The organism is Allobosea sp. Root670, assembly GCF_001429415.1.
Classification (GTDB): Bacteria; Pseudomonadota; Alphaproteobacteria; order Rhizobiales; family Beijerinckiaceae; genus Allobosea; species Allobosea robiniae.
The window spans coordinates 331692-385663 of sequence record NZ_LMJU01000012.1; the positions used below are offsets into that span (position 1 = coordinate 331692).

The following is a 53972-nucleotide window of genomic DNA, read 5'->3' on the forward strand; positions in this document are numbered from 1 at the left end:
AGCATGCCGGAGACGACGATCGCCATGCCGACCAATTCGGTAGGCGAGGGCGTCTCGGCCAGCAGCAGGGCGCTGGCGGCGGCCGTCGCCACCGGCACCAGCGGCAGGAACAATGTTGCCTTGGCCGCGCCCAGCGTCGCGACGGAGCGGGCATAGAGATAGAGCGCGACGACGCCGACCAGAACCCCCTGGTAGAGCGCCTGCAGCACGAGCTCGGAGAAGGGCACGCGTGCCATATGGATCGGCAGCGCCAGCGCCACGATCACCAGCAGCGGCACCGAGAGGATGCATGAGGCGGCGGTGATCTCCAGCGAGCTAGCGCCCCAGCGGCGGGCGAGCAGGCCGAAGATCGACCATAGGAAGGCGATCAGCACGAAAAGCAGGTCGCCAATCCAGGCGTCGGGCCGGGATGGCGCCATCGCGAGCGCATCGCGCGAGAAGATGCCGATGCCCAGCACGATGATGCCGAGGCCGATGAGCCGCATCCGCCCGGCCCGCTCGCCAGTGACGAGGAAGATCAGCAGCGCGGTAAAGACCGGGATCAGCCCGGGCGAGATGATCGACGAGTGCAGCGCCGGGGCGAAGGAGGCCCCGCCGACGAGGATCAGGCTGTAGAGCGGACCGATCAGCAGCGCCATCACCCAGGCCCGCGGCCAGCCGAGCGAGCCGACCGGGAACGGCCGCATATGCCGGAGCGACCAGGGCAGCAGCACGGCGGCGGCAGAGACGAAGCGCAGGATCGTGACATCGGCCGGGGTCAGGTCGATCAGCATGGCATGTCGCGAGACGACGGACTGGACGCCCCAGATCAGTGCGGTCAGCAGGCCGCAGAGGATGCCGAGCCATTGTGCGCGGGAGGTCATGAATGGAAGGGCCTTGCGGAAACATGCGATGCGGCGGGTGCGTTGCTGCGGCTATGCCTGTCGGCGCAGGTTGCAGCAATGCGCCGGGCGCAGCCCGCCCCGGCGTTGCGTCTATGCAGCAGCACTGGTTGCCGCAGGCCGCGCCATCCCGACCAGCGGCAGCAAGCGGGAATCCGCGATGGCGGCCAGGCGGTGTCCATAGCCGGCGAGATAGCCCTCATGGCTGGCGAAGGCGATGAAGTTCTCCACGGAGGACTGCCTTATCAGCATCGCGCGGTCCCAGCGCTCCGCTTCCGGGCCGATGAAGAACGGCCCGCCTTCGCCGATGAAGAGCAGCGAACCGCCGCTTGCTTCGAGATAGGGCAGGGTATGGCTGATGTAGCGGTGGAAGGCTTCTGCTCCGCTGATCGCTTCCGCCGGTGCCAGCTCGGGCGTGGCCGCATAGTCGGCGATGTCGCGAAAGCGCAGGAGATTGAGCATCACGACCTCGCCGACGATGTTGCGGCGGAAGAGATCGCGGCCGGTTTCCCAGCTCGGAGCGAGGTAGGCGGTCACAGCTTCGGTTCCGGAAGGGCAAAGCCAGCAAGCAACTCCCGTGCATAGGCCCGGATATCGGCGGGCCAGCTTCGGCTGTGCTCGGCGAAGCGCTCGCCATCTCCGGCGAAGAGGGCGCGCGAGGCTTCCTCGAAACCTTCGCGGTCGCCCGCCATTGTCGCGATGAAAGTGTAGGCGCGTTCTTGTGCCGCTCGCGCCTGGCTGCGTCCGCCATCGCTCTTGCGGGCATCGTCGACGAGCCGCCGGAGGGCCTGCGAGGCACCGCCCGGTTGCAAAGCGAGCCAGTCCCAATGACGCGGCAGCAAGGTCACCTCGCGAGCGACGACACCAAGCTTCGGACGTCCTCTGCCGCGGGGTGTTTCATCGACTGCTGGTGTCGTGTCATCGCTGGGAGGGGCATAGCGCGCCGCGATCTCGGCATCGCTGCCGCGCAGGTCGAGATCGACCACCTTTCCGGTCGCATCGTCGAAGACGAGGATTGCGGCGGCCGGATCGGCGGTGAAGGCGGCTTTTACCGCGAGCGCGACGGCGGCAAGCGGGCCACCGGCGATGCGGGTGGCGTCATGAAAGGCAGTGTGGGGCATGGATTCCGACCCTGAGGCTCCTTGATTGCGAGCTTATTATCCGGGTGAATTGCTCCTGGCAATATGATCCGGGTAAAATATCGTGTGATCCACTGCGCCGCCTCGGCATGACGTCATGTCGAATTGGACCGGCTTTGAAACCTGGGTCGATCCCACTAGTTTGACTGACAGACGAAACGCCGACGGGAGACGCGCCAGGCATGGCCGCCACCAGCTTCGAGGCCGCGGGCGCGCGGATCACGATCTTCCGCGCCCTGCTTCAGACCATCGCCCGCCATGGCAAGGGCCGCATCGCGCTGGAGGACCCGGAGCGCCAGCCGATCACCTATGGCCGGCTCGTGCTCGGCGCGCTGGTGCTGGGGCGCAAGCTTGCGGCGCTGACGGCGCCGAAGGAGCATGTTGGCGTGCTCTTGCCGAACATGCAGGGCATGGCAGTGACGCTGTTCTCGCTCTTCGCCTATGGCCGGGTGCCGGCGCTGCTGAATTTCACGGCCGGCGTCCGCAACCTGCGCGCGGCTGCCGAACTGGCTGAGCTCAAGACGATCGTCACCTCGCGCCGCTTCGTCGACCAGGGTAAGCTCGACGACGAGATCGCGGCTTTGGGCGAGGGGCGCCGGGTCGTCTATCTCGAAGATATCCGCAAGGAGATCACCAGTTTCGACAAGGCGCTCGGTGCCTTGCAGAGCCTGGCGCCGGGGCTCGTCCATCGCGCCCATGAAGCGCAGCCCGATGATATCGCTGTTGTCCTGTTCACCTCCGGCACCGAGGGCAAGCCGAAGGGCGTGGCATTGAGCCATGCCAATATCGTCTCGAACGCAAGGCAGGTCTTTGCCCACGCCGCAGGCGCGATCTCCGAGCGGGACGTGTTCATGAACCCGCTGCCGGCCTTCCACTCCTTCGGTTTGACGGCCGGGCTGATGGTGCCGCTGCTGCACGGCATGAAGGTCGTGCTCTATCCGAGCCCGCTGCACTACAAGCAGATCCCGAAGCTGATCGGCGACATGAAGGCGACCTTCCTGCTCGCCACCGACACCTTCCTGCAAGGATATGCGCGCGCTGCGGAAAAGGGCGATCTCGGCAGCGTGCGCTATGTCGTGGCCGGAGCGGAGCGTGTGAAGGCCGAGACCAAGCGGATGTGGGAGCCCTACGGCACCACCATCCTCGAGGGCTATGGCTGCACCGAATGCTCGCCGGTGCTGGCCGTCAATACGCCGGCAGCGATGCGGGAGGGCACCGTCGGCAAGCTCCTGCCGGGCATCGAAGCCAAGCTGGAGCCGGTGGAGGGTATCCATGAGGGCGGACGTCTGACCGTGCGCGGGCCGAACGTCATGGCCGGCTATCTCGATCCCGAGCAGCCCGGCCGCATCATCCCGCCGGAGGGCGGCTGGCACGATACCGGCGACATCGTCGTGATCGAGGACGGTTTCGTCGCGATCCGCGGCCGGGCCAAGCGCTTCGCCAAGCTCGGCGGCGAGATGGTCTCGCTCGCGGCGGTCGAGACCATGATCGCCAAGATCTGGCCGGACCAGAACCATGTCGTCGTCGCGCTGCCGGATGCACGCAAGGGCGAGCAGCTCGTTCTCGTCACCGAGACGCCGAATGCCGACCGGGCGGCTCTGCAGGAAGCTGCGAAGCAGCAAGGCTTTCCGGAACTGTGGGTACCGCGCGCGATCCTGGTGACGCAGGCGATTCCCGTGCTCGGCAACGGCAAGATCGACTATGGCTCGACGCGGGAACTCGCAGCGTCACGGCGGGCCCTGCTGTGAGGCGGCCTCGCTACCTTATGGCCACAATTGTAATTCTATTACGCTGGATGATGATTCCGGGTTCCGCCCTCGCGCTGCTGCGCGTCGCCACTCTTGCTCCCGCCCTGTCGCTCGCGGGGCCGTCCGATCTCGCGGCCCAGGCGCAGGCCGCGCTCTATATGCGCCGCGATGAGTGCATCGAGGCCGGCAAGCTGACGGCGGAGCAGTGCGAGTTCGCCTATCGCAATGCCCGCGCCGAATTCGAGCAGGCGGCGCCGCGTTATGGCTCGCGGGCAGCCTGCGAGCGCAACCACAAGCGCTGCGGCGCCCAGATGGTTTCGGCCGGCGGCTGGGAATCCTTCGGCAAGGGCGGGGCGAGCTATGTGCCGCGCTTCATCGGCGTTCGCGTGACGGGCGAGGGCCCCGCGCGCCGCGCCTTGCCGGTGGTCGAGGGCACGGCCAAGGTCGCCTTTGCCGGGCGCTCGGTGACGGAATTGCAGGACAAGGTCGCGGGCCGGCGCAGCATCATCGGCCAGGCCAGCAGCGTCGGGCGCGGTGCGCATGGCCATTCCGGCCAGGGCGCCGCTCCCTACGTCAAGCGCGGCGACCGTGACGACACGGTGCGCGTCCCGATGGAAGAGAAGACCATTGGGTCTGACGTCAAGCCGGGGCTCTATGTCGATCCCGACGGGGTCGAGTGGTACAAGCCCGCCCGCCCGCATTGAGCGCTGCGCGGCCGGCGCGCGATCGCCAAGGCTTGCGCCGGCTGACGCTGCCCGTTATCGCTGTGCCCGCTGCGGACGTGGCGAAACTGGTAGACGCACGAGACTTAAAATCTTGCGCCTTCAAAGGCTTGCGGGTTCGAGTCCCGCCGTCCGCACCATCCGCCCCGCCGTGATTCCGGTTTGCGCGATCGCGCCATCTGCAATCAGCTCTTCCTGAAGATCACGCTCAGATTGTTCGCGGGCATCTCGACGATCTCGGGCGTGCCGAAGCCGTTTGCCGCGCCAAGCGCCGCGACCGCATCGCTATCGCGCAGGCCCCACGCCGGATCGCGGCTGCGCAGGCTTTCGTCGAAGACGGCGTTGCCCGGTTCGAGCGGCCGGCCCGGCCGGCGATAGGGGCCGTAGAGATAGAGCGGCTGGCCCCGCTTCAAGAGGCGTCCCGCCTGCCGGAACAGCCCCTCCGCCGCGGCCCAGGGCGCGATGTGGATCATGTTGATGCAGAGGATCGCATCAGCGGATTCGACGGGCCAATGCAGCGCTGTCGCATCGACGACGACCGGCGGGAGGATGTTGCCGAGGCCGGATTCCCGGGTCCAGGCCGCGATGCTCGCCACCGCATCCGGAGAAGGATCGCTCGGCTGGAAGGTCAGGTCGGGCAGGGCGCGGGCGAAATGCACGGCATGCTCGCCGGAGCCGGAGGCGATTTCCAGCACACGCCCGGATTGCGGCAGCACGTCGTGCAGGACGGCGAGGATCGCATCGCGATTGCGCTGGGCGGAAGGCGCCCGCAGGCGGGGATCGGCGCCGAGCTGTGTATCGGCGGTCGGCTGCCAGAAACTCGGCTTGCTCATCATCCGCTCACGAATCTTTCATCCGGCCCATCGCGTTGGGGCGATGATCCGCTATAAGGGGGCAGGAAGCGAGCCGCCAGATGTCGTGGCTTCGCAGCAAGCAGGCTGGTTTTGTTAACCGAAATCCTGATCGTCGTGGCGCTGACGATCGTCAATGGTCTCCTCGCCATGTCGGAACTCGCTGTGGTTTCGTCACGCACGGCGCGCCTCAAGGTTCTCAGCGATCAGGGCAACAAGGGCGCCGCCACCGCGATGCGCCTGGCAGAAGACCCCGGCCGCTTTCTCTCCACAGTCCAGATCGGCATCACGCTCGTCGGCGTGCTCTCGGGCGCGTTCTCCGGCGCCACGCTTGGCGCGCGCCTGTCGGAATGGCTGGGCACGCATGGCTTCTCGCCATCGGTTTCCGACACGCTCGGCGTCGGCCTCGTCGTCGTCGCCATCACCTATCTCTCGCTGATCCTCGGCGAGCTCGTGCCGAAGCAGATCGCGCTGCGCGATCCCGAGCGGGTCGCGGCGCGGGTCGCACCGGCGATGTCGCTGCTCTCCAAGGTCGGCGCGCCGCTGGTGTTCCTGCTCGACATCTCCGGCAAGGCCGTCCTGCGCCTGCTCGGCCAGAAGGGCGAGTCGGAAGAGAGGGTCACCGAGGAGGAGGTCCGCACCATCATTGCCGAGGCGGAGACCGCCGGCGTGCTCGAGCGCGACGAGCGCGAAATGATTGCAGGCGTGATGCGCCTCGCCGACCGTTCGGCTCGCGCCTTGATGACGCCGCGCCGCGAGGTCGAGGTCATCGACCTCGAAGACAGCGCCGAGGAAATCCGCGAGCAATTGCGCGCGACACGCCGCTCGCGCCTGCCCGTGCAGGATGGCGAGGCGGATTCGATCGTCGGCGTGGTCGTGGTCAAGGATCTGATCGAATTCCTTCAGGCCGGCGACAGGGGCGATCTGCGCGCGCTGGTCCAGGAAGCTCCGATCGTGATGGACACGGCGGACTCGCTGCATGTGCTGCGCGAGATTCGCGCAAGTCGCGTGCATATGGCGCTGGTCTTCGACGAGTACGGCCATTTCGAGGGCATCATCACCCCCGGCGACGTGCTCGAGGCGATCATCGGCGCCTTCCAGGAAGAGGAAGAGGATGAGCCGGCGATCGTGACGCGCGCCGACGGTTCCTATCTCGTCGCCGGCTGGATGCAGGTCGACGAGTTCTCGCATGAACTCGGCATCCCGATCCCGCGCGATGCCGATTTCCAGACGGTTGCGGGCTTCATCCTGGCCGAGATGAACCATCTGCCGAATGTCGGCGAGAGCTTCGACAAGGGGCATTGGCGCTTCGAGGTCGTCGATCTCGACGGTCGCCGCATCGACAAGATCCTGGTCTCCCGGATCGAGTGAGACGGCCGCCGGCGTTGACGCCGGCGGAGCCCACGTGGTCTAGTCGTCGCCAAGGGGTGCATCGCGACGACCCCGTGAGGCTTCGGCCCAATGTTCGCGTCCAACTTCCTCGCTCAGGATGGACGCAAGCCATGTCTTCCAACGAACAGATCACGGTCGCCCAGCTGTCACGGCTGGTCGGCCTTCCCGATGTGCCGGCGATCATCGATGTTCGCATCGACGAGGACGTCGCCGCCGATCCCGTCTTCCTGCCGGGTTCGGTTCGCCGCGACTATCGCGCTGTTTCCGAATGGGGCGCTGAATTCGCCGGGCAGCGGCGCGTGGTGGTTGTCTGCCATCAGGGGCTCAAGCTCAGCGAGGGCGTCGCCGCCTGGCTGCGCCATCGCGGCATCGCGGCCGAGAGTCTCGAAGGCGGTCATCAGGCCTGGCGACAGGCTGGTGGGTTGACCTTTTCGCCGGAACGTTTGCCTTCGCCAGGGGTATCCGGCGGCAGCGTCTGGGTGACGCGGGCGCGGCCGAAAGTCGACCGCATTGCCTGTCCCTGGCTGATCCGCCGCTTCATAGACCGGCGCGCCGTGTTCCTCTTCGTTGCGGCCTCCGAGGTCGAGGCGGTGGCCGATCGCTTCGGCGCTACGCCTTTCGACATCGACGGCGTGTTCTGGAGCCATCGCGGGCCGCTTTGCACCTTCGATACGATGATCGCGGAATTCCGGCTGGTGTCGCCCGCGCTCGACCGATTGGCGCGGATCGTGCGAGCGGCCGATACGGCGACGCTGGAGGCCGAGCCGCAGGCGGCCGGCCTGCTTGCGGCCTCGCTTGGGCTGTCGCGCATGTACAAGCACGATCTCGAACAGCTCGAGGCCGGCATGCTGCTCTACGATGCCTTCTATCGCTGGTGCCGCGATGCGGGTGAGGAAACCCATAACTGGCCAGTGCCGAAGCCGGCCGGGGAGGCGCAGCGATGAGCGTCGCGGAAACGGATGCTGAGATGGCAATGCAAAATGCCGCGCGTTTGCCGACGCTTGGCGAGGCGACCCGCATCTGGGCGAAGATCGGTCTGCTGTCCTTCGGCGGGCCGGCCGGCCAGATCGCGCTGATGCACAGGGAGCTGGTGGAGGAACGACGCTGGATCGGCGAGGAGCGCTTCCTGCATGCGCTGAACTACTGCATGCTTCTGCCCGGACCCGAGGCGCAGCAGCTCGCCGTCTATATCGGCTGGCTGATGCATCGGACGATCGGCGGCCTGATCGCCGGCCTTCTGTTCATCCTGCCCGGCGCGCTGGTGATGCTGGGCCTCAGCATCCTCTATGTCACCTGGAGGCATGTCCCGCTGGTCGACGGGGTCTTCTTCGGCGTGAAGGCGGCGGTGCTTGCCATCGTCATCGAGGCGGGACTGAGAATCAGCCGCCGGGCACTGAAGACCGGCGCGATGGTCGGCATCGCCGTTGCAGCTTTCGCCGGCATTTTCCTGTTCAAATTGCCGTTCCCGCTCATCGTCCTGCTCGCGGGGCTCGCGGGCTGGCTGGGTAATCGCATTCGGCCCGGCTGGTTCGGCAAGGGCGGTGCCGGCGGCCCGGCGGATGCCGCGGGCGAGGGCTTGCTCGACGCTCTCCTTGCGCGCGGAGAGCTCGACCATATCAGGCCCTCAGCCGGGCGGGCTGCCCGCGTGCTCGCCGTCTGGCTGCCGCTCTGGCTCGGGCCGGTGGCGCTGTTCTGGCTGGTCGCCGGCTCCGCCAGCGTCTGGACGCAGGTTGGCAGCTTCTTCAGCGCGATGGCGGTGGTGACCTTCGGCGGCGCCTATGCGGCGCTAGCCTATGTCGCGCAGGCGGCGGTCGACGGTTTCGGCTGGCTCGCGCCCGGCGAAATGCTGGACGGGCTCGGCCTCGCCGAGACGACGCCGGGGCCGCTCATCCTCGTGCTCGAATTCGTAGGCTTCCTCGCCGCGTTCCGGGCGCCGGGCAGCCTGCCGCCGCTCGTCGCCGGCGGGCTTGGGGCGCTGCTGACGGTCTGGGTGACCTTCGCGCCCTGCTTCCTCTGGATCTTCCTGGGCGCCCCCTATGTCGAGGCTCTGCGTGGCAACCGGGCGATCTCGGCCGCGCTCGGGGCGATCACCGCGGCCGTGGTCGGCGTCATCGCCAATCTCGCGCTCTGGTTCGGGCTGCATGTCCTCTTCCGCGAGGTCGGCAGCCTGTCCTTCCTCGGCATGAGCCCGGAGGTGCCGGTCCTGACCTCGCTGGACTGGCGTGCGGCCTTGCTGGCGGCCGGCGCTGCCATCGCATTGCTGCGCTTCAAGCTCGGGATGATGCCGGTCCTGGCGATCTGCGCCGTCGCCGGCATCGTCCTGAAGGGCGGTTTCTGAGGCTCAGCGGCGCGGCTCGTCCGGCTCGATGATGCGGTATTCGGCGTCGATGACCTCGACCCGGTCCGGCTGGCGCGGCTGGTTGGCGAACGGGTTGGCGGGGTCGATACCGGCCGCCTTCAGCTTGGCCTTGAGACGCCAGACCGCGATCGCGCCGACGACCAGCACGACCGGAATCAGGATGAGCGCGAGGCTTGCGGCCAGCACGAAAAGCGCGACGCCGACGATCAGGCTTGCCGCCATGGCGAGCCAGGCCTGCCAGCGCGGCATGGCGCGGGCGCGGCCGTTGAGCTGCTCGTAGAGATTGACGCGGATCATAGGATGTCTGTTCCTTCCCTCGGCACAGAGATAGGAAGCGATTGCGGCTTTGACGAGGTCAGGCCGTGTCTTGCCAGTCGTAGAGCCAACCATAGCGGTTGCGCAGGCCGTTCGGCCCGAGCCGTTTCAGCGCGAAATCGCGGGCAATGCTGAGCGGCCAGCCCATATGGTAGTTGCGGCCATTGCCCCGGCTTTCCTCCTGCACACGAGCGACACGCTGGGCGCGGGTCTTGGCATAGGCAGCGAAGGCTGCGGGCACGCCGGGGGCGCCATCGCGACTGAGCGTCTCGGCGAGCAGGCGGGCGAGCACGGCGGCATCCTCGATGGCGAGCGACGCTCCCTGCGCAAGGAAGGGCAGGATCGGGTGGGCGGCATCGCCGATCAGCGCGATCCGGCCCTTGGCCATGGCGGCCGGCTTGCGATCGAACAGCGACCAGACCTGCCAGCCTTCCGCGGCGCCGGTGAGGTCGCGTAAGGCCTGGGAAGCGCCGGCGAGATGATCGGTTACGATGGTGCGGTCGCCTTCGCGGGACCAGCCCTCGCGGGCTTCCTTCGCCTGCCGGACGACGACGAGGTTGATCTCCCGGCCCGCGGCAACGGGGTAATGCACTGCGTGGCGGCCGGAGCCCATATGCAGTGTCACGCGCGGCTTGTCGCCGGCACGGGCCGGCACGACGGCGCGCCAGGCTTCGTAGCCGGTGAAGATCGGCGGCGAGGCGTCGCCGGTGAGATCGCGCACGCGTGACCACAGGCCGTCGGCGCCGATCAGCCCAAGGGCGGAGAGCGTCCCGCCGACGCCGTCGCGCGCGGCGAGCCCGATCGTGACGCCGTCCCCATCCTGGCTGACCTCGTCCACGCTGCGGCCGACCATCAGGCGGATATTCGGCATGGCGCGGGCGGCGTCGAGCAGCACGGTATGGAGGTCGTTGCGCTTCATCATGCGGAACGGCGTCGGCATGCGGTCGGGGCTGGAGGGCATCTCCAGCACCTGCGAGCCATCGGCCCAGCGCCGGATCATCAGCCCGTGCGAGGTTACGCTGATGCGCTTCAGCGGCAGGGCGAGGTCGAGCGCATCGAGCACGCGGCCGGAATTGGAGGTGACCTGCAGGCCGGCCCCGGTCTCGCCGAAGCCGGTGCGCTTCTCGACGACGGTCGCTGCGATGCCGCGCCGCGCCAGCGACAGGGCCATGGTCAGGCCGCCGATGCCGGCGCCGGCGATGACGAAATGAGGAGCGGACACGGGGATCGGACGCCTTCGATGAAAGAGCTGGAAGACGAGGCGCGGATGCCCCTCAGTACCCGCGCCACCGGTGGAGTGTTTTCAGCCTCAGGCGGCCTTGGCCGATTCCGTATAGGCGCATTCCGGCGGGATGCAGGCGGCGCCCTTCAGCGACGGCTCGTATTTGAACAGCGTCGAGCAATAGGGGCAGACGATCTCATGGTCCGCGCCCATGTCGAGGAAGACATGCGGATGGTCGAAGGGCGGCTTGGCGCCGATGCACATGAACTCGTGCGCGCCGACCTGGATGACGGGGACGCCGGGGTCGTTGTGGAAATGCGGGATGCCGGTCGCGGCCATGGTCGTCGCTCTTCGAAAGGCTGGAATTGCGGCGCAACCTATCGCGTGAGCCCGCCGGGCGCCAGTGCGCTGTTTCGCATCAGCGCCCGTCGCGAAGGCAACCCTGGGCGAGTTCGGTCATCCGGGTGCTTTCCTGCGGCGAGAGCAGGTTGTCGAGCGCCTTTTGCCAGAGCTTCTCGCGCTTGAGCCCTTCGACGGTGCAGGCGCAGACCATCCGGCAGACCTGCTCAGGGGCATTGGGGCCGGCGCAGCTGCGCTGGCAATCGGTCCGGAAGGCACGCTCTTCCGGCGAGGGCGGGGCGATGACCTGTGTTGCCAGCATCAACGTGCCGATGAAGAGCGGCTGGTGGACGAGATAGACCAGCAGGCTGTGGCGCCCGCCCCAGGCGACGATTCGGGTCGCCTTGCTGCCGGGGCGCCAGCCAGCGAGCGCCGTGCCGGCGAGGCGCGGCAGGATGAGGCGGGCCAGCACGATGCCGCTCAACACGCAGCCGAACCAGGGGAAGACCGGCACGAAATCGGCCGTGTGGATTTCCGCGCGGGAGAAGCCGATCCAGGCCGCCCAAGGCTGGTCAAGCAGCGGATGGGCGACGAAGGAAGGCAACGCAAAGGCGACTGCCGCAGCGAGCGCGACGACGATGGTCGGCAGGCGCAGGAAGGGCAAGGCGAGCAGGCTCGCGACCGCGACATGGTGCAGGATGCCGAAGAAGATGAACTCTCCCGGCATGAACCGCCAGGTGCCGAGCGTGACCAGAGCGGCCGCGCCCGCGACCATGGCGAGGCGCTTGAGATAAGCCGTGCTGTCGAAGCCCTTGCGCGTCGCGAGGACGAGGCTGAAGCCGACGATGGCGAGGAAGGTGCCGGCGATGCCGCGCGCGAACAGCCGCCAACCTGGCTCGGCGACGATATCGGTCTCGATCAGCCGAAAACTCGAGAGATCATAGGCGAAATGGTAGACGAACATGGCCAGCAGCGCGACGCCGCGGGCGATGTCGACGATGGCAAGACGTGACGATTCGCGAATGGCGGGCTGGGTCATGTTCATCGTTCATCATGGCGGGCGCTCATAAGCAAGCCGCACCATGGCGGGTACACAAACCGGCTCGACCGTGGCAGGGAAAGAGCACCGTTCCGATCGTCCGAGCTGGACCCAAGACCCGCATGCAGAGCTTTTCTTCCGACGGCGTGAAGATCGCCTTCATCGACATGGCGCCGACCAGCGACGAGCCGAAGCACCGCACCGTCGTGCTCGTCCATGGCTTCGCCTCCTCGCACATCATCAACTGGGTCAATACCCAGTGGACGAAGGCGCTGACCCATGCCGGCTATCGCGTCGTCGCGCTGGACGATCGCGGCCATGGCCAGAGCGAGAAGCTCTACGACCCCGCCGCCTATTCCTCGCAGATCATGGCCGAGGACGTGCGCCGATTAATGGACCATCTCGACATCCCGCGCGCGGCGGTGATGGGCTATTCGATGGGCGCGCGGATTTCGGCGCATCTGGCGCTGGCGCATCCGCGACGGCTGGAGGCATTGCTGCTCGGCGGGCTCGGCATCCATCTGGTCGAAGGCGTCGGGCTGCCGCTCGGCATCGCCGATGCGATGGAGGCGCCTTCGCTCGATGGGCTGACCGACCCGATGCAGCGGATGTTCCGCGCCTTCGCCGAGCAGACCAGGAGCGACCTCAAGGCGCTGGCCGCCTGCATCCGCGGCTCGCGCCAGACGCTGACTGCCGAGCAGGTCGGCCAGATTTCGATGCCGACGCTGATCAGCGTGGGAACAAAGGACGATGTGTCCGGCTCCGGCCCGGAACTGGCGAAGCTCATTCCCGGCGCCGAGGCCTTCGACATCATCGGGCGCGACCATAACCTCGCGGTCGGCGACAAGAGCCACAAGCAGGCCGTCCTCGACTTCCTCGCGCGTTTGTGAGAATCTCACGAATGAATAGAGGCAATCTGGAAAAGCGGGCGACGCCAATGTGTTGTCGATCTTCCCTGAAATTCTGATTCCGCTGTCTCGCTTTTCGATTCAACACCGGTCCGGCCTGAGCTTTTGATGCGGACGCCTGCTTTGGGTAGGCTGTCCTTCCGCCGACCAGCATTTCCGGAGAATGACTATGCCGTCAGGGCGCTCCGCCGTGGAAGCACGTGACTTCGCCACCGGACTCGACCGGGTCGATCCCGTCTGGACCCGCTTGTGCACTGAAGCGGAAACGGCCGTCGCCGCCGAGCCGGCGCTCGGCACGCTGATCGTCGCGTCTGTCCTCAACCAGCCGAGCTTCGAGGCTGCCGTCGCCCATCGCGTCGCGGCACGGCTCGGCCACCCCGCCGTGACCGCAGACCTGATCGAGCAGGGTTTCGCCGAGGCGATGGCCAGCGACGAGACGATCGGCGCTGGCATGCGTGCCGACGTGATGGCCGTGCTCGACCGCGATCCGGCCTGCTACCGAGTGCTCGAACCGGTGCTGTTCTTCAAGGGCTTCCATGCGCTGCAATGCCACCGCCTGGCGCATTGGCTCTGGAAGCAGGATCGGCGCGATTTCGCGCTCTATCTGCAGGCGCGTTCCTCCGAGGTGTTCCAGACCGACATCAACCCGGCGGCGCGGATCGGCAAGGGCATCTTCCTCGACCATGCGACGGGGCTTGTCGTCGGCGAGACCGCGGTTATCGAGGACGACGTCTCGATGCTGCACGGCGTCACGCTGGGCGGCACCGGCAAGCAGGGCGGCGATCGCCACCCGAAGATCCGCAAGGGTGTGCTGATCGGCGCCGGCGCCAAGATCCTCGGCAATATCGAGGTCGGCCAATGCAGCCGCGTCGCGGCCGGCTCGGTCGTGCTCCAGCCGGTGCCACGCAACAAGACTGTTGCGGGCGTGCCGGCGAAGGTCGTCGGGGAGGCCGGCTGTGCCGAGCCCTCGCGCTCGATGGACCAGACGCTCGCCGGCGATTGCGGCGCCTATATCTGACGCGCTCGGCCGGCAGAGCCGGCGAGCCAGCCCATGATCTCGGCCCGGCGCGGATGTGCGCCGGCAGCCGTGGCCGCCGCGAGTGTCAATCGATCGACCGTCGGCATGGCCTGCGGGAACGGCGCGACGAGCCTGCCCGCGGCGAGATGAGGGCCGACGAGACTCATCCGCCCCATCAGGATGCCTGAACCCGACAGGCAGGCATCCAGCGCTAAGCTGTAGAGCGAGAACGCCGGGCCACGGCTCGGATCGATCTTCGTGCCGGGTACGGCGAAGGACAGCCAGCGCGCCCAGTCGCTGCGCCAGACTGCATCGTGCAACAGTGTCTGCGTGACAAGGTCGGCTGGTGCCGCGAGCTTTGCAGAGAGAGCGGGCGCGCAGACCGGCAGGATCGCGTCGCCCGCCAGTTGAAGGCCACCGCTGGCCGGTGCGGCCTCCCGATAGAACAGCGAGAGATCGTAGGGATCGCGCTGCGGATCGGGCGGTTCCTCCATCGCCGAGATCGATATCTGCAAATCTGGAAATGCGGCCCGCATCGCCGGCAGGCGCGGCGAGAGCCAGAGCTGCGCGAGGCAGGGCAGGGCGGCGATGGCGAGCGGCCGGTGCGGCTGGGCATCGCGCAGCGCCTGCACCGCCTGTCCCAGCATGTCGAAGCCGCGCGTCAGGCGGGGCAGGGCCTCGCGTGCCGCCTCGGTCAGGGCGACGCCCTGCGGCAGGCGGCGGAAGACGGCGAAGCCTAATGCCGCTTCGAGCTGCCGGATCTGCTGGGTGATGGCGCCGGCCGTGACGCCGATCTCGTCGGCGGCCTTGGCGAAGCTTTCCAGCCGCGCCGCAGCCTCGAAGGCACGCAGCGCATTGAGTGAAGGCAGGCGCGGGCGCGGTGGCTTGACCGGCAAGGCGAAACTCCAGGTCGAGGCTGAGAATTCCTCAGCCTGCGAGCGATGAATACTCGTTTGCGCAGGGGCCGGCAAACCGCTGTTATGGCGGCACTGCGAGATTGGGCGGTTCGGGAGACAGGCGAGATGACGGCACTGGGCAGGCGCGATTGGGTTCCGCAAGCGAGCGAGGATTACGTGCTCAAGATTGCGGGCGAGACGGCAAGCCAGCCGCTCGATGCGATCGCGGCGCGGATCGATGCGCTGGCGACCGAGAACCGGACGATCCATGAGCGCGACTGCGTCAACCTCAACCCGGCGACGAATGTCATGAATCCGAAGGCCGAGGCGCTGCTCTCGGCGGGGATCGGGGCGCGGCCCTCGCTCGGCTATCCCGGCGACAAATACGAGATGGGGCTTGAGGCGATCGAGCAGATCGAGATCATCGCCGCCGAGCTCGCCGCTGAGGTGTTCGGCGCGAAATATGCCGAAATCCGCGTGCCCTCCGGCGCTATCGCCAATCTCTACTCCTTCATGATCGCGGCCAAGGCTGGCGACTGCATCATCGCGCCGCCCGGCGAGATCGGCGGGCATGTCACCCATCACGGCGCCGGCGCGGCCGGGCTCTACGGCATCGTCACGCATCCCGCGCCGATCGATCCGGTCCGTTACACCGTCGATGTCGAGAAGCTCCGCGCCGACGCATTGCGCCTCAAGCCGAAGCTGATCTCGATCGGCGGCAGCCTCAACCTGTTCCCGCATCCGATCCGCGAGATCCGCGCCATCGCCGACGAGATCGGCGCGATCGTGCTGTTCGACGCGGCGCATATGTCCGGCATGATCGCTGGCCATGGCTGGCAGCAGCCCCTGGAGGAGGGCGCCCATCTCATGACGATGAGCACCTATAAGAGCCTCGGCGGCCCGCCTTCCGGCCTGATCGTGACCAACGATGCCGAGATCGCCAAAAAACTCGACGCCATTGCCTATCCCGGCCTCACCGCCAATTTCGACGCGGCAAAATCGGCTTCGCTCGCCGTTTCGCTGCTCGACTGGAAGGCGCATGGCCGCGCCTATGCGCAGGAGATGGCAAAGACGGCGAAGGCGCTGGCCGAGGCGCTGTCAGAGCGGCAGGTGCCGGTCTTCGCCCGCGACCGGGGCATGACGACCTCGCACCAGTTCGCGATCGAGGCGGCCGGCTATGGTGGCGGGCAGGCGGCGGCGAAGAAGCTGCGCATGGTCAACATCCTGTCCTGCGGCATCGGCCTGCCGTTGCCCGCGGTCGAGGGCGATGTGAACGGGCTCAGGCTCGGCACGCCGGAGATCGTCCGCTTCGGCATGAATGCGGCGGATATGCCAGAGCTGGCGGGTTATATCGCGGAAGGGCTGAACGGCTCGCGCCCGGCCGAAGCCGTGGCGAAGGACGTCACGGCCTTCCGCGGGCGGTTCCGCAATCTGCATTTCATGCGCTAGGAATCGTTGCCCGGCGCGAAGAAGCAGAGCAATTCGCCGGAATCATCGATGCAGAGATGCCAGCGGCCGTCCGGCGATGGCTTGGCCTTGTCCTGTGGGATTTCGAGCCGCAGCGGCTGCTTGCGTTCGCTCGACCACATCGGATGCTTGCCGGGCGCGATCGTGACGACGAAGCCGCCGGTGACTTCCTGCACAGCTTCCGCCTCGATCGGGGAGCAGTCGGAATCGAGGCAGCAATAGAACGGATAATCCCAGCCGCTCGGCGCCTGATGGGCGAGCGCGACCGTCGCTCCCGAAACCAGGACAGCAGCGATCATCGAGGCAAGAACACGCATCGGCCAGCCCTCGCGATGGAGGCTGCGACCGGAAGGCGGCGAATGCGTGGCGGACGGATTATGCGCCCGTTCCGCCGCCGTAGCGTTCTTCCATCTCGGCGCGCATGGCGTCCGCGCCGAGCAGGCGTGATCCCGCCATCCTGACCGAGCGAACGTTTGCTCCGTCCCGCTCCAGGGTGACGGTCTCACCAGGGCTGTGGAAGCCCGACGCGTGGACGATGCGACCTTGATCGGGAGTTTCGACCGCGATCTCGGCAGCGTCGAGGAAGGGCGTCAGCAAAGCCGGAGCGGCGCAGAGCACGCGGTCGGCGACGGGCACGAGATCGGTCGCGCCCCAGAGCGTCCACCAGCGGCCGGTCCAGTCCTGCGTCTTGGCCGAGGGGGCGCCGCGCTCGGCGAAGGTCTTGAGGATATGGGCGACGCCGTCGAGCCAGGGATGGGCGAGGCCGTCGGTGGCGTTGGTCAGGACCGAGATCGTTAGATCCTGCTTCGGGAGGATGGCGGTGCGGGTGATGAAGCCCTGGAAGCCGCCGGAATGGCCGACCCAGCGCCAGTCACCCTCGCCGCCGGAAATCGTGCCGAGGCCGTAATGGCGGCCGAGGCTGGATTCGTCGTCGGGCCAGAGCCGGCGGGTCATCTCGCGGCGGCTCTTGGCCGAGAGGATGCTGCGCTCGGCATTTGGCGAGAGCTGCGCGAAATAGCGCGCGACGTCGGCGACGGTGCCGACGAAACCGGTGGCGGACGCCATGGCATGGCAGTGATTATCGGCCGGGATGACCACGCGCCGGCCGAGCAAGTGCCTGCCGCTATGCCCCTTCGCCATCGGCCGCGGACCCCAGAGCCCGATATCGGGTTTGGTTTCGGTGAGACCGACCTTGGCGACGACTTCGTCGGTGATCCATTCGTTGTAGCTCTGGCCGGTCACGGCCTCGATGACGAGGCCGAGCAAGGCAAAACCGTGGTTCGAGTATTTGAAGCGCTGCGAACTGGGGAGGACCGGCGGCTTTGCGAGGTCGGCGAGCAGCTCCGCCTTGCTGCAAAAGGGCTTGCGGTCGAGGAACTGCCCGGCATCGGGGCCGTCGCGGGTGAGGCCGGCGCTGTTGGAGAGGACCTGCCCGATCGTGACCTTGGCAATTTCCGGGTGCAAACCGTCGATCAGGCTGCCGACCTCGTCGTCGAGCCGCAGGCGGCCTTCGTCGACGAGGCGCAGGATGCCGGCCGAGGTGAAACTCTTGGAATGCGAAGCGATGCGGAAGCCGTGGCGCGGTGTCAGCGCTTCGCCGGTCGCGAGGTTTGCGGTGCCGAAGGCGGCCTCCAGAACGACTTCGCTGCCATCAGCGATCGCAACCGCGCAGCCTGGCTGGTCATGGTGGCGGCGCTGGAAATCGAGCCAGGTCGCGACATAGTCGAGGGCGGGAGCAAGCCACGGCTTCATGATCTCAGGTCCGTCACGGTTCCGGAAGAGTGTGAGCATCGCACGATTCCGCCGATGCCGGACAACCACCGGAAAGGCTGGCCGGCCATGTTTACGGCGGTTGCTTTCGCTTGCCCTTCCCGGCCTGTCGTGGCATCGCTCCCGGCCAATTTCGAAAGGACCCAGGACCGTGGACAAGACCGAACTCGCCAAGCTCGAAGGCTATCTGCGCCGCACCTTCAACAACCATGCGATCAGCGTACGCGCCCGGATGAAGAAGAACGACTCGGCCGAGGTTTATCTGGGCGAGGAGTTCATCGGCATCATCCATGTCGACGACGAGGATGGCGACCGCTCCTTCAACTTCACCATGGCAATCCTGGACGTCGATCTCGAGGACTGAGACGACGGCAGTCAGGCTCGGGTTCGACCCGAGCATCTCGTGACAATGAGGTTCCGGCGCCTCTTGCTACCTGAAATTCTCGGGCCTGCGCCCCGCTTCGCCCGAGAATGACGTGCAACCCTCTACCGGATCAGCCCGTCGAGCGTCCGCCGGACGCCGCCCAGCATCACGGCCCAGTCGGCGATGATGGCGCGGGGGAAGCGGATGTTCACATCCATGCCGCGATGCTGGAAGGTGATGCGGCAGGGCTCGTCGAGCCCGGAGCCGGTGTCGATCGGGCAGCGCGCGGCGAAGCCCTTGCCATCGGGGACGGAGACGTAGAATTCGTCGTTCTCGAAGGGCGAGCCCTTGCGGAAGCCGCGCACCACGAGGCCGCCGGGATTGGACCAGACGGTCGGTGTCAGGAAGCGGGCATAGGTGGCGAGCTGCCGCGCCGGCTCGTTGACCCGGTCGGGCGGGCTCAGCGTGACGAGGAGCCGCTTGCGGTTCTCAGGCTGGGCCGGGCCAAGGCTCGGCCAGTCCAGGCGCAGCCGGACCATGCCGACGAGCCGGCTCGTATCGCCATCATCGTCGATCCCGGAGAGGTCCTTCGGGATCATCAGGGCGACATCGCCGACGCGGGCCGGCTGCGGCACGGCTCCCGGTTCGTCGCGGCGATGGGTCAGGTAGACGGCCAGCGCCGTCGCCAGCACGCCCGCCGTCAGGATCAGCAGCACCGCCTTCAGCAGGGCACCATCCGCGCGCGGAAGCGGGGCAGTCTGCCGCTGCAGGCGCATGCGCACCATCGAGGTCAGGTGGGCGGCCTGGTGGCCGGGCCGGTGGTAGGGCAGCGATGCGGTCATCCCGGTGCCTTGCGCGCTAGGCTCGTTATCGCATTTTCGTTGTCGCGTACCTTCGGTTCACGCGAACCGGTGTCCACTTCGCTCGAAAATGCTTTCGTCGCGACCACTGAATCACCGACGGCTTAACGCGCCGTAAACCATGACCGCGCCGGTACGGTTAACCATCGGTTAAATCTGTCCTTCACAGGCCACAGGTCATACGGCAGGCTCGGGCGTCGCTCTGGTCGAGAGTTTGCGTCCGTGACCATCCAGCCTTCCGCCGTCGAGGCGCTCCAGTCCCTGTTCCTCGGCTTCGCCTTCGCCGGATTGCTGGCGAGCGCGTTCGAGCTGTTCACGGCGCGGCGCGCGGATTTCAAGCTGCTGCAGGCGGGCGGGCTCGCTGCCGTCGCCAGCGTGCCGGTGGTGGTCTTCTGCGCGCCCTTCCTGATCCTGCGCAACACCGTGCATAGCCGGCCGTCGGACGGGAAGCCGTTCGCCTTCGTGATGCTCGCGAGCATGACCGCCGCGATCTGGAGCCTGGCCTCGGGGCGGGTCGTGCTCGACCTGCTGCATTTCCTCGGCGCTTGACGACCGGCGCCGCGGGCCTGCAATCCTGAGGGCTCGAACCGTCAGGACAAGCCGATGCCCCTTTATGCGCTCGATGGAACCAGCCCCGAAACCGCCAAGGCCGGAGACTGGTGGCTCGCACCCGATGCGCATGTCATCGGCCGGGTCAGGCTGGCGGCCGGGGTTGGGATCTGGTTCGGCGCGGTGCTGCGTGGCGATAATGAATGGATCAGCATCGGCGAGGGCAGCAATATCCAGGAAGGCTGCGTGCTCCATACCGATATGGGCTTTCCGCTGACGGTCGGCGCCAACTGCACGATTGGCCATCGCGCCATCCTGCATGGCTGCACGATCGGCGAGAACAGCCTGGTCGGCATGGGAGCGACGGTACTCAACGGCGCCAGGATCGGCCGCAACAGCCTCGTCGGCGCCAATGCGCTGGTGACGGAGGGCAAGGAATTTCCCGACAACTCGCTGATCGTCGGCTCGCCGGCCCGCGCGATCCGGACGCTCGACGAGAAGGCCGCGGACGGGATCACGGCCTCGGCGCGCGCCTATGTGCAACGCTGGCGGCAATTCGCGGCCGGCCTGCAACGGCTGGATTGAAGCCAAAAACGCAGCGGGCCGGCTTCCCGATGTGGAAAGCCGGCCCTTGGCGAAACCCGATCCCTTGGGGACGGGTGGGTGGGGACGTGACCGAGCCTCGCCGTCCTTATCGCCGCAGCCGGCTTGTGGCTGCGGCAGTCTTCCTCAACGCTGCACCGAGGCGACCGTCGGGGTCTGCGCGCCGCCAAGCGAGGTCCAGCCCGTGCGGTACTGGGACTCGCGCTTGACGTAGACGTAGCCGGTCTGGCTCCAGGGCAGGATGGCGTTGCGCTTGTTGTCGAGGATGAAATCGCCGCGATCGGTGCGGATCATCAGCACGGCGTGGCCTGCATTCTCCTCATCGATCACCACGGTGACCAGCATGGCGCGGCGGGGGAGACCAGCTTCGGCCAGGCGCTTGCGCTTCAGCAGAACGTAGTCCTCGCAATCGCCCTTGCCGTCGGTCGGGATGTCCCAGCGGTCGACGAGGCCCCAATGATCCTCGTCGGTGATCGCCTCGATCTCGCGATTGATCGTGTTGTTGACGGCGACGATCGTCTTCCAGAGCTTGGAGTTCACGTCGATCCGCTCGGCTTCGCGGGTGTCGACGCGGCATTCCGACGGCATACGCTTGCAGAAATCCGTCCAGGCATAGGGTGCGCGGGCGTCGCCGGAAGCATCGGCCGGAAGGCTCGCCACCGGGATGCCGGCCGAGCCCTGAGCCTGAGCCGAGGTTGCGCCGGTCATGACGACCATGGCGGCCAGTGCGGTACCAATCAGATTGCGATGGAGTGAGAGCATGTCGTCCCCTTTCTGTCCCGGGGAGACGATGCGCGGCGGCAGATGGATTCGAACTGAAATGGAAACGTACAAATTTATGTATTCGGCCGTCACAGCAGCCAAGTAAAAATCAGGATCAACCTTGTTCGAAATCGGAAGTAATGATTCGATGCGATGGCACAACCAATCGTTAACCATTAATTGTTCGTTGTGCTGAAAGGGTCGATTAACCTACTCAATCGTTACCGCGCTGAGGCCGAACGGAGGGCGTCGGTTGTTCCGCCGAATCCGGGGCGTAGCCGTGGAGAGGGCCGCGAGATCGAGTGGAACGCCAGCCTGCCATGAGGAATTGTTCCCGACCGACTCAGGTTCGAAAGGCTCGCTATGACTGCACTGACGATCTGGACCTATGATTGGGTGCCCGAGGGCGTGTGGGGTTTCGTCCGCGATCTCAGGCTGAGATGGGCGTGCGAGGAGGCCGGTCTCGCCTACGACGTTCGCACCATCCCGTTCGACGGTCGCGAGACCAACCATCTCGCGCGTCAGCCCTTCGGCCAGATTCCGTTCCTGGATGATGGCAACGTGAAGCTGTTCGAGAGCGGAGCAAGCCTGCTGCACCTGGCCCGGAAAAGCGAGACGCTGATGCCGGTCGATCCGATCGGGGAAGCGGAAACGCTGCAATGGACGCTGGCCGCGCTCAATTCGATCGAGATGGTCGCCGTGCCCTGGTGGTTCCTGACCGTGACCGGTGCAGCCGACAATCAACTGACGGGATGGCTCGGCATGCGCCTCGGCCAGCTCGAAACGCTTCTGGGCGAACGCGAGTGGCTCGCGGCCGGCCGCTTCACCGTCGCGGATCTGCTGATGGCGGATGTGCTGCGGGTCGAGAAGCTCCGCGCCTTCGGCGACCGGCCGGCGACTGAGGCCTATGTCGCCCGCATCACCGATCGCGCGGCCTTCCGCAAGGCCAAGGCCGATCAGACCGCCTTGTTCAAGGCTGCCGACGCGAAGCGGCGTGCCTGAATGTGATGCGGAAAGGACAGGAGGCCCGCAAAGCGGGCTTCAGAGTTCCAGGTTCTCGTCGAGCAGGTCGGCCGAGAGCGGAAAGCGGAACTCGGCGGCATAGCCGCCGTCGAAGCGGCGCACGACGCGGGCTGGCGTCGTGCCGAGGCGAACCGGCGTGTTGATCGGCAGGTCGAGATCGCTGGAGAAGGCGGCGCCCGAGAGCGAGATGTCGATGATGCGGACGATATGCTCGGTGCCGTCATCCATCATCAGGACCGAACGCGGATTGCGCGGCACGATGCGCTCGTGGCGGCGATCCTCGGGCAGGCCGAGCTCTTCGCGATTGGCGAGCCAGGTCAATTGCGCCGTGAATTTCTCGCGCTTGCGGCTGGTCGCGGTGATGGTCATCGCGAAACCTTCGGCCGTGGTGCGGACGCAGGTGCCCTCGATACGGCCGAGATGCTCGAGATAGACGATGACGCGTTCGCCGGGCCGGGCCTTGGCCGGCGCCGCGAGATGGACGCCGCCAGGCGAAATATCGATCGACTGGCAGGGATATTCCATGCGGTTCGGCAGCATGTAGCGCCCCAGCAGCACGACCTTCATACGGAAATGCCGCCTGCGCTCAGCAGGGAAAGCAGCCGCACGGGGCGTTTTGAGGGCGCTCAACATCAATTCCCGACCTGGATTCCCGGGTGATCCTAGGCGGGTTGGGTTAACGTAACGTTCAGATCAGGCCCGCCCGCCCGGTAATACCACGAGACGGGGCGGTTCGGCACGGCGCTGCGTGGCGGGTGGGCGTGCGGCCGCCGCGGGCCAGAGCATCCTGAGCGAGATCATCCGCATCGATTCGATGGTATCGAGGCCGAGCCAGTCCGGCGACAGGGCAGGCGAGAGCGCGCCCAGCACGCGGGCATGGGTGCGGCCCCGATAACGCAACGGCAGCAGCAGCAGTTCGAGGTAGATCGGCGTGCCGGTGGCCGATTTGCCCGAGAGGCCGGCAACCGCCCCTGCGCTCTCGTCCATCACGGTCTGGACGAGGCGGCGCATGTCGCCCTGGGCCTCGACATCGGCCCAGAGCGCGGTGAAGGCCCGGCCGCGCAATTCCCGGCCGATCAGGGCGCAGAGTCGCGTCCCTGCGAGCCGGAAGACCGGGCCGATCGGCTCGTTCTCCAGCACGAAGGTGTCGGCAAGGGCGTGCCGCAAGGCCCCGGGCTCGATCTCGCCGCGCTCCGGCGCGGCCCGGTCGCCGCGCAACCCGTCCCAATATTCGAAAACCAGACGTGTGCTCGCGTTCTTCATCCTGTGCCCATATTGCCGTCTGTCTCTCCCCGGAGCGGCCTCGCGTCCGAAGATGACGCGGATCCGTTCGAAAGGAGGACGAATCAGTCCCTCGGAAGATCGCTGACGCATTCGCCGTGCCGTCTTGCCACCGCCGCCTGAGTCGGGGGAGGCGGCAGGGTCGTTAGGGTTAATCAAGTGTTGCGATTGTGGATGATCGTTAAAATGCGCATCAATTGCCCCGGAATTCGCGGGTGCGGACAGCATGCGCGGCACGAGGTGGAGGGGGGCGTGAGCCAGCCGCCCGGCACGACCGGGCGGCCTCACAGCCGGCGAAAAAGGGGACGGCGCGAGCTGCTCCCCTTTTTCGTTGAGTCGAGGTGGTCGGCCGCTTGCGCCGCGCCGGTGCTTCGGCAAGTGTGACGACCGCATGGCTTCCCACGATCCTTCCCCGCCGCGGCGCGAGCCCGTCTTCAACCTGCCTTCGGTCGTGGTGTGGCTGCTGGCGGTCCTCGTCCTGATCCAGGCCGGCCGCTCGCTTTTGTCGGACTATGACGATTACGTGCTGATGTCCTGGCTGGCCTTCGTGCCGGCGCGATTGACGCTCTGGCTTTCGCCGGGCCGGATCGACGACGTCGTCGGCGCGATGGCGCAGTCCACGGCGGGGCAGGACGTGGTCGAGCGGCTGCAACTCGTCAGGCTCCTGCTCGCCGATGGCGGGGTCCGCCTCTGGACGGTCCTGACCTATGGCTTCCTGCACGGCTCCTGGCTGCACCTCGTCTCCAATGCGGTCTGGCTCGCGGCTTTCGGCAGCCCGGTCGCGCGACGGCTCGGACCTGGCCGCTTCCTCAACCTGGTGGCGCTGGCGACCATCGGCGGGGCGCTGCTGCACTGGTGGTCACGCGATCTCGACGTGCTGCCGCTGGTCGGTGCCTCCGCCGGCATTTCGGGGGCGACGGCGGCAGCGGTCCGCTTCGTCTTCGCGCCGGGCTTGCGCTTCGGCGAGCTTGGCGACGACGCGGTCGTGAAGGCGATCCCGGCCGAACCGCTCGGGCAGCTCTGGCGCAACTCGCGCGCGCTGCTGTTCATCGCGATCTGGTTCGTGACGAATATCCTGTTCGGCGCCGGGCTCGTGCCGATTTTCGGCGAGGAGACCAGCATCGCCTGGGAGGCCCATATCGGCGGCTTCGTCGTCGGGCTGCTGCTGTTTCCGCTGCTCGACCGGGGCCAGCAGCGGCGCTGACAAGAGCGGCTCCGGTCCGCTTCCCGCGATCTTGCCTGCGTCATGGTCTTCGCCCACACTCGCTTCATTGCGAAGCACTTCCCGAGCCAGCCGGCATGGAGAGTCTTGCCGGCGCTTGCGGAGTTCCAGCGAAACCGCGCGCCGGGAACGGCGCGCCTGCGAGGAGGGATGAGCCATGAATGTCGAGCAGTTGCTGAGCGGCAAGGGGCATGATGTCATCTCGATGCAGCCGCATCGGACGCTGTCCGAGGCGATCCGCACGCTGAGCGAGAAGCGCATCGGTGCCGTGATCGTCATGGGGGCGGATGGCGCGCTGGTGGGGATCCTGTCCGAGCGCGACATCATCCGGGCGCTCGGCGAGTTGGGCGGCGCGGCGCTGGAGAGCGCGGTCTCGCGCTCGATGACCTCGAAGGTCGTGACCTGCCGGCCGCAGACCAGCGTCGACGAGCTGATGGAGATCATGACGACCGGCCGCTTCCGCCACGTCCCGGTGGTCGAGAACGGGCGCGTCACCGGCATCGTCTCGATCGGCGACGTGGTGAAGCACCGGGTCGCCGCGATCGAGGCCGAGAGCCAGGCGATGCGCGACTACATCGCCATGGCCTGATGTCAGCTGCGCGGCCGGAGGGCTTCAGCTCTCCGGCGCGATATGGTTCGCGGCAACGAGGGTCGCGATGTCGTCCAGGGCCCGCCGTGCCGCCTGCCGGCCGAGCTCGATGATCTCGCCGGCGCGGTGGAAATCGAACAGGCCGATGCGGCCGAGCTTCGGGCCGATCATCACGTCTGGCGGGTCGCCCGCCAGGCGCGAGCGCGAAATCCGGTCCTGCGTGATGTTGAAGGCGTCGATCATCACGCCGGCGAGGCCGGGACGGTTCTCGGCCGGGCGGCCGACGATGTTGCGGACGCGCTTGGCCGCGCCGCTGATCCCGTCATACCAGCGCGGCTCCGGCTCGACCCGCAGCTCCGGCACGAGCGGATCGGGGTCGGAGCTCTGATCCTGGATGGTCGTGCCGCGGCCCGCGAGATCGCTGTTGAGGTTGACGCAGATCACGACATCGGCGCCGAGCGCGCGCGCCGCCGTGACCGGGACCGGGTTGACCAGTGCGCCGTCCATCAGCCAGCGTCCGCCGAGCTTCACCGGGTCGAAGATGCCGGGCAGCGCGTAGGACGCCGTCAGCGCCTCGACCAGCGGGCCATGGGTCAGCCAGATTTCGTGGCCGAAGCCGAGCTCGGTCGCGACGGCGACGAAACGGCGATCCAGCTCCTCGATCCGGATACCGTCGAGATGCTGTTCGAGCAGGCGCTTCAGGCGCCCCCCCGCGATCAGCCCGGCGCCGCCGATATGGAAATCCATCAGGCCGACGATGCGGCGCTTGGTCATGCTGGTGGCGAATTCGCTGAGCTCGGGCAGCTTGCCCGCGGCGAGGCAGCCTCCGACCACGGCGCCAATCGACGTCCCGGCGATGACGTCGGGGCCGAAGCCGGCCTCGATCAGCACTTCGAGAGCGCCGATATGGGCCCAGCCGCGCGCCGCACCACCGCCGAGCGCAAGGCCGATCTTCGGCCGGACCAGAGCCGGCTGGCCCTCGACCGGGCGCATGTCATTCATTGCGGCACCACCTCCGCCGAGACCAAAGGCTCGCCGCGTGACACCATCCCACCGCATGGGCTTGTCCCTCCGTGGAATGAGAGGGTCTCAGAAGCCGATGAGCGAAAGATGAACGGCCAGCCTCCGGCCATTATCGCCTCTCTTTGACGGATCCGTGAAGGCGTGCCGGCGGCATCGACGATGTGCGCCGGCTTCAATCCGGTCAGTCGCAAACGATCAGCGGCTTGTCCGCTTCGTTTCGCAGCGGCTGGACCCGGTAGAAGCAGGAGCAGCGCCCGGTATGGCAACAGCCGCCGTCGCCGGCGACCTTCACCTTGATCCAGAGCGCGTCCTGGTCGCAATCGACCCGCATCTCGACGATGGTCTGGATCTGGCCGGAGGTCGCACCCTTGTGCCAGAGTTCCTGACGGGAGCGCGACCAGTACCAGGCCTCGCCGGTCTCGATCGAGCGTTTGAGCGCCTCGGCATTCATATGGGCGACCATCAGCACCGCGCCGCTATCGGCCTCCGTCGCGACGACCGTCACCAGGCCGTTCGCGTCGAAGCGGGGGCTCAGCACCGTGCCCTCCTCGAGGACGTGCTTGTCGGGCGCGGTGGGGAAAAGGCTCATCTCGGCTCCGGGCAAAGGCAGTCACGCGCCTTGTATGGGAACGACAAGGCACGGCCAACCGGCGCCATCACAGCCCCGGCGACTTGACCATCGTGAAAAAACGGACCTGCTCGGCCGGATCGTCCCGGAAAACGCCGCGATACTGCGTGGTCATCGTCGAGGAGCCCTGCTTCTGCACGCCGCGCATCGACATGCACATATGCTCGGCCTCGACGAGGACGGCGACACCGCGCGGCTCCAGAACCTCCTCAATCACGTCGGCGATCTGGGCGGTCATCGTCTCCTGTGTCTGCAGGCGACGGGCATAGACATCGACGATGCGGGCGAGCTTCGAGAGGCCGACCACGCCCTTCGACGGGTAATAGCCGATATGCGCCTTGCCGACGAAGGGCACCATGTGGTGCTCGCAATGCGAATAGAACGGGATGTCGCGGACGAGGATCATGTCGCGATAGCCCTCGACCTCCTCGAAGACACGGTCGAGGATATGGCGCGGGTCCTCGGCATAGCCCTTGTAGAATTCCTTGTAGGCCTTGGCGACGCGTCGCGGCGTGTCAGTCAGGCCCTCGCGCGACGGATCGTCGCCCGCCCAGAGCAACAGCGTGCGGACAGCGGCCTCGGCCTCTTCCTGTGTCGGCTTGCGGACCAGAAACTTGTCGGCGGAGGGGCTGATGGCCCCCTCGACGGACAAGGACTTAACCACAGGGATCATGTGGTGCCTCCCGTTGGGACGATGGAGCCTTGCGAACCGCCCCTTGAAGGCTGCGGCTGCTCGGCTGGTGCGACAAGTTTGATGCCTCACGGCGGAAGAGGTTCCCATGCCCTCCCGTTTTGCGGCGATCAACCTTATATTGGGTTCTGGTGCCGGTCATTCCAGACCGGCCGGAGCCGGGTCCGATCAGGTTATTCAACCTGATCGGTGAATCCGCCTCCGACTATACGATAGAGAACGCGTTGTCCGATCGGATTGCGCTGCAATCCGATCGGCGCGTGCTCTAGGATCGAACCATGCTGGACGACGTCTACAACAAGCGCATCCTCTCGCTTGCCGCCAATATCCCCCTGCTGCAGCGCCTGCCATCGCCCGACGCGACGGCGCGCGCCCATTCGAAGCTATGCGGCTCGACCGTGACAGTCGATGTCACCATGGAGGGCGATGTCGTCACCGGTTTCGGCCATGAGGTGAAGGCCTGCGCGCTGGGGCAGGCCTCGTCCTCGATCATGGCGCGCCATGTTGTCGGGTCGACGGCGGCGGAATTGCGGGAGGTGCGCGAGCAGGCGCGCGCCATCCTGAAGGACAATGCCGAGCCGCCCGAGGGCAAATGGGCCGATCTCGCCGTGCTCGTGCCGGTGCGCGACTTCAAGGCGCGCCATGCCTCGACGATGCTGACCTTCGACGCAGTGGTCGATGCGATCGACCAGATCGAGGCGAAGCGGCGCGAGGCCGCGGCCTAGCCGTTTTTCACTTCACGCCGAAGGCGACACGGATTTCCGGCAGGGTCTCGTCGAAGCGGGCCTTGAAGGCGTGGTCCGCCAGCAGGGCCTTGGCGACGGCGCGGCCGACCTTGTCGCCGGCAACGATATCGCTGGGATAGTGGAAGCCGCAGATCAGGCGGCTCTCGTCATAGCTCTTCACCCGTTCTTCCAGCTTGTCCGACAGCTCGGGGATCGCTGCCTTGAGCAGTTCGGCATAGAGGGCTGCGGTCGCGGCATGGCCGGACGGGAAGGAGGTGCCGACCGGCCGCGCGCCGGGGCAGGGCTTGACCCGGACCTTGGCCCAGAGCTGGAAGGGGCGCTGGCGGCTGGTCAGGCGGTTGACGCTCTTCAGGAGGATACCGAGCTCGACCTGCGCCTCGCGGAACAGCAGCCGCACCTCGCGATGGGTGTTGTCGACATAGCCAGTGTCCATGCCGTTCAGAAAGTTCACCAGGGCCTGACGCTGGTCCGCGATCGCGGCCTTCTCGCGTTCGGGCGTGCGGTTCAGCACGATCTGCTGCACCTGCTCGAACTCTGCCTTGCCCTCGGGGCTGTTCTGCGCCGGCGGCAGGCCGATGATATGGGCGATGTCGAGCTTGGCGCCGTCGAGCCAGAGCAGGTAAGGCCGCTGCTGGGCGGAAGCCGGCATGGCGAGGCCGAGGCCGAGCGCCAGTCCGGCACCGAACAAGGCTTTGCGAATGGGGGCTTGGCGAAAGCGAACGGCGCGCATCATGTGTCCGGTGTCGAGCAAGGGAAGCGGTTCTGGTGACGGCTGAACGGAACGAAGCAGACGATCTATTTCAGCGTCTTTTTGTTAAGCAAAGATGTTCGCGCTTGCGAAAGGCTGCGCTTTTGCCTCGGAAAGCCGCTCATATCGCGATTCGTGGCTATCAGCTCAGCCTTTCGATGCTGGTCGGGCGGCATTGCCGGCACTGGCCGAGCTGCTCGGCCTATACCGACGAGGCGATCCTTCGCTTCGGCCTCTGGCGCGGCGGCTGGGTCGGTTTCGCGCGGATCTGCCGCTGCAACCCATGGGGCACCAGCGGGGTCGACATCGTCTGCGAGGCATTGCCGCCCGATGCGAGGTGGTATAGGCCATGGTCCTATGGCCGCTGGCGCGGGACAAACGTGCCGGCGGCTTTCGATTCCGACGCCGAACCGACTGCGGGCAGCGGAACGTAACCCTCACATTCGCAGCCGGTCTGACTTACGGGGTCCGTATCCCCGAGTGAGCAGGAGCACGATCGATGACGATCTCCCTGACATTTCCCGATGGCGCCAAGCGCGAATTCCCCTCCGGCATCACCGGAGTCGAGATCGCCAAGGGCATTTCTCCTTCCCTGCTGAAGCGTACCGTCGCGATGGCGCTCGACGGCACCGTCGTCGATCTCGCCGACCCGATCACCACTGACGCCAGGATCGAGCTCCTGAACCGGGAAGACCCGCGTTCGCTCGAACTGATCCGGCACGACACCGCCCACGTCCTCGCCGAGGCCGTGCAGGAGCTGTTTCCCGGTACGCAGGTGACGATCGGCCCGGTGATCGAGAACGGCTTCTTCTACGATTTCGCCCGTAACGAGCCCTTCACGCCTGAAGACTTCCCGGCGATCGAGAAGAAGATGCGCGAGATCATCGCGCGCGACAAACCTTTCACCAAGGAGGTCTGGAGCCGCGACAAGGCCAAGGATTTCTTTGCCGCCAAGGGCGAGGCCTACAAGGTCGAGCTGGTCGATGCGATCCCCGCCGACCAGACGCTGAAGATGTATGCGCAGGGCGACTGGATCGATCTCTGCCGCGGCCCGCACATGACTTCGGTCGGCAAGGTCGGCAACGCCTTCAAGCTGATGAAGACGGCGGGCGCCTATTGGCGCGGCGACTCGAACAACGCGATGCTGACCCGCATCTACGGCACGGCCTTCGCGAAGCAGGAAGAGCTCGACGCCTATCTCAAGCAGATCGAGGAGGCGGAGAAGCGCGACCACCGCAAGCTCGGCCGGGAAATGGACCTGTTCCACTTCCAGGAGGAGGGGCCGGGCGTCGTGTTCTGGCACTCCAAGGGCTGGCGCCTGTTCCAGGAGATCATCGCCTATATGCGCCGGCGTCTCGCCGCCGACTATGAGGAGGTGAATGCGCCGCAGATCCTCGACAAGTCGCTCTGGGAGACCTCGGGCCACTGGGGCTGGTACCAGGACAACATGTTCGCGGTGAAGTCAGCCTCGGCCTTCGAGAACCCGGCCGATGCCGAGCGCGACCATCGCGTCTTCGCGCTGAAGCCGATGAACTGTCCGGGCCATGTCCAGATCTTCAAGCACGGTCTGAAGAGCTATCGCGATCTGCCGATCCGGCTTGCCGAATTCGGCAACGTCCATCGCTACGAGCCCTCGGGTGCGCTGCACGGGCTGATGCGCGTGCGCGGCTTCACGCAGGACGACGCGCATATCTTCTGCACCGAAGAGCAGCTTGCGGCCGAGTGCCTGAAGATCAACGACCTGATCCTTTCGGTCTACGAGGATTTCGGCTTCACTGACGATCTCGTCATCAAGCTCTCGACGCGGCCCGAGAAGCGCGTCGGCTCCGATGCGGTGTGGGACCATGCCGAGGACGTCATGACCAAGGTGCTGGAGCGGATCGCGAAGCAGTCCGGCAACCGGATCAAGACCGAGATCAATCCGGGCGAGGGCGCCTTCTACGGGCCGAAATTCGAATATGTGCTGCGCGACGCCATCGGGCGCGACTGGCAATGCGGCACGACGCAGGTCGACTTCAACCTGCCGGAGCGGTTCGGCGCCTTCTATATCGGCGCCGACGGCGAGAAGAAGCAGCCTGTCATGGTCCATCGCGCCATCTGCGGCTCGCTGGAGCGCTTCACCGGCATCCTGATCGAGCACCATGCCGGGCATTTCCCGCTCTGGCTGGCACCCGAGCAGATCGTGGTCTGTCCGATCACCTCGGAGGCGGATGCCTATGCCGAGGACGTGACGATGGTGCTGATGGGGGCTGGCCTGCGTGCCCGCGCCGACCTGCGCAACGAGAAGATCTCGTACAAGGTGCGCGAGCACTCGCTGGCCAAGGTTCCGGTCATCCTCGCCGTCGGCAAGCGCGAGGCCGAGGAGAAGACCGTGACGGTCCGCCGCCTCGGCAGCCAGGCGCAGACGGTGATGACCCTGGACGCCGCGCTTGAGGCGCTGGGCCAGGAGGCGCTGGCGCCTGACCTTGCGCGCAAGAAGGCCGTCAAGGCGGCCTGACGACTTGCCGTCATGGCCGGGCTCGACCTGGCCATCTCGGAAACCAGCCTGTTCTGGCTGAGATTCTCGGGTCGAAGCTCCGCTTCGCCCGAGAACGACGGCGTGGAATGTACGCCCCTAGCGAATCCAGGCCTCGCCATGCCAGATTGCCGGCGATGCTGACAGGCTCCTATCGCAAGCGGCTCGAAGCCGATCTTCCCCGCTGGGTCACCGAGGGGTGGCTGAATGCTGACAGTGCCGCCGCGATCCGGCGCTCGGTCGCGCGCGAGCAGGGCGGCATCCGCCTGCCGGCGGTAATCGGCCTGCTCGGTGGCCTGCTGATCGCGGCCAGCGTCGCGGCCTTCGTCGCCGCGGGCTGGGAGGATATCCCGCGTCTCGTCAAGCTCGGCATGATCCTGGCGGCGATCGCCGCCTCCATCGCCTATGCCTTCCGGCTGGAGCGCCAGGGTTCTCCCCGTGGCGCCGATGCCGCCGTGACCTGCGGCGTGCTCATCTTCGGCGCCGGCCTCGCGCTGGTCGGCCAGATGTATCATCTGCCGGCGGATTGGCCGGGTGGGGCCTTGCTGGTGGCGCTCGGCGGCCTGATCGCCGCATTCCTGATGCGCTCGAACGGCGCCCTGGCGATCGCGCTGATCGCGATCTGCGCCTGGAGCGGCGGGCGTTGGGAGGAGGCGCGCAGCGGCGCGCATCTCGGCTTCTTCATCCTCTATCTGCCGGCTTTGTGGCTCTCGCTGTCGCGCGACAACCGGCTGGTCCATCACCTCGTCGTGCTGGCGGCGGCCGCCTGGCTCGCCATGGCGCCGGGCTATGGCTTGTTCGACCGTTTCGATTACGGACTCCTGGCCTATGGGCTGGCGCTCGCCGTGTTCTATGTGGCGCTGGGCGCGCTGGCGCTCGACCGGGGCCTGCCATCGGCCCTGACCGCCTGCCTGCCCTGGGGGCTGCTCGGGCTGGTGCTGGTTCTGAATGTCGAATTGATCCGCATCCTCGACAGCGACGAGGCGCGGGCCGGACACGCCTTCCGCTTCGTCTTCCTCGCCTATGCCGTCGCCTTGCCAGTCGTCGCCTGCATGGCGGGGCTCGCGCGGGAGCGGCGCTTTGCCTGGCCGCTGGCGGCCGGGCTCCTCTTCGCGCTGCTGGTACCGGCCGTGTTCTGGACCGGCATCGTCACCGCCATGGCCGGCAAGATCATCGTCGCGAGCCTGGTGCTGCTTACTGCTACGGCGCTGGTGGCAGCAGGCGCGGTCGGTGGCATCCGGCGGTTGGTGCTCGCGGGCTCGGTGCTGTTCGGCGTCGCGATCCTGATCCTGCTCTGGCAGACGATCGGGACGCTGCTCGACCAGTCGCTGTTCTTCCTTGTCGCAGGCGCGGCGCTTCTGGCGGTCGCCTCCGGTGCGCGCCGCCTCTTCGCCCGCCTCAACCCGCCTGAGAAGGAAGCCGCCTGATGCGCGCGCTTTCGGCCGATAACCTCGTCGCCAAGGTGCCGCTGGTCTGGCGCGCGCTGGCAACCGCGTTGCTGCTGGGGCTCGTCCTGCTGGCGCTGGTCGAGCAGCGGGCGCGCATCCTGCGGGGTGGGGCGGAGATCCGGCTGCGGAGCGTGCCGGTCGATCCGCGCGATCTCTTCCGTGGCGACTATGTCATCCTCGCCTATCCGATCAGTACGGTGGAAGCCGATGCTGCCGGCCAGCCGGCGTTCGAGCGCGGCGAGCGGGTCTATGTCAGCCTGGGCCGGGACGAGCAGGGTTTTGCCAAGGCGACCGGCGTCACGCGCGGCTGGCCGAAGGCCGGGGACGACACTGTGGTGATCGCCGGACGGGTTACCTCGACCTCGGCCTGTGCCACCAATGCCGACGGCGACTTCGATTGCAGCGGCCGGCGCAACCGCCTGCGCATCGCCTATGGGCTCGAGAGCTATTTCGTGCCGCAGGGCGAGGGCAAGGCGATCGAGACCACCGACAAGGCCCGCATCGAGGTCGTCGCCGCCGTCTCGTCTTCCGGGGAGGCCGCGATCAAGCGCCTGCTGATCGATGGCAAGCCGCTCTACGCCGAACCACCGTACTGAATTCGGCTCGCTGAACAGCCCTGATCCGACCGGCGCGGCATCACATTGCCGTGCCAGCCGCACTTCGTCTCAAACCTGCCGCAAAGCCCCGCATGATCCGCCACACGCGGTTGTGACAACGCGCCGCGTGACGTGAATCCGCGCGAGTTATATGAACGCCAGATGAACGAATTCGACAACCAGCGTTCATCTTGAGAATGGGTAGCCGGGAACCCTCCCTGGCCCACAGCGTTTCGATCCGATATTCCGGCCTGCTGAAGGACTGCCGTCCCGTGTCCTCCGATTCTTCCTTCAGGCGCTTCCTGCTTCTCGGCCGCCCGGCCGTGGATGCGGCGCTGGCCGCGCCGGGGCGGGATGCGCGGATCGACGTGATCCGTGGGCTTTCCCTGCTGATCATCTTCATCAACCACATGCCGGGAAACGTCGTCTCGGCCTATATGCCGCATAATTTCGGCTTCTCGGACGCGGCCGACATCTTTGTCCTGCTGGCCGGCGTCTCGGCGACGCTCGCCTATGGCGGGCTGATCGAGCAGCGTGGCTTTGCGGTCGCAGGCCTGAAGCTCGGTGCGCGGCTCTGGACGCTCTACATCGCCCATATCGCGGTCTTCATCATCGTCTGCGGCGTCGTCGCCACGGCGGTGACGCGGACGCAGAACCCGCTCTATATCGAGGCGATCAATATCCAGCCGTTCTTCCGCGACACGGTCGAGGCGCTGATCGGCGCCCTGACGCTGACCTATCAGCCGTCCTATCTCGACATCCTGCCGCTCTATATAGTGCTGCTCGCGCTCTTCCCGGTGATCTACTATGCGGTGCGCCTGAGCCCGCTGCTGACGCTGGCCTGCTCGCTGGCGATCTGGCAGGCAGCGCTCGCCTTCGAGCTCAGCCTACCCAATGGCAATGCCGGGGTCTGGTTCTTCAATCCGTTCGCGTGGCAGGTCGTGTTCACGCTCGGCGTCGTCATCGGCCGCGGGGCGCAACTCGGCATCCGCGTCCCGCGCCTGGTGTGGCTCGATCTCGCGGCGGTGGCCTTCATCGCCTTCGCCTGGGTGGTGAAGATCTCGAGCGGCAACCCGACGGGTATCGCTGCGTTGAACGACTGGTTCGATTCCGTGCAGCTCGGTTCTGACAAGACCAATCTCGCCTGGACGCGGCTCCTGCATATCGGCGCGCTGGCCTGGCTGGCGATCCGCTGGCTGCCGGCGGGACCTGCTCTGGCGAAGGCTCTGCCGGGCCGCATGCTGGCCAGTGCCGGGCAGAACTCGCTGCATGTCTTCTGCGCGGGAATCGTCCTCTCGATCATCGGACAGATCCTTCTTGCGGAAACATCCTTCGATCTGGGCGTTCAGTTGCTGATATGCACGGCTGGCGTTACAATTCTGACAGGGTTAGGGATTTTCCTGTCGTGGTACCGTTCGATCACGAAACGCGGCGCAAGCGCCGAGACGGCCCCGGCCCGTGGCGCACCGCCAGCGCGGCCTTCCTTCTCCTCGCACTGAATTCCGCGGCGGGCGCGGCGCCGATGCCGCCGCCGCCCGATATCCGCTGCCGTGCGGAAGCGGCCAAGACACTGTTCCAGCCGCGCCTGCCGGGCGCGCGCAAGGCCCTCCAGGAAACCGGCCGCCTGACCGTCGTAGCGCTGGGCTCCTCGGCGACCGCGGGCTCCGGTGCCAGCGCCGACGACAAGAGCTATCCGGCCGTGCTCCAGGCGGAATTGCGCCGGCGCCTGCCCGGGGCGGAGGTCAGGGTCGTCAACAAGGGCGTCGGCGGCCAGTCGGCCTATGACATGCTCCTGCGCATGCAGGCCGACGTCGTCGAGGAGAAGCCGGCGATCGTGATCTGGCAGACCGTCATCAACGATGCGATCCGCGATATCGGCGAGGAGAAGCTCGCCAAGATCCTGCGCAAGGGCGTGGGCAAGGCCCGCGCCGCCGGGATCGAGATGATCCTGATGGATCTGCCCTGGCTGCCGCGCGAGGGGCGCTACCCGCATTACGACGATTACCGCGCCGTGCTGGTGAAGACGGCGCAGGATCAGGGGGTCTCGCTCTTCCCCCGCTATGCGATGATGAAGGGCTGGTCGAATTCGCGCCAGTTCACGCCGGAGGAACTCGTCGGCATGGACGGGCTGCATCTGGTCGATGCCGGTTACCGCTGTTTGGCGCTGCGGCTGGCCGACGGGATCGTCGCCGGAATCGGGCCGGTGAGGATCGAGACGGCCGGCAAGGGAAAGCCGACGAACTGAGGCGGGTGCCTCAGGCTACTTCGCCAAAACCTCGATATCGCGGTCGCTGCCCGACTCGACCTTGAAGTCGCGGGAATAGACCTGCCCCTCCTGTCGGGCGATCAGCACATAGTCGCCCTCCGCTAGGATGACCTGCGGGAAGGCGCCGATTGCCTCGCGGATGACGTCGCCGCCCGGGGTCAGCACACTGAAGGCAGTGCCGGCGAAGGCTTCACCGCCGGCACTGGCGACGAGCTTCAGCGTGACCTTGGCGGCGCGGTGATGCAGCGTCGCATCCGTCACCTTGCCGTTCTCGACCTTCACATCGGCGCGCTGGATCGCGTTGGAATCTCCGTAGGTCGAGACGACGTGATAGGTGCCCTCCGGCAGGCGGATGATCTCGCCGGCCTTGGCGCCGTTCGTGATCAGCCGGCCTTCCGAGTTGCCCTGCAAGGGCACGAAAACCGAGAAGGACAGCAGCATCCCCGGGATCGGGGCATCGCCGATCGAACCCGCGAGCGAGAGCGCGCCGGCGCTGATCTGGACCTGGTCGCGCAGTCCCTGCTGGCCGAGGCTGACACGCTTCGTGCCGCTGGCGAAGCCGTAACCGGCATGAACGGTGTAGTTGCCGGGCGGCAGCGAAAAGGCGGGCTCCGGCTCGGAGGAGCGTGCGACGATCCGGGGCGACGCACCATCGACGCTTTCGCTCACGACGCGCCAGTTCAGCCCGGAGCGGATCGGCTTGCGGTCGGCCGCGAACTGGGCGGAGACGGAGAGGCGCGCCAGTCCGTTCGGCGCGACCGGCTGCCCTTGCATGGGGGCGGGGGCAGGGGTGTCCGCGCCGGGGCCGGGATCGGGAGCCTGGGCGCCGGCGAGATTGGGCGCAAGCAGGACGGCCACGGCGAAGACGGCGCCCGCAAGGCGGCGGCCAGCTTCAAAACCATTTGGATTTTTGTCGTGTCGCATTCTCTTCACGCGAACCGGTGCCCACTTCGCTTGAAAATGCTCCAATTCAAGCATGCTTTTCGTCCTCGGCGGCTCTGCGGCGATGTATGAGCAGCTCCGCTTGTCCTCATCATGGCGAAGGAATAGGTCAATTCCAAAGCCACTGTCCGGATGTTTCATGACCGATACGCTCTCTCTGCTCAAGCTGCGTCGCTCCGTGCCGCCGCAGTTCCTCACCGCGCCCGGCCCCGACGGCTCCCAGCTCGACGAGTTGCTCGCCATCGCCGCACGCGTGCCCGACCATGGCAAGCTCTCGCCCTGGCGCTTCATCGTCTTCAAGGGCGCGGCCCGCGAGGAGGCGGCGGGAATCGTCGCGCGCATCTTCCGCGAGAAGAACCCGCAGGCGAGCGAGGATCAGGTCGAGTTCGAGCGCAAGCGCCTGCTCCATGCGCCCGTCATCGTCGGCGTGGTCTCGCGGGCGCGGGAGCATGCCAAGATCCCGCTCTGGGAGCAGGAGCTTTCGGCCGGCGCGGTCTGCATGAACATGCTCGTCGCCGCCTATGCCATGGGCTATGCAGGGTCGTGGCTGACCAACTGGTTCTCGTTCGACCGGCAGGTGCTCAGCGCCTTCGGGTTGGCCGAGGACGAGCGGATGGCCGGTTTCGTCCATCTGGGCACGCCGACGGCGCCGATCACCGATCGCGACCGGCCGGTGATGGCCGATATCGTCAGCTATTACGGGACCTGACGCGATGATCTATTCGGCGACGAAGGACGATCTCGGCCTGCCCCACGACCCGTTCAAGGCGATCGTGGCGCCGCGGCCGATCGGCTGGATCACGGCGCTGAACGCCAAGGGCGAGGTCAATCTGTCGCCCTACAGCTTCTTCAACGCGATCTCGTCGCGGCCGAACATCGTGATGTTCTCCTCGGAGAACAAGAAGGACGCCGTCGCCTTCGTCGAGGAGACCGGCGAGTTCACCTGCTCGCTGGTGACCAAGGCGCTGGCGCATCCGATGAACCTGACTTCGGCCCCTTTGCCACGGGGCGAGAGCGAATATGCTCATGCCGGGCTGGAGATGGCGCCGTCGCGCTTCGTCAAGCCACCGCGCGTCGCCGGCACGCCGGCTGCGCTCGAATGCAAGCTGCTTTCGGTCCAGCAACTGCACGACCTCGACGGTCAGGCGGTACCGCGCTGGATGGTGCTGGGGCAGGTCGTGGGCATCTTCATCGACGATGCCTTCGTCAAGGACGGGCGCTTCGACACGGCGGGCGCCAACCCGATCGCGCGCTGCGGCTATGCCGATTATGCCGAGGTGACGAGCCTGTTCTCGATCACGCGTCCGGCCGGGGGGTAGAGGCGTTTCAACCCGCCAGCGGCTTGGCGCGGTAATCTCCGAACTCCGCCAGCGCCTTGTTGATCGCCTCGGCATCGAGGCTGACACCTTCCGGCAGGCTGAGGCGTGGCGGATCGAGCGTGACCGTAGCGCCGGGAGCGAGAGCGGTCGCGGCTCGCTGGACGCGAGACGCGCAGCCGCCGCAATGCATCCCTGAAATCTCGAAAACCTGAGTCATTCGAATCGCCTCCGGCGGTTCATTCAGCCAGTTTGCGAGCTCGTGCGACGAGCCGCTCTGCCCTGATCAGATGGGGACGATCCAGCATTTCGCCATCGAGGCCGATGACGCCGGCGCCGGGATTGGCCTCGAACAGGGCGATGATCTGCCGGGCCTTGGCGAGTGCCGCCGGCGAGGGCGCGAAGATCTCGTTGATCGGTGCGACCTGCGCCGGGTGGATCGCCATCTTGCCGGTGAAGCCGTCGCGGCGCGCAGCCAGGCATTCGGCCCGGAAGGCGGCGTCGTCGCGGAAATTGGTGAAGACGGTGTCGATCGCCTCGACCTGGGCTGCCGTCGCCGCGAACAGGGTCAGCGCGCGGGCGAGGCGGTAGGGATCGGCGTAGGAGCCGTCCTCCAGCCGGTTGGTCTCGGCACCGAGATCGGCGGAGAGGTCTTCCGCGCCCCAGGTCAGGGCCATCAGGCGGTGCGAGGAGCGGGCATAGCTGCCGAGCCCGAAGATGCCCTTGCCGGTCTCGGTGCCGATCGGGAGGATGCGCGTCATGCCGTCCGGCAGATCGGCCTCGGCCTCGCGCACGGCGATCTTGGCGGCGAGGTGGCCGACATCGGTGCCGCCCTCCGATTTGGGCAGCATGATCGCGTCGGGCGCACCCGGCATGATCGCGTCGAGATCGGCATCGCTCATCCCGGTCGCCAGGCCATTGATACGGACGATCAGCAGGGGGCGTTTCGGCAGGGCACGGGTCGATTCGAGGAAGGCACGGGTGATCTCGCGCGCCTGCGGCTTGGCGTCGAGCGCGACGGAATCCTCGAGGTCGAGGATCAGCGCATCAGTGCCGCATTCCAGGCCCTTCTGCTGCTTCTTCGGGCTGTCGCCCGGCACGAACAGGAGCGAGCGCATGCGGGTCAGACCGCGACCGTGGCAGGCGCGGGGCGCTTGCGCATGAAGGCCTGTCGGCGGCACTGGGCGACCAGCGTGCCGTCCTGCTTGTAGGCCTTGTGCACGAACTCGACGATGCCGGCATCGGGACGCGAGCGCGACTCGCGCTTGGCCGCGATCTCGGTGGTGCAGTTGATCGTGTCGCCCTCGAAGAGCGGGGCGGGGAAGACGACGTCGGTCATGCCGAGATTGCCGATCGTGGTGCCGACCGTGGTGTCGTTGACGGAGATGCCGATCATCAGGCCGAGCGTGAACAGCGAGTTCATCAGCGGCTTGCCCCATTCGGTTTCGGTGGCGCAGAAATGCGCGTCGATATGAAGGGGTTGCGGGTTCAGCGTCATGTTGGAGAACAGCATGTTGTCCATCTGCGTGACGGTTCGGGTCAGGCCGTGCTCGATGACCGCACCAACCTGGAAATCCTCGAAATAGATCCCGCCACGCTTGTGACGCACCACATCCGCCATCGACGCCTCCGTCCATATCATCCCGGCTGCTGAGCCGGAACGAGAAGTCGTAGAGGGACCTCTGCGGGGAGGGAAGCGGAAAGCGCTGCTGCCCCAGCGGCATGAGGTCCATCTTAACGGTTCGCTTACCATAATGGAGGCAATTTCGAGGCGTGCCTTCGCAATGCGCGCAAGGCCGCCCGCCGAAGGTCTCGATGTTCCTCTTCACCACCCCGTCAAGCCAGAGCCGCGAAACGCAGCCAGCGAGCCCGGTCGTCAGCGCGATCCGCCAGGGCGCGGAGCGGACGGGGGCGGGGTTCGACTATCTGCTCAAGACGGCGCAGCGCGAATCCTCGCTGGAGCCGACGGCCAAGGCGAGCACATCGAGCGCCACGGGGCTGTTCCAGTTCATCGAGCAGACCTGGCTCGCCATGGTCAAGCAGGAGGGCCCCAAGCAGGGCCTCTCGCAATATGCGGACGCGATCAGCGAGAGCGGCGGGCGCCTCAGCGTCTCCGACCCGGTGGCGCGCGAGAAGATCCTGCAATTGCGCAACGATCCGCAAGTCGCGGCCGTGATGGCCGGTGCCCTGACCCAGAAGAATCGCGACCAGCTTGCCTCGAGCCTCGGGCGACAGCCGCAGGCCGGCGAGCTCTACATGGCGCATGTGCTCGGCGCACGCGGCGCCTCCGACCTGATCCGCACCGTGGCCAGCGACCCCGGCCGCGTGGCTGCGCGCGATTTCCCGGACGCCGCCGCGGCCAATCGCGGCATCTTCTACGACAAGGCCCGCCGTGCGCGCAGCGTGCAGGAAGTCTATGGCGTGCTGGCCGCCAGCCATGCCAGCACGCAGGTCGCGGCCAACGTGACGCCGAGCGCGCAGGCGGGGCAGGGCGATATCCCGGTTGCCGAGGTGGCTGCCGGGCTGCGTGAAGGCCGTGCCAGGGGCCTCGTCGGGTTGTTCTCGACCGGCGGCTCGCGCGATCCGGTCTCGAAGGCCGTCGCCAATCTCTGGACGACACCGCCGCGTGGCGGCACGCGCATGGCCTCGCTAGAAGGCGGCGAACGCTATTTCCCGCGCTCCGGCCAGAGCGAAACCACGATGTCGGATGCGAATCCGGTTGCGAGCAGTTCAGCGACCGGGGCCGTGGCCAGGGCCGTCAATGCGCCGCTGCCGCCCTCGCGGCCGACCGACCTGACCCAGCCCGCCGTGGCGGCCTCGCAGCCGGCGGCGACACGACGAAGCGGGCCGCTCGACCTGTCTTCCTTCATGATCCAGCGGAGCGGGGCATGATCGTTCGGCGCTTCCTGCTTTGGGCCCGTACCGCACCGGCGGAGGCACGCGCGAGCGGCGCCGCCAGTCTCGCGGCGGCCTATCTGCGCTCCGGCATGTCCGACGAGGACAGGCACGAGGCCGAGACGGCACTGATGGCGTTGATCGACGATCCCTCGCCGCTGGTTCGGCGGGCGATCGCCGAGGAGATGGCGCCCTCGATGCGCACGCCGCGCAATCTCGCGCTAAGCCTGATCGCCGAGCAGCGCGATGTCGCGGCCTTGGTCCTGGCGCATTCGCCGGTGCTGACCGAGGCCGATCTCGTCGATGCCGCCGCGATCGGCGATACGCTCGCCCAGAAGGCCATCGCCATGCGCCGCTGCCTGCCGCTTGGCGTCTGTGCCGCGCTCGCCGAAGTCGGCTGTGCAGAGGCGCTCGTCACGCTCGCCGGCAATCGCACGGCCGAGATCCCCGATTTCTCGCTCGAGCGCATGATCGAGCGGCATGGCGATAATGGCGCCCTGCGCGAGGCGCTGCTCGAACGCGCCGATCTGCCGGGCGGTTTGCGCCAGGCCATCGCCGCCAAGGTCTCCGACACGTTGGCGAATTTCGTCGCCGGCTGCGGCTGGCTGACGCCCGAGCGCAGCGCCCGGCTGGCGCGCGAATCGACCGAGCGGGTCGCGGTCGCGCTCGCTGCCGGTGGCGAAGCCAGCGATGCGCCGGCGATCGTCGAGGTGCTCAGGGTTACCGGCCGGCTGACGTCCGGGCTGATGCTGCGCTCCCTGCTCAGCGGCGAGCCGGCCCTGGCCGAGGCTGCTTTCGTCGCCCTGTCGGGCTTGCCCGAAGAGCGTGTGGCGGCGCTGCTGCGAGACAAGCGCGGCGCCGGGCTGAAGGCGCTTTGCCGCAAGGCCGGGCTTCCGGCTTCGCTGGAGCCGGCCTTTGCGGCCGCCATCCTCGCCCTCAACGCGCGCGGGTTCGATCGCGGTGCGGCCGGCAACGGCATTGACCGCAGCCTTTTGCGCGCGGTCCTGATCGCCTGCGAAAGACTGGAAGGGCCGGAGGTCGACGGATTGATGGGCCTGCTGCGTCGCATGGATGCGGAGGCCGCTCGCGAGGAGGCGCGCGGCCTGGCGGATTCGCTCGCGGACGATGCCGCGCTCGCGTTGCTCGTCGAGGCCGATCCGTCCTTCCTGATCGAACTCGCCGAAGGCGATCTGCGCGACGCGGCCTGAGCCCGGACCGCTTCAGTAGCCGAACTGCTCGCGCAGGATGCGCTCGTCCAGGCTGTGGCCGGGGTCGTGCATCATCACGAGATCGACATTGCGATCGATCTCGATTTCGACCGAGCGGACCTCGTCGATCTGGGTGTGATCGGCGACGGCGCTGACCGGGCGCTTCTCGGCCTCCAGCACTTCGATCGAGACGCGGGCATGGTCGGGCAGCAACGCCCCGCGCCAGCGCCGGGGGCGGAAGGCCGAGATCGGCGTCAGCGCGAGCAGCGGCGCATCCAGCGGCAGGATCGGGCCATTGGCCGAGAGGTTGTAGGCGGTCGAGCCGGCCGGTGTCGCCAGCAGCACGCCGTCGGCGATCAGTTCCGTGAGGCGCACCTGACCATCGACCGAGATCCGCAGCTTCGCGGCCTGGTAGGAACGCCGCAGCAGCGAGACCTCGTTGATCGCGCGGGCCTGCACGGTCTTGCCGTGCTGATCCACCGCCTGCATCGAGAGCGGATGCACGACGCTGCGCTGAGCGGCCTCGAGTCGCTTGCGCAGGCCGCGTTCCTTGAACTCGTTCATCAGGAAGCCGACCGAACCCCGGTTCATGCCGTAGATCGGCTTGCCGGTGCCGAGGAAGCGGTGGAGCGTCTGCAGCATCAGGCCGTCGCCGCCCAGCGCGACGATCACCTCGGCATCGGCCGGGTCGGCATTGCCGTAGCGCTCGACCAGCCGGGCCAGCGCCGCTTCCGCTTCGGGAGTATCGCTGGCGACGAAGGAGATCGCCCCGAATCGCTCGGTCATCACATATCCTGAAACGGCAGCCTCGGCAGTGTCCCGGCAGGCTTACCATGACCCGGCAGCCGGCCGCGAGGCCGGCCGCCCAAGAAAAAGGCCGGGCGAGATGCCCGGCCTCGTGTCTGCGGCAAGTGCGAGGGGCTTCAGAGCGCCGTGCTCCACTGCACCGGCACCATCTCGAAGCCGTTGCCGTCCTTGGCGATATGCCCGGTCGCGGGGAAGGGCGCGTGGTAGAACGCGACCTGCATCCGGTCAGTCGAGACCATGTCGAGCAGCTTGCGCCGCGTCGCCGCCGCCTGCGGGCCGTCCATGTCGAACACGGCCGACCAGTCGGGGTTGCGCACGAAGAGCGCGGGATGATTGGTCGTGTCCGACATGATCATCAGCTTGCCGTTGCCGGAGGTCAGCGCGAAGACGGTGTGACCTGGCGTATGGCCGGGCGCCGCGATCGGCGTTAGACCCGGCAGGAGCTCCTTGCCGGGCTCGAACTGCTTCACGTCCTTGGCTACGGGTGCGAAGACGCGGCGCACGCCGGCGAAGGCGCCCTTCATGCCCTCGGGCGCGGCATTCATCTTCGCGTCGTCCATCCAGAAGGCCCATTCGGCCGCCGGCACCATCACCTCCGCGTTGGGGAACACGGCCGTGCCGTCCTTCAGCCGGAAGCCGTTGATGTGGTCGCCGTGGAAATGGCTGAACACGACGCCGGAGACGTCCTTCGGGTCGAGGCCGGCCGCCTTGAAATTCGCCATCCAGGTGCCGGACGTCGGCGCGCCCGAATCGCCGTTGCCGGTGTCGATCAAGGTGAGCTTGCCGCCCTGCTGGATCGCCAGCGTGGTGAAGGTGATGTTGAGCGCGTCCTGCGGCAGGAAGGCCTGCTCCATCGCCTTTTTCACATCGGCGAGCTCGGCATTGCGGACGAAGCCTTCGAGCGGGCGCTTGCCAAAGCCGTCATTGATCGCGGTGAGGGTGACGTCGCCGATCTTGTAGCGGTAGAATCCGGGGGCCTGGTTCACGGGAATTCCTTGTGCCTGGGCCGGGCCGGGCCCGGGCAGATCGAGTGTTGCAGCGGCAATGAAAGCACCGGTGCCGACCAGAGCGGCACGGCGCGTGAAATCTGTGTCCTGCATGGTCTGTTCTCTCCCCTCGGGTGAGTGGCAGACTAGCGGCGGCCGCCTTGCGTTCAACCGCAAGGGCTTGCCGGTAGGTCAAGTTTCCGTGAGGCGTGCTTCGGCGGGCGCGAAGCAGCGCTGCCCGACGATCTCCACGCATCGAGGGCCGTTTCGCTGCGGCGACGCGGGACGTCGTTTTCAGCTCGTGGGGGCCGGTTTCCTGCCGAAGCGAGGAGTTGCGCGCCTGCCGAGATCAATCGAAGGGCGGCAGAACCACGTCCTCCACTCCGCGGACCACGTCGTGTGACAGGAAAAAACTGCTCTGCTCCGGCCATTGCCACGTCGGCTCGCCGGTAAGGATGACCTTGGTCCTTATCCCAAGAGCCCCAGCGAACAACGCAGCAGAACAATCAATCGACACGACGGCATCGAGCAGTCCGATCTGGGAAAGCTGGATATCGATCGAGTCCAATGGATCGACGCCGCCGTCGATGAAAAGATTTTTCATTTCAATCGCTGCGCTGTCGTGGCGGGCCTTTTCCAGATCAGGCTGCAAGCTGATGAAGGCGCAGTCGGGATACCGGGCGAGTAACCGTCGAACATCGGCCAGTCTCAGGTTCCGGTGGCGACCGGTGCGGCCATTGGAGGTGTGCCAGGCAATGCCGATCAGAGGGCGAGTTCCAAAACGGGCCGTGTAGCGTTCCCGCAGCGTTTGCGTTTGTTCTTCGTCGGCATCGAGGACGGCGTGACTGCCGGATGCGCCGTAGCGCGGCCCGTAATCAGCCAGAAGGTCGAAGCCCTCTCTTACCTGTGCCGGGCGTAGATGGCCGATCTCAGATATGTCGTGAACGAATTCCGCTCTGCCGGGTAAAGCTCTGGCGAGCACCGGGTGCAGGCGCCTGTCCACGACGACTGTCAGCGCTTCCTCTACCGCGGTGGTCTCGGTCAGGGACGGCAACGCCTGAAGAATCGCCGAACCAACTCCGATTTCGGGCGCTATGTAAATGACCCGGCCCGTTCCGTCCGCGCTTTCGCGTTCGCGCAGTTTCGAGAACTGCTCGTTATTCCCGCGGAAGGACGACGATAGCACGCGGCACCCTTCGACGAACTCCCCGTTCGCCGTCAGCACGACGGAAACATGGTCCTTTGGCCAGCCGGTCAGGGGAGGGGCCGCTTTCAAAGCGGCGCGGGCGAATGCGATCGCTTCCTCTTTCTCTTCGGCACGACTCGCGCAGATCGCTGCATGAGCAAACTGGGTCGAGCTTGCGTTCGCAGAGGGAAGCGCATTGCGGGCATAGGTGAACGCATCCTTCCACCGGCCTGTATGGTAGGCCAGTTTCGATGCTTGAAGCGCCATGTTGCCGGTCAAGGGCTGGCTGATCTTGTCTGCTTCCCGATAGAGCGTCAGCGCGAAATTGGCGCTGCCCGCTGCCGCTGCGACATTGGCGAAAACCCCGGTGACGGCCGCATTCGCACGGTGTTCCACCCGCAGGCTGTCAAGCCATCGGAATGCCTGGGAAGTGTCTGCTTGAGCCAGTTTCCCAGCGACATATGCAGCCTCTTCGACACAATTTTCCGCGTTCAGTTGCGAAATGCTATGCGTCAAGGCGGGTGGGGCGAGTTCGGAAAGCGCTTCCTCGACTGCCAATCTATGCCCGCGCGTCTTGGGAGGACCCGGCAGCCCGATCGCCTTGAGCCAATCGGAAAATCGACGCGCGATGGTCGCTGTCGCCGGGCGCTTTTCGTCGTTTGCGTCAAACAGCATTGCGCCCATGTTTCGAGCCGGCGCAGCGGGACGTGCCGAGGAATACCTGCGTTCGGAAAGCTTGAGCGCGTGCAGCGGATGCAATGATGCATCGGCCTTCATCTCCATCAGCCGCTTTTTCGCGTTGCGTGCCTGCGCCGCCGACACTTCGATGGGCCAGATGTCTTCTTCACCCAATCCTTCCGGCAAAATACAAAGATCATCCAGGAGCTGTCTCATCTTGCCGGAATTCGACGGCAAGACGGTGATCGGGCGCCCGGCAAGCAGTGCGAAAAAGCAACCGTGATAGCGACCGCAGACGATGTGCTCGCGGTGGGCGAGTTCGGCGATGGCCTGTCGCCAATAAGTCGAAGCGTCGGGGCGGATGAACGGAAACAGATGCGCGCCTTTTTCAATGTGCGACAGCGCGACTTTGCCGGTGATTGCAGGAGCTTCGTCATGCCAGTCCGTCACCGCGGAGCCCGATGTCCGCGGCGCTTCAGGTGGCGCTGTCCAATTGGCGTAGATCGCTGCATCCGCGCACAACACGGCATCCACATTCATGGCGGCCGCTTCACGCAGGGATTTCCGATCGCGAAGGGTGACGGCCTCCGCCTGCCGAAGCAACGGAGCAAGGCTTGGATAATCTTCCAGTATGGAATTCACGACCGCAAAGGGCTTCCTCATCTCGATGGCCAGTTCCATCGCGGCGGCGAGCTCCCTCGCGCGATCGTGGTGCATCGTGCCCTCGCCATTGACTATCATCAAGTCGGCCCAGGTCAGATGAAGATGCAGCCAGTCTTTCGATATGGCTGATAGATTCCCACGCGTATCGCAGGATAGCTCTCTATTGAATATCGCTCGTATGGCGGTTTGGGCGTGGCCTGTCAGATGAAGCCGCAGTGCGTTGGAGATGGCCTCGCAGCCGAGGTGATTGTTGTTGCTTGTATCGTTCACGAGCAGAACGCGCATGCTCTTTACAGTCCCGCTCCATGCTCGAAAGAAGAATGCCGATCCTTCCTGCGAAAAAAGGTTCAGCGCTTCCAGCTTTTTATGGTCCCGGCCGAGAGGATCGGTCTCCCGATCTTCGGTCTACAAAACCGCTGCACTAGGACGGCGCCATGCCCCAAGAGCATCGGACTGAAAAGTGGAATCCGCTTTTCGGAAAAATCCGATGCCCCAGCAATGAGATAGAGCATCGTGACCGCGTCCGACAGGGCGCGCGATGATCTAGCCGTTGCCCGTGGAGTTACCAGCCGCTGCCGGGGAGGGCAAGCATCGGTCGCGGAAGGCCGAAGAGGAAGCTCCGCCCGTTGCGAAGCGGGGCGACGGCTGTGCCGATCACGCCAGAATATCGTGATCCCCGGCCTCCGGCTGGCGGGATAACGGGGCTCCGGCCGCGGGCGCAGGCCGGGCGGTCAAGTTTCGGTGAGGGGGGCTTCGGCGGACGCGGGCGGTCCGCGCCGTGCGAGCGCGCGCAGCATGGCGGCACAGAGCGCGAGCGAGCCCATGACGCCCTGGCCCGAGCAATCGGCGACGAGCGCCTGGAAGGCCAGGCTGTCGTCGCTTGCGAGACATTGCAGGCTCCAGTTCCAGCCCGGCGCCTTCTGCCGCAGCAGCGACACGGCGATGTCGATATCGGCGCTGACCGTGCCGAGCGTCTTCCAGAAGGAACCATGCTGGTAGATGCCGCCGGCCGGCGTGCGACGATTGACCAGCCGTGCCGGCTTGCGCCGCACGACGAAGCCCAGCGCCTCGTAGATATCGGCATCGAGTTCGCGATCGGGCTTGCTGGAAGCCTCGCACCGGGCCGCGAGCGAGAGAAGTTGAGTCCGGTCGTCCATTCCGGTCCGTACAAAGATCGATGAGATCGGCGCGCTGCAGGGCGGCGCCGCAAGCTGTGACTTCTAGCCCATCATCGCGCCTGTCGGCCAGCCATGGAATGACGATGCCGGCCGGCCTCAGGGGCCGACGACCGTTCCGCGGGCATGGCCGCCCGGCACGCGGCAGGAGCACCCGATCCCGATCGGGGCCGGCTCATAGAGCGTGCAGATCTTGACCGGCGTGCTGCATTGGCCGCCCTCCGCCGCCGGTATCGCCTCGTAAGCCGGATAGACCGGATAGGCCGGCTCGTACGGATAAGTTGCGATCGCGCCGAGCGTGGCTGCCGCCGCCAGGCCCGAGGCAGCGCCCCAATAGGGGTAGCCGCGGCGATATCCACGATAGGGATAATGGCCGGTGTGGCGCCAGCCCCATCCGCCGCCATGCCAGCCGGAGCGGATATTCTGCCGATAGGCGGGGAAGGCCGGCCGCATACCGTGCGGCCTCATGCCGATGCCGCGTGAATGAAAGCCTCCGCCGCCATGCCGGAAGCCGGCGCCGCCGAAATGCGGCTGGGCCGACGCGGCCAGGCCGGTGGCGAGGAGCAATGGCGCGATGGACGCGGTGACGAGAAGAAGACGACGCATGCGAACCTCCCTGCAAGACCGGGGTTTCGCCCCACCCAAGGGAACGTCAGGGGAGGCGGGAGGTTCCGGGCGGGAAACGCGCGTCAGTCGTTGAACCAGCGCGACTGGCTCTTGCAGCGATAGCCGACGAAGCAGGTCTGGCTGTCCCGGCTCGGCACGAAGGCAGGGTCCAGGCCCTCGTCGAACTCGCAGAAGCTGCGATCGCGCACGAAGCGATCATAGGTGTAGCCGCCGGTCCCCAGCACGATGGCGCCGTTGACCTGGACATCGCGCTGGCTCGCCGCACAGGGGCGCGAGACCGTCGAGGGGCGCGTTTGCGCCGCCGCCATTCCGGCATTCAGGAGAAGGGCGAGCATGAGGACAATGGCCTTCATCGAAGCCTCCCGGAGCTTGACCGGATGGGTAACCGCCCGGCCTGCCAAACGTTCCCGGAGCAGCCGATCTGTCAAGGCCGCTTTCCCGGTCGTCTCGCCGGCCCTGCGAGGCGCTGCCTCATTCTGGCCTTGGCGCCCGTCTTGTCTGGACATCGCCCATTTCAGATCGGAAAGCGTCCCATGAAACCTGTGTTGATTGCCGCACTCGGTCTTCTCGTTGCGCTGCCCGCCGTCGCACAGCAGCAGATTCCGCAACGCAAGCCCGGGCTGTGGGAGACGAAATCGACCGGCAACGAGGGCGAAACGATCGCGAAGCAATGCGTTGGGCCGGGAACCGACCAGTCGATCGTCGGCGGGCTTGCCGCCGGGGCCTGCTCGAAGATGCTGGTGACGAAGACGGCAACGGGCTACGCCGTCGAGACGGAATGCGCGGTCGGCCAGATCAAGGCCTCCGGCAGCAGCGTCATCACCGGCGATTTCGAGACGTCGGTCCGGACCGAAGGGACGACGAAGCTGAGCGGAATGCCCGGTCAATCCGCTCCCGTGGAGCGCAAGCTGGTCGTCGAGGCCAAACGCCTCGGCGAATGCGCGGCCGGCCAGAAGCCCGGCGACATCATCATGCCGGACGGCAAGGTCATCTCGATGCCCTCGGCGAAGCCCGCGCCGTAAGCTCGGAATCGAACGCGATCCGGCAAGCGGTGCCGCATCGGAGCGTTCATCACGGGCATATCGGCGAAGGGCGTATCCGCGCGGATGATCGTCTGGACATGGTGCCGGCGGAGAGGATCGAACTCCCGACCTTCGGTTTACAAAACCGCTGCACTACCGCTGTGCTACGCCGGCGCCGTCGCATTCGGCCCTGTGGCCGGAAGCTGCCGCCTCGGAAAAATGTGCCCCGAAGTCGACCGAAGCAGCGGTTACCAGCCGCGCGGCGCGAGGGCAAGCCTGTGTATCCGTGCCCATGAAAAAGACCCCGCCTTGGGAGGCGGGGCCTGGATCGCCGTCAGGCGATGATCACTTCAGGATGTCGCGATCCTTGGTCTCCGGCAGGAAGAGCAGGCCGATCACGAAGGTGCCGAGCGCCACGATGATCGGATACCAGAGGCCCGAGAAGATGTTGCCGCTAGCCGCCACGATGGCGAAGGCGGTCGGAGGCAGGAAGCCGCCGAACCAGCCGTTGCCGATGTGATAGGGCAGCGACATGCCGGAGTAGCGGATGCGGGTCGGGAAGAGCTCGACCAGCAGCGCGGCAATCGGGCCGTAGACCATGGTCACGAACACCACGAGGATGAACAGGATGCCCGCGGCCTGCAGAGCGCGGCTGTCGGTCAGGACCTGACCGATGGTCGGCGTCTTCAGGATGGTCGGGTCACCGGCCTTGGGATAGCCGGCGGCCTGGGCGGCGGCGACGAGTTCGGCGGCCGTCGCCGGGGCGTCGGCACCGTTGATCGAGGCCTTGAGCGGCGAGCCTGCCGGGCTGGCGACCAGATCGTAGTGGATCGAGTTGGTCGCCAGGGTGCGGCGGACGACGTCGCAGGGCTTGGTGAAGGTGCGCACGCCGACGGGGTCGAAGAGCGTGCCGCACTGGGCTGGGTCGGAGGTGAGCACCAGCTTGACGGTCTCCGTCGCGGTGATGAGCTTCGGATTCGCGGTCTTCGCGAGCATCGTGAAGAGCGGGAAATAGGTCAGGGCGGCGATCAGGCAGCCCGCCAGCAGGATCGGCTTGCGGCCGATCTTGTCCGAGAGCCAGCCGAAGAAGATGAAGAACGGCGTGCCGGCGAGCAGAGAAAGCGCGATCAGCAGGTTAGCTGTGGTGCCGTCGATCTTCATCGTCTGGGTCAGGAAGAACAGCGCGTAGAACTGGCCGGTGTACCAGACCACAGCCTGGCCGGCGGTGCCGCCGAACAGCGCGATGAGGCCGATCTTGGCATTCTGCCAGTTGCCGAAGGCTTCCGAGAGGGGGGCCTTCGAATGGGTGCCTTCTTCCTTCATCTTCACGAAGGCCGGCGATTCGGCGAGCTGGAGACGGATCCAGATCGAGAAGCCGAGCAGGATGATCGAGAGCAGGAACGGAATGCGCCAGCCCCAGGCCGCGAAAGCTTCCGGCGACATGCTGAGGCGCAGGCCGAGAATCACGATCAGGGACAGGAAGAGGCCGACCGTCGCGGTCGTCTGGATCCACGAGGTGTAGAAGCCGCGCCGGCCCATCGGGGCGTGCTCGGCGACATAGGTCGCGGCGCCGCCATATTCGCCGCCGAGCGCGAGGCCCTGCAGCAGGCGGCAGATGATGAAGGCGGCGGGCGCGAGATAGCCGATCGTCTGGAAGCTCGGCAGGAGGCCGACGACGAAGGTGGAGATGCCCATCACGGTCATCGTGACCAGGAAGGTGTATTTGCGGCCGATCATGTCGCCGAGGCGGCCGAAGAACAGGGCGCCGAAGGGGCGGACCGCGAAGCCCGCGGCGAAGCCGAACAGCACGAAGATGAACTTCGCGGTGTCGTTGTCGCCGGGCACGAAGGTCTGTGCGATGTTGGCGGCGAGCGAACCCGCCAGATAGAAGTCATACCACTCGAAGACCGTGCCGGCCGACGAGGCAATGATGACCTTCCGTTCCTCCTTGGTCATCGGCCGGGGCGCTGCCCGCGAGTCCGATGCTTGCGATGCCATGCTCATGGCGCTTGTCTCCCCTGGTGAAGCCCTGAAGCCGGCATGCCGGCAACCCCATCTCGCGCGGTTCGCGTTCTAAAATGACGATGGCCGCGCTGCCGGAAAGCCGGTGAGTCCCGTCATTCCAGCTCGATTCAGAGGATTGCGCGCGGATTGTCGCAGGGGCAATCAGGCACTTGGTCGTGCACCGTTCGTCTATAAGACTATCGATGAGGAGCCGATGCAGGCCGGAAAAGGACGGGTTAGCGCCCTTTTCAGCCTGGCGCGCCGTGCAGGTCGATCACTTGCGGCGGCTGGCCGCGTAAAGCGCGATCGCCGTCGCGTTCGAGACGTTGAGGCTGGTGATCGTGCCGGGCACTTCGAGCCGCGCGACATGGTCGCAAAGCTCGCGCGAGCGCTGGCGCAGGCCCTTGCCCTCGGCGCCCATCACCATCACCAGCGGGCGGCGCAGGGAGACGTCGTCGAGCGCGACATCGCCGTCCGAATCGAAGCCGATGCGCAGGAAGCCGCGCTTGCCGAGCGTATCGAGCGCATCGCCGAGATTGCGCACGGCGATCAGCGGCACATGCTCCAGCGCGCCGGAGGCCGATTTCGCCAGTACGCCGGTCGCCGCCGGAGAGTGCCGGATCGTGACGATCACGGCGGCTGCGGCGAAGGCTGCGGCAGAGCGCAGGATGGCGCCGACATTGTGCGGATCGGTGATCTGGTCGAGCGCCAGCACGACGCAATCGTCCGGCAGGCTGTCGAGATCGGGCGAGGGCAGGGGATCGCAGACGAGATAGAGGCCCTGATGCACCGAGTCGGGAGTGAGCAGCCGGTCGATCTCGGAAGGGCGCACGATCTCGGCTTCGAGCGGCAGGACCTCGACTTGCTCCTGCAGGCGCCGCAGGCCATTCTCCGTGGCGAGCAGACGCCTGTGGCGCCGCTGCGGATTCTTCAGCGCCTCGATGACGGGATGCACGCCGTAGAGCACGGCCTCGTCGATCTCGCCCGGCCGGTGCGGCGGCGGGCCGTCGGGGCGGCGGGCGCCAGGTCTGCCTCCGGCGGGCCTGGCATGTTTCGGGCGGAACGGCGGAGCCATCGCTCTCTCCAGTGATTGCCGGATTGCCGTGCCACGACGCGGCGCGCTTGGCCAGCGCGAACCACCCTTTTGCCAACAGATCCGCTAGGACAGGAACCATGATGCCAGGCGAGACGGACAGGCTGATCGCGATCACTGGAGGGCCGGGTTCGGGCAAGACCAGCCTGATCGAAGCACTGGCGGGGAGCGGTCACGCGGTACGGCCGGAGGCCGGGCGCGCGATCATCCGCGACCAGCAGATGATCGGCGGCCGGGGACTGCCCTGGGCCGATCCTGCCCTGTTCGCCGAGCTGATGCTGGCAGCCGACCTGCGCAGCTACGCCGAGGCGCTCGCGGGGCGGGAACGCGTGTTCTTCGACCGCGGCGTTCCAGATATCGCCGGGTATCTGGCGCTCTGCGGCCTGCCGATTCCCGACCATATCGAGCGGGCGGCGTGGCAGCTGCGCTATCGCCGCACCGTTTTCATCGCCCCGCCCTGGCGGGGCATCTTCACGCAGGACGCCGAACGCAAGCAGGATTTCGCCGAGGCGGAGCGGACCCACGCGGTCATGGCCGAGACCTATCCCCGCTATGGCTATGAACTGATCGAACTGCCCCGTGCGAGTGTTGCCGAGCGGGTCGCCTTCATCGTCGGTCACGGGCATGCCGGGGATTGACCGGTTGTGGACTGATTTTTCGTATCTCTCGCGCGTTGGTTTCGCTCACCGCTCCGATCGGGCGGTTGCCCTTGCGAGCCCTTCGGGCTCGGCCCCGCTTCGGCACGGCGCTCCATCACAACGAATTCGCGCCATCCGCCTTTTTGCCGTTGACAGGGCGCGGCCCGGTCACCATAAGTCCGGCCGCGCCTACCGGTCGTCGCGAAAGTGACATATCGGTGGCCCTGGGCTCACAGAGCCGATCAAGGGCGCAGGCGGGGGAATGTCCCGAGCGGCAAAGGGGGCGGACTGTAAATCCGCTGGCTATGCCTTCGCAGGTTCGAGTCCTGCTTCCCCCACCATTTCCGATCAGACTGCGAACCGGCCAGCAGCCTGGCTTCGCAAGTTGCCGGCGAAGCTGCCTCTTCTGCTGATGATTCTGATTTTCCCGGCTCGACGACAATGCTGTCGGCGAATGTGATGCTGAATCACGCTTACTTGGGAGCATTCAAGCGCGGGAAGGGCGCCCGCCGGATCGCCTCTCCACGGCGGCGATATAGGCGTCGCGTGAAGGGCTCAGATGGTCGCGGCACAGGCTGACGAGCCGTGCTCTGTCGCCAGTGGCGATCGCCGCGATCATGGCTCGGTGCTCGTCGCGCGCGAGAGCGAGATGCTGGTCGCTCCCAGCGGTGATCGAGCGCACCCCATGGACTTTCTGGGCCATGGCCTGGATCAGTTCGACGAGGTGCCCGTTGCCGCACGCCCCGAACAGC

59 protein-coding genes and 3 tRNA genes (2 of these 62 cut by a window edge) are annotated in these 53972 nt (G+C 66.6%); 29 read left to right on the top strand and 33 right to left on the bottom strand.

Features of this window, described 5'->3' with window-relative positions; all coding sequences use genetic code 11:
- From ASE61_RS11555 to ASE61_RS11565, 3 genes are all read right to left on the bottom strand, one after another.
- Positions 1-863 carry the 5' portion of a DMT family transporter gene (locus tag ASE61_RS11555; protein ID WP_061967015.1) on the bottom strand. The gene continues 31 nt to the left of window position 1, outside the view, so 863 of the gene's 894 nt are visible here — the first part of the coding sequence; the start codon lies at positions 861-863; its stop codon lies off the left edge, out of view.
- 111 nt (positions 864-974) lie between these two features.
- Positions 975-1418 (bottom strand): hypothetical protein, encoded by a 444-nt coding sequence (locus tag ASE61_RS11560; protein ID WP_061967017.1) that lies wholly within the window; start codon positions 1416-1418, stop codon positions 975-977.
- A complete protein-coding gene (locus tag ASE61_RS11565) occupies positions 1415-2002 on the bottom strand; it encodes a DUF2239 family protein (RefSeq protein ID WP_061967019.1) in 588 nt (195 codons plus the stop codon). Before ASE61_RS11565 ends, ASE61_RS11560 begins: the two co-directional genes overlap by 4 nt.
- A gap of 200 nt (positions 2003-2202) precedes the next feature.
- On the opposite strand from ASE61_RS11565, the gene ASE61_RS11570 reads away from it, so the two are divergent.
- The 3 genes from ASE61_RS11570 to ASE61_RS11580 all read left to right on the top strand — a co-directional run bounded on the left by ASE61_RS11570 (position 2203) and on the right by ASE61_RS11580 (position 4630).
- Positions 2203-3768, top strand: coding sequence for an AMP-binding protein (locus ASE61_RS11570; protein WP_061967021.1), 1566 nt, complete (start codon positions 2203-2205; stop codon positions 3766-3768).
- 50 nt (positions 3769-3818) lie between these two features.
- On the top strand, positions 3819-4472 hold the full coding sequence (locus ASE61_RS11575) for a DUF1190 domain-containing protein (RefSeq protein WP_061967023.1): 654 nt from the start codon (positions 3819-3821) through the stop codon (positions 4470-4472).
- A 71-nt stretch (positions 4473-4543) separates the two neighbouring features.
- Positions 4544-4630: transfer RNA gene (locus ASE61_RS11580), tRNA-Leu, on the top strand.
- A 45-nt stretch (positions 4631-4675) separates the two neighbouring features.
- Here the strand turns inward: ASE61_RS11580 and ASE61_RS11585 are convergent.
- On the bottom strand, positions 4676-5323 hold the full coding sequence (locus ASE61_RS11585; RefSeq protein ID WP_061967298.1) for a DUF938 domain-containing protein: 648 nt from the start codon (positions 5321-5323) through the stop codon (positions 4676-4678).
- A 111-nt stretch (positions 5324-5434) separates the two neighbouring features.
- On the opposite strand from ASE61_RS11585, the gene ASE61_RS11590 reads away from it, so the two are divergent.
- The 3 genes from ASE61_RS11590 to chrA all read left to right on the top strand — a co-directional run bounded on the left by ASE61_RS11590 (position 5435) and on the right by chrA (position 9071).
- Entirely contained in the window at positions 5435-6712 is a 1278-nt protein-coding gene (locus ASE61_RS11590) for a hemolysin family protein (RefSeq protein ID WP_082617378.1), read from the top strand.
- A 131-nt stretch (positions 6713-6843) separates the two neighbouring features.
- The gene (locus ASE61_RS11595; protein ID WP_061967025.1) at positions 6844-7677 is read left to right on the top strand and encodes a chromate resistance protein ChrB domain-containing protein; all 834 of its coding nucleotides are present in this window, start codon (positions 6844-6846) and stop codon (positions 7675-7677) included.
- A complete protein-coding gene (gene chrA / locus ASE61_RS11600) occupies positions 7674-9071 on the top strand; it encodes a chromate efflux transporter (RefSeq protein ID WP_061967027.1) in 1398 nt (465 codons plus the stop codon). The genes ASE61_RS11595 and chrA overlap by 4 nt, the downstream gene beginning before the upstream one ends.
- A gap of 3 nt (positions 9072-9074) precedes the next feature.
- On the opposite strand, the gene ASE61_RS11605 is transcribed toward chrA, so the two are convergent.
- From ASE61_RS11605 to ASE61_RS11620, 4 genes are all read right to left on the bottom strand, one after another.
- The gene (locus ASE61_RS11605; protein WP_061967028.1) at positions 9075-9389 is read right to left on the bottom strand and encodes a hypothetical protein; all 315 of its coding nucleotides are present in this window, start codon (positions 9387-9389) and stop codon (positions 9075-9077) included.
- Between the two features lie 58 nt (positions 9390-9447).
- Positions 9448-10629, bottom strand: a complete 1182-nt coding sequence (locus ASE61_RS11610) for an FAD-dependent monooxygenase (protein WP_082617379.1) — start codon at positions 10627-10629, stop codon at positions 9448-9450.
- 87 nt (positions 10630-10716) lie between these two features.
- The gene (locus ASE61_RS11615; RefSeq protein WP_061967032.1) at positions 10717-10968 is read right to left on the bottom strand and encodes a zinc-finger domain-containing protein; all 252 of its coding nucleotides are present in this window, start codon (positions 10966-10968) and stop codon (positions 10717-10719) included.
- A 79-nt stretch (positions 10969-11047) separates the two neighbouring features.
- A complete protein-coding gene (locus ASE61_RS11620; RefSeq protein WP_162260094.1) occupies positions 11048-12007 on the bottom strand; it encodes a DUF1624 domain-containing protein in 960 nt (319 codons plus the stop codon).
- A 122-nt stretch (positions 12008-12129) separates the two neighbouring features.
- Here ASE61_RS11620 and ASE61_RS11625 point away from each other — a divergent pair, with 122 nt between their 5' ends.
- Both ASE61_RS11625 and cysE read left to right on the top strand, forming a co-directional pair.
- Positions 12130-12897 carry an alpha/beta fold hydrolase gene (locus tag ASE61_RS11625; protein ID WP_061967035.1) on the top strand — a complete coding sequence of 256 codons (768 nt, stop codon included), beginning with the start codon at positions 12130-12132 and terminating at the stop codon, positions 12895-12897.
- Positions 12898-13084: 187 nt separating this feature from the next.
- Positions 13085-13933, top strand: coding sequence for a serine O-acetyltransferase (gene cysE / locus ASE61_RS11630; protein ID WP_061967037.1), 849 nt, complete (start codon positions 13085-13087; stop codon positions 13931-13933).
- Here the strand turns inward: cysE and ASE61_RS11635 are convergent.
- The gene (locus tag ASE61_RS11635) at positions 13924-14829 is read right to left on the bottom strand and encodes a LysR substrate-binding domain-containing protein (RefSeq protein ID WP_082617380.1); all 906 of its coding nucleotides are present in this window, start codon (positions 14827-14829) and stop codon (positions 13924-13926) included. The genes cysE and ASE61_RS11635 overlap by 10 nt on opposite strands.
- Before the next feature lie 126 nt (positions 14830-14955).
- On the opposite strand from ASE61_RS11635, the gene glyA reads away from it, so the two are divergent.
- A complete protein-coding gene (glyA, locus tag ASE61_RS11640) occupies positions 14956-16278 on the top strand; it encodes a serine hydroxymethyltransferase (protein ID WP_061967038.1) in 1323 nt (440 codons plus the stop codon).
- On the opposite strand, the gene ASE61_RS11645 is transcribed toward glyA, so the two are convergent.
- Positions 16275-16613 (bottom strand): hypothetical protein, encoded by a 339-nt coding sequence (locus ASE61_RS11645; protein ID WP_061967040.1) that lies wholly within the window; start codon positions 16611-16613, stop codon positions 16275-16277. The genes glyA and ASE61_RS11645 overlap by 4 nt on opposite strands.
- Before the next feature lie 58 nt (positions 16614-16671).
- Entirely contained in the window at positions 16672-18048 is a 1377-nt protein-coding gene (locus tag ASE61_RS11650; RefSeq protein WP_061967303.1) for a serine hydrolase domain-containing protein, read from the bottom strand.
- A 169-nt stretch (positions 18049-18217) separates the two neighbouring features.
- Between ASE61_RS11650 and ASE61_RS26435 the strand changes: the two genes are divergently transcribed.
- Positions 18218-18430, top strand: coding sequence for a DUF3126 family protein (locus ASE61_RS26435; RefSeq protein ID WP_061967041.1), 213 nt, complete (start codon positions 18218-18220; stop codon positions 18428-18430).
- A gap of 122 nt (positions 18431-18552) precedes the next feature.
- Here ASE61_RS26435 and ASE61_RS11660 read toward each other — a convergent pair whose 3' ends face one another.
- Positions 18553-19272, bottom strand: coding sequence for a hypothetical protein (locus ASE61_RS11660; RefSeq protein ID WP_061967043.1), 720 nt, complete (start codon positions 19270-19272; stop codon positions 18553-18555).
- Between the two features lie 240 nt (positions 19273-19512).
- Between ASE61_RS11660 and ASE61_RS11665 the strand changes: the two genes are divergently transcribed.
- On the top strand, positions 19513-19839 hold the full coding sequence (locus tag ASE61_RS11665) for a DUF6949 family protein (protein ID WP_061967045.1): 327 nt from the start codon (positions 19513-19515) through the stop codon (positions 19837-19839).
- Positions 19840-19893: 54 nt separating this feature from the next.
- Positions 19894-20424: a gamma carbonic anhydrase family protein gene (locus tag ASE61_RS11670; RefSeq protein ID WP_061967046.1), complete on the top strand. Its 531-nt coding sequence runs from the start codon at positions 19894-19896 to the stop codon at positions 20422-20424.
- Positions 20425-20568: 144 nt separating this feature from the next.
- On the opposite strand, the gene ASE61_RS11675 is transcribed toward ASE61_RS11670, so the two are convergent.
- A complete protein-coding gene (locus ASE61_RS11675; RefSeq protein WP_061967048.1) occupies positions 20569-21204 on the bottom strand; it encodes a transglutaminase-like cysteine peptidase in 636 nt (211 codons plus the stop codon).
- A gap of 363 nt (positions 21205-21567) precedes the next feature.
- Here ASE61_RS11675 and ASE61_RS11680 point away from each other — a divergent pair, with 363 nt between their 5' ends.
- A complete protein-coding gene (locus ASE61_RS11680; protein ID WP_061967050.1) occupies positions 21568-22206 on the top strand; it encodes a glutathione S-transferase family protein in 639 nt (212 codons plus the stop codon).
- Positions 22207-22245: 39 nt separating this feature from the next.
- Here the strand turns inward: ASE61_RS11680 and ASE61_RS11685 are convergent, their stop codons facing one another.
- Both ASE61_RS11685 and ASE61_RS11690 read right to left on the bottom strand, forming a co-directional pair.
- Positions 22246-22860 (bottom strand): PilZ domain-containing protein, encoded by a 615-nt coding sequence (locus ASE61_RS11685; protein WP_061967052.1) that lies wholly within the window; start codon positions 22858-22860, stop codon positions 22246-22248.
- A gap of 60 nt (positions 22861-22920) precedes the next feature.
- A complete protein-coding gene (locus tag ASE61_RS11690; protein ID WP_061967053.1) occupies positions 22921-23490 on the bottom strand; it encodes a PAS domain-containing protein in 570 nt (189 codons plus the stop codon).
- Between the two features lie 409 nt (positions 23491-23899).
- Between ASE61_RS11690 and ASE61_RS11695 the strand changes: the two genes are divergently transcribed.
- Both ASE61_RS11695 and ASE61_RS11700 read left to right on the top strand, forming a co-directional pair.
- Positions 23900-24712, top strand: coding sequence for a rhomboid family intramembrane serine protease (locus ASE61_RS11695; RefSeq protein WP_061967055.1), 813 nt, complete (start codon positions 23900-23902; stop codon positions 24710-24712).
- Between the two features lie 175 nt (positions 24713-24887).
- Positions 24888-25319 (top strand): CBS domain-containing protein, encoded by a 432-nt coding sequence (locus ASE61_RS11700; protein WP_061967056.1) that lies wholly within the window; start codon positions 24888-24890, stop codon positions 25317-25319.
- A 24-nt stretch (positions 25320-25343) separates the two neighbouring features.
- Here the strand turns inward: ASE61_RS11700 and ASE61_RS11705 are convergent, their stop codons facing one another.
- The 3 genes from ASE61_RS11705 to folE all read right to left on the bottom strand — a co-directional run bounded on the left by ASE61_RS11705 (position 25344) and on the right by folE (position 27643).
- Positions 25344-26321: a patatin-like phospholipase family protein gene (locus tag ASE61_RS11705; protein WP_244492804.1), complete on the bottom strand. Its 978-nt coding sequence runs from the start codon at positions 26319-26321 to the stop codon at positions 25344-25346.
- A 202-nt stretch (positions 26322-26523) separates the two neighbouring features.
- Positions 26524-26931 (bottom strand): phosphoribosyl-AMP cyclohydrolase, encoded by a 408-nt coding sequence (gene hisI, locus ASE61_RS11710; protein WP_061967059.1) that lies wholly within the window; start codon positions 26929-26931, stop codon positions 26524-26526.
- Positions 26932-26998: 67 nt separating this feature from the next.
- Positions 26999-27643, bottom strand: coding sequence for a GTP cyclohydrolase I FolE (gene folE / locus ASE61_RS11715; protein ID WP_061967060.1), 645 nt, complete (start codon positions 27641-27643; stop codon positions 26999-27001).
- Positions 27644-27939: 296 nt separating this feature from the next.
- On the opposite strand from folE, the gene ASE61_RS11720 reads away from it, so the two are divergent.
- Positions 27940-28386 (top strand): iron-sulfur cluster assembly scaffold protein, encoded by a 447-nt coding sequence (locus ASE61_RS11720; protein WP_061967062.1) that lies wholly within the window; start codon positions 27940-27942, stop codon positions 28384-28386.
- A gap of 7 nt (positions 28387-28393) precedes the next feature.
- Here the strand turns inward: ASE61_RS11720 and ASE61_RS11725 are convergent, their stop codons facing one another.
- The gene (locus ASE61_RS11725; RefSeq protein WP_210171886.1) at positions 28394-29137 is read right to left on the bottom strand and encodes a phosphatase PAP2 family protein; all 744 of its coding nucleotides are present in this window, start codon (positions 29135-29137) and stop codon (positions 28394-28396) included.
- Positions 29138-29259: 122 nt separating this feature from the next.
- On the opposite strand from ASE61_RS11725, the gene yidD reads away from it, so the two are divergent.
- The 6 genes from yidD (at position 29260) to ASE61_RS11755 (ending at position 35959) form a co-directional block, all read left to right on the top strand.
- A complete protein-coding gene (yidD, locus tag ASE61_RS11730) occupies positions 29260-29589 on the top strand; it encodes a membrane protein insertion efficiency factor YidD (protein WP_061967066.1) in 330 nt (109 codons plus the stop codon).
- A gap of 65 nt (positions 29590-29654) precedes the next feature.
- Entirely contained in the window at positions 29655-31652 is a 1998-nt protein-coding gene (gene thrS / locus ASE61_RS11735; protein ID WP_061967067.1) for a threonine--tRNA ligase, read from the top strand.
- Positions 31653-31807: 155 nt separating this feature from the next.
- Positions 31808-33097, top strand: a complete 1290-nt coding sequence (locus tag ASE61_RS11740; RefSeq protein WP_061967069.1) for a DUF2157 domain-containing protein — start codon at positions 31808-31810, stop codon at positions 33095-33097.
- On the top strand, positions 33097-33714 hold the full coding sequence (locus tag ASE61_RS11745) for a GDYXXLXY domain-containing protein (protein WP_061967070.1): 618 nt from the start codon (positions 33097-33099) through the stop codon (positions 33712-33714). The genes ASE61_RS11740 and ASE61_RS11745 overlap by 1 nt, the downstream gene beginning before the upstream one ends.
- Before the next feature lie 272 nt (positions 33715-33986).
- Positions 33987-35213 (top strand): OpgC family protein, encoded by a 1227-nt coding sequence (locus tag ASE61_RS11750; protein WP_061967072.1) that lies wholly within the window; start codon positions 33987-33989, stop codon positions 35211-35213.
- A 23-nt stretch (positions 35214-35236) separates the two neighbouring features.
- Positions 35237-35959, top strand: a complete 723-nt coding sequence (locus tag ASE61_RS11755) for an SGNH/GDSL hydrolase family protein (RefSeq protein ID WP_061967073.1) — start codon at positions 35237-35239, stop codon at positions 35957-35959.
- Positions 35960-35974: 15 nt separating this feature from the next.
- Here the strand turns inward: ASE61_RS11755 and ASE61_RS11760 are convergent, their stop codons facing one another.
- Positions 35975-36904 (bottom strand): hypothetical protein, encoded by a 930-nt coding sequence (locus ASE61_RS11760; RefSeq protein WP_061967075.1) that lies wholly within the window; start codon positions 36902-36904, stop codon positions 35975-35977.
- A 157-nt stretch (positions 36905-37061) separates the two neighbouring features.
- On the opposite strand from ASE61_RS11760, the gene ASE61_RS11765 reads away from it, so the two are divergent.
- Entirely contained in the window at positions 37062-37631 is a 570-nt protein-coding gene (locus ASE61_RS11765) for a nitroreductase (protein WP_061967076.1), read from the top strand.
- Between the two features lie 4 nt (positions 37632-37635).
- Complete coding sequence (locus tag ASE61_RS11770; protein WP_061967078.1) at positions 37636-38241, top strand: flavin reductase family protein; 606 nt, start codon at positions 37636-37638, stop codon at positions 38239-38241.
- A 7-nt stretch (positions 38242-38248) separates the two neighbouring features.
- Here the strand turns inward: ASE61_RS11770 and ASE61_RS11775 are convergent, their stop codons facing one another.
- Genes ASE61_RS11775 through ASE61_RS11785 form a run of 3 tightly spaced genes read right to left on the bottom strand, consistent with a single transcriptional unit; the run spans position 38249 to position 39859 of the window.
- Entirely contained in the window at positions 38249-38458 is a 210-nt protein-coding gene (locus ASE61_RS11775) for a heavy-metal-associated domain-containing protein (RefSeq protein WP_156407062.1), read from the bottom strand.
- A 19-nt stretch (positions 38459-38477) separates the two neighbouring features.
- The gene (locus ASE61_RS11780; RefSeq protein WP_061967081.1) at positions 38478-39356 is read right to left on the bottom strand and encodes an HpcH/HpaI aldolase/citrate lyase family protein; all 879 of its coding nucleotides are present in this window, start codon (positions 39354-39356) and stop codon (positions 38478-38480) included.
- Positions 39357-39361: 5 nt separating this feature from the next.
- On the bottom strand, positions 39362-39859 hold the full coding sequence (locus ASE61_RS11785) for a MaoC family dehydratase (RefSeq protein WP_061967083.1): 498 nt from the start codon (positions 39857-39859) through the stop codon (positions 39362-39364).
- Positions 39860-40053: 194 nt separating this feature from the next.
- Here ASE61_RS11785 and ASE61_RS11790 point away from each other — a divergent pair, with 194 nt between their 5' ends.
- Entirely contained in the window at positions 40054-41130 is a 1077-nt protein-coding gene (locus tag ASE61_RS11790) for a hypothetical protein (RefSeq protein WP_061967084.1), read from the top strand.
- Positions 41127-42341, top strand: a complete 1215-nt coding sequence (locus ASE61_RS11795) for a DUF2336 domain-containing protein (RefSeq protein ID WP_061967086.1) — start codon at positions 41127-41129, stop codon at positions 42339-42341. The genes ASE61_RS11790 and ASE61_RS11795 overlap by 4 nt, the downstream gene beginning before the upstream one ends.
- A 12-nt stretch (positions 42342-42353) precedes the next feature.
- Here ASE61_RS11795 and ASE61_RS11800 read toward each other — a convergent pair whose 3' ends face one another.
- The 6 genes from ASE61_RS11800 to ASE61_RS11825 form a co-directional block, all read right to left on the bottom strand.
- Positions 42354-43127 (bottom strand): NAD kinase, encoded by a 774-nt coding sequence (locus tag ASE61_RS11800; protein ID WP_061967091.1) that lies wholly within the window; start codon positions 43125-43127, stop codon positions 42354-42356.
- Between the two features lie 137 nt (positions 43128-43264).
- Positions 43265-44248: an MBL fold metallo-hydrolase gene (locus ASE61_RS11805; RefSeq protein WP_061967093.1), complete on the bottom strand. Its 984-nt coding sequence runs from the start codon at positions 44246-44248 to the stop codon at positions 43265-43267.
- A gap of 235 nt (positions 44249-44483) precedes the next feature.
- Entirely contained in the window at positions 44484-46946 is a 2463-nt protein-coding gene (locus tag ASE61_RS11810; protein WP_061967094.1) for a polysaccharide pyruvyl transferase family protein, read from the bottom strand.
- 446 nt (positions 46947-47392) lie between these two features.
- A complete protein-coding gene (locus tag ASE61_RS11815; RefSeq protein ID WP_061967096.1) occupies positions 47393-47818 on the bottom strand; it encodes a hypothetical protein in 426 nt (141 codons plus the stop codon).
- A 117-nt stretch (positions 47819-47935) separates the two neighbouring features.
- Positions 47936-48442, bottom strand: a complete 507-nt coding sequence (locus tag ASE61_RS11820) for a hypothetical protein (protein ID WP_061967097.1) — start codon at positions 48440-48442, stop codon at positions 47936-47938.
- Between the two features lie 83 nt (positions 48443-48525).
- Complete coding sequence (locus ASE61_RS11825) at positions 48526-48816, bottom strand: hypothetical protein (protein WP_061967099.1); 291 nt, start codon at positions 48814-48816, stop codon at positions 48526-48528.
- 180 nt (positions 48817-48996) lie between these two features.
- Between ASE61_RS11825 and ASE61_RS11830 the strand changes: the two genes are divergently transcribed.
- Positions 48997-49485, top strand: a complete 489-nt coding sequence (locus ASE61_RS11830; RefSeq protein ID WP_061967101.1) for a DUF3617 domain-containing protein — start codon at positions 48997-48999, stop codon at positions 49483-49485.
- Between the two features lie 99 nt (positions 49486-49584).
- On the opposite strand, the gene ASE61_RS11835 is transcribed toward ASE61_RS11830, so the two are convergent.
- From ASE61_RS11835 to rlmB, 3 genes are all read right to left on the bottom strand, one after another.
- A tRNA-Thr gene (locus ASE61_RS11835) sits at positions 49585-49659 on the bottom strand.
- A gap of 171 nt (positions 49660-49830) precedes the next feature.
- Positions 49831-51489, bottom strand: coding sequence for an MFS transporter (locus ASE61_RS11840; protein WP_200959631.1), 1659 nt, complete (start codon positions 51487-51489; stop codon positions 49831-49833).
- A 274-nt stretch (positions 51490-51763) separates the two neighbouring features.
- Positions 51764-52564, bottom strand: a complete 801-nt coding sequence (gene rlmB / locus ASE61_RS11845; RefSeq protein WP_061967105.1) for a 23S rRNA (guanosine(2251)-2'-O)-methyltransferase RlmB — start codon at positions 52562-52564, stop codon at positions 51764-51766.
- A gap of 101 nt (positions 52565-52665) precedes the next feature.
- Here rlmB and ASE61_RS11850 point away from each other — a divergent pair, with 101 nt between their 5' ends.
- Both ASE61_RS11850 and ASE61_RS11855 read left to right on the top strand, forming a co-directional pair.
- The gene (locus ASE61_RS11850) at positions 52666-53220 is read left to right on the top strand and encodes an AAA family ATPase (RefSeq protein WP_061967305.1); all 555 of its coding nucleotides are present in this window, start codon (positions 52666-52668) and stop codon (positions 53218-53220) included.
- A gap of 256 nt (positions 53221-53476) precedes the next feature.
- A tRNA-Tyr gene (locus ASE61_RS11855) sits at positions 53477-53561 on the top strand.
- Positions 53562-53707: 146 nt separating this feature from the next.
- Here ASE61_RS11855 and ASE61_RS11860 read toward each other — a convergent pair.
- Positions 53708-53972, bottom strand: the end of a protein-coding gene (locus ASE61_RS11860) for a GntR family transcriptional regulator (protein ID WP_244492805.1). It continues 413 nt past the right edge of the window; 265 of the gene's 678 nt are visible here — the last part of the coding sequence; its start codon lies beyond the right edge, outside the window — the gene reads right to left on this strand; it ends in the stop codon at positions 53708-53710.

What these genes read in the sequence shown, in the direction of transcription:
- ASE61_RS11565 (WP_061967019.1), bottom strand. Translation starts at nt 2,002, where the DNA reads ATGCCCCACACTGCCTTTCATGACGCCACCCGCATCGCCGGTGGCCCG.
- ASE61_RS11570 (WP_061967021.1), top strand. Translation starts at nt 2,203, where the DNA reads ATGGCCGCCACCAGCTTCGAGGCCGCGGGCGCGCGGATCACGATCTTC.
- ASE61_RS11575 (WP_061967023.1), top strand. Translation starts at nt 3,819, where the DNA reads ATGATTCCGGGTTCCGCCCTCGCGCTGCTGCGCGTCGCCACTCTTGCT.
- ASE61_RS11585 (WP_061967298.1), bottom strand. Translation starts at nt 5,323, where the DNA reads ATGAGCAAGCCGAGTTTCTGGCAGCCGACCGCCGATACACAGCTCGGC.
- ASE61_RS11595 (WP_061967025.1), top strand. Translation starts at nt 6,844, where the DNA reads ATGTCTTCCAACGAACAGATCACGGTCGCCCAGCTGTCACGGCTGGTC.
- chrA (WP_061967027.1), top strand. Translation starts at nt 7,674, where the DNA reads ATGAGCGTCGCGGAAACGGATGCTGAGATGGCAATGCAAAATGCCGCG.
- ASE61_RS11605 (WP_061967028.1), bottom strand. Translation starts at nt 9,389, where the DNA reads ATGATCCGCGTCAATCTCTACGAGCAGCTCAACGGCCGCGCCCGCGCC.
- ASE61_RS11615 (WP_061967032.1), bottom strand. Translation starts at nt 10,968, where the DNA reads ATGGCCGCGACCGGCATCCCGCATTTCCACAACGACCCCGGCGTCCCC.
- ASE61_RS11620 (WP_162260094.1), bottom strand. Translation starts at nt 12,007, where the DNA reads ATGACCCAGCCCGCCATTCGCGAATCGTCACGTCTTGCCATCGTCGAC.
- ASE61_RS11625 (WP_061967035.1), top strand. Translation starts at nt 12,130, where the DNA reads ATGCAGAGCTTTTCTTCCGACGGCGTGAAGATCGCCTTCATCGACATG.
- cysE (WP_061967037.1), top strand. Translation starts at nt 13,085, where the DNA reads ATGCCGTCAGGGCGCTCCGCCGTGGAAGCACGTGACTTCGCCACCGGA.
- glyA (WP_061967038.1), top strand. Translation starts at nt 14,956, where the DNA reads ATGACGGCACTGGGCAGGCGCGATTGGGTTCCGCAAGCGAGCGAGGAT.
- ASE61_RS11645 (WP_061967040.1), bottom strand. Translation starts at nt 16,613, where the DNA reads ATGCGTGTTCTTGCCTCGATGATCGCTGCTGTCCTGGTTTCGGGAGCG.
- ASE61_RS11650 (WP_061967303.1), bottom strand. Translation starts at nt 18,048, where the DNA reads ATGAAGCCGTGGCTTGCTCCCGCCCTCGACTATGTCGCGACCTGGCTC.
- ASE61_RS11660 (WP_061967043.1), bottom strand. Translation starts at nt 19,272, where the DNA reads ATGACCGCATCGCTGCCCTACCACCGGCCCGGCCACCAGGCCGCCCAC.
- ASE61_RS11670 (WP_061967046.1), top strand. Translation starts at nt 19,894, where the DNA reads ATGCCCCTTTATGCGCTCGATGGAACCAGCCCCGAAACCGCCAAGGCC.
- ASE61_RS11675 (WP_061967048.1), bottom strand. Translation starts at nt 21,204, where the DNA reads ATGCTCTCACTCCATCGCAATCTGATTGGTACCGCACTGGCCGCCATG.
- ASE61_RS11680 (WP_061967050.1), top strand. Translation starts at nt 21,568, where the DNA reads ATGACTGCACTGACGATCTGGACCTATGATTGGGTGCCCGAGGGCGTG.
- ASE61_RS11685 (WP_061967052.1), bottom strand. Translation starts at nt 22,860, where the DNA reads ATGTTGAGCGCCCTCAAAACGCCCCGTGCGGCTGCTTTCCCTGCTGAG.
- ASE61_RS11690 (WP_061967053.1), bottom strand. Translation starts at nt 23,490, where the DNA reads ATGAAGAACGCGAGCACACGTCTGGTTTTCGAATATTGGGACGGGTTG.
- ASE61_RS11695 (WP_061967055.1), top strand. Translation starts at nt 23,900, where the DNA reads ATGGCTTCCCACGATCCTTCCCCGCCGCGGCGCGAGCCCGTCTTCAAC.
- ASE61_RS11700 (WP_061967056.1), top strand. Translation starts at nt 24,888, where the DNA reads ATGAATGTCGAGCAGTTGCTGAGCGGCAAGGGGCATGATGTCATCTCG.
- ASE61_RS11705 (WP_244492804.1), bottom strand. Translation starts at nt 26,321, where the DNA reads ATGAATGACATGCGCCCGGTCGAGGGCCAGCCGGCTCTGGTCCGGCCG.
- hisI (WP_061967059.1), bottom strand. Translation starts at nt 26,931, where the DNA reads ATGAGCCTTTTCCCCACCGCGCCCGACAAGCACGTCCTCGAGGAGGGC.
- folE (WP_061967060.1), bottom strand. Translation starts at nt 27,643, where the DNA reads ATGATCCCTGTGGTTAAGTCCTTGTCCGTCGAGGGGGCCATCAGCCCC.
- ASE61_RS11720 (WP_061967062.1), top strand. Translation starts at nt 27,940, where the DNA reads ATGCTGGACGACGTCTACAACAAGCGCATCCTCTCGCTTGCCGCCAAT.
- ASE61_RS11725 (WP_210171886.1), bottom strand. Translation starts at nt 29,137, where the DNA reads ATGCGCGCCGTTCGCTTTCGCCAAGCCCCCATTCGCAAAGCCTTGTTC.
- thrS (WP_061967067.1), top strand. Translation starts at nt 29,655, where the DNA reads ATGACGATCTCCCTGACATTTCCCGATGGCGCCAAGCGCGAATTCCCC.
- ASE61_RS11740 (WP_061967069.1), top strand. Translation starts at nt 31,808, where the DNA reads ATGCTGACAGGCTCCTATCGCAAGCGGCTCGAAGCCGATCTTCCCCGC.
- ASE61_RS11745 (WP_061967070.1), top strand. Translation starts at nt 33,097, where the DNA reads ATGCGCGCGCTTTCGGCCGATAACCTCGTCGCCAAGGTGCCGCTGGTC.
- ASE61_RS11755 (WP_061967073.1), top strand. Translation starts at nt 35,237, where the DNA reads ATGCCGCCGCCGCCCGATATCCGCTGCCGTGCGGAAGCGGCCAAGACA.
- ASE61_RS11760 (WP_061967075.1), bottom strand. Translation starts at nt 36,904, where the DNA reads ATGCGACACGACAAAAATCCAAATGGTTTTGAAGCTGGCCGCCGCCTT.
- ASE61_RS11765 (WP_061967076.1), top strand. Translation starts at nt 37,062, where the DNA reads ATGACCGATACGCTCTCTCTGCTCAAGCTGCGTCGCTCCGTGCCGCCG.
- ASE61_RS11770 (WP_061967078.1), top strand. Translation starts at nt 37,636, where the DNA reads ATGATCTATTCGGCGACGAAGGACGATCTCGGCCTGCCCCACGACCCG.
- ASE61_RS11775 (WP_156407062.1), bottom strand. Translation starts at nt 38,458, where the DNA reads ATGACTCAGGTTTTCGAGATTTCAGGGATGCATTGCGGCGGCTGCGCG.
- ASE61_RS11780 (WP_061967081.1), bottom strand. Translation starts at nt 39,356, where the DNA reads ATGCGCTCGCTCCTGTTCGTGCCGGGCGACAGCCCGAAGAAGCAGCAG.
- ASE61_RS11785 (WP_061967083.1), bottom strand. Translation starts at nt 39,859, where the DNA reads ATGGCGGATGTGGTGCGTCACAAGCGTGGCGGGATCTATTTCGAGGAT.
- ASE61_RS11790 (WP_061967084.1), top strand. Translation starts at nt 40,054, where the DNA reads ATGTTCCTCTTCACCACCCCGTCAAGCCAGAGCCGCGAAACGCAGCCA.
- ASE61_RS11795 (WP_061967086.1), top strand. Translation starts at nt 41,127, where the DNA reads ATGATCGTTCGGCGCTTCCTGCTTTGGGCCCGTACCGCACCGGCGGAG.
- ASE61_RS11800 (WP_061967091.1), bottom strand. Translation starts at nt 43,127, where the DNA reads ATGACCGAGCGATTCGGGGCGATCTCCTTCGTCGCCAGCGATACTCCC.
- ASE61_RS11805 (WP_061967093.1), bottom strand. Translation starts at nt 44,248, where the DNA reads ATGCAGGACACAGATTTCACGCGCCGTGCCGCTCTGGTCGGCACCGGT.
- ASE61_RS11810 (WP_061967094.1), bottom strand. Translation starts at nt 46,946, where the DNA reads ATGCGCGTTCTGCTCGTGAACGATACAAGCAACAACAATCACCTCGGC.
- ASE61_RS11815 (WP_061967096.1), bottom strand. Translation starts at nt 47,818, where the DNA reads ATGGACGACCGGACTCAACTTCTCTCGCTCGCGGCCCGGTGCGAGGCT.
- ASE61_RS11820 (WP_061967097.1), bottom strand. Translation starts at nt 48,442, where the DNA reads ATGCGTCGTCTTCTTCTCGTCACCGCGTCCATCGCGCCATTGCTCCTC.
- ASE61_RS11825 (WP_061967099.1), bottom strand. Translation starts at nt 48,816, where the DNA reads ATGAAGGCCATTGTCCTCATGCTCGCCCTTCTCCTGAATGCCGGAATG.
- ASE61_RS11830 (WP_061967101.1), top strand. Translation starts at nt 48,997, where the DNA reads ATGAAACCTGTGTTGATTGCCGCACTCGGTCTTCTCGTTGCGCTGCCC.
- ASE61_RS11840 (WP_200959631.1), bottom strand. Translation starts at nt 51,489, where the DNA reads ATGAGCATGGCATCGCAAGCATCGGACTCGCGGGCAGCGCCCCGGCCG.
- rlmB (WP_061967105.1), bottom strand. Translation starts at nt 52,564, where the DNA reads ATGGCTCCGCCGTTCCGCCCGAAACATGCCAGGCCCGCCGGAGGCAGA.
- ASE61_RS11850 (WP_061967305.1), top strand. Translation starts at nt 52,666, where the DNA reads ATGCCAGGCGAGACGGACAGGCTGATCGCGATCACTGGAGGGCCGGGT.